Source organism: Janthinobacterium sp. J1-1, assembly GCF_030944405.1.
Classification (GTDB): Bacteria; Pseudomonadota; Gammaproteobacteria; order Burkholderiales; family Burkholderiaceae_D; genus Janthinobacterium.
Genome location: NZ_CP132339.1, coordinates 3,301,386 through 3,356,692 on the forward strand (window position 1 = coordinate 3,301,386; position 55,307 = coordinate 3,356,692).

The window sequence follows — 55,307 nt, forward strand, 5'->3', positions numbered from 1 at the left end:
GACGCCACCATCACCGATTCCATCGCCGTCGACCGCAGCGTCAATACGCCGGGCGCCACCACCGCCAGTGCGGTCGCCGTCAAGGGCAAGCGCGCCACCCTGACGTCGCGCCAGACAGCCAATTTCTGGCTCACCAAGGATCTCGGTGGCGGCTTCACGGTGGGCGGCGGCGCCAATGCCGTCGGCAGCCGCTTTGCCAATCCGGGCAACACGGTGGTCTTGCCTGGCTATGTAACGGCCGACGCCATGGCGGCTTACCGTACCGGCAAGTATGAAGTGCAGCTGAACGTCAATAATCTGGGCGACACGCGCTACATCGTTTCAGGTCATGGCAGCAGTCCGAACCTGAGCTTGCCGGGCGCGCCGCGCAATGTGGCGCTGACCTTGCGCTACAGCTTGTAGTTGTTCATGGGATACTGGCGTTTTGAACGCCAGTGACCGCCATGGATTCCACCGACCTTGCATTTTTCGCCGCCGTGGCGCACGGCGGCAGCGTCACGCGCGCCGCCGCCCGGCTGGGCACGGTGCCGTCGAACGTCACCCAGCGCATCCAGCGGCTGGAGCAGCAACTGGGCGTGCCGCTGTTCTACCGCCACGGACGCGGCATGACACTGAGCGGTGCCGGTGAACGCCTGCTGCCGTATGCCGCGGCCATCGCGCACACCCTGGCCGAGGCGGGCAAGGCGATGCAGGCGGGAGCCGAGCCGGCCGGGCCGCTGCTGATCGGCGCGATGGAAACCACGGCCGCGCTGCGCCTGCCCGACATGCTGGTGTGCTACGCCGTGGATTTTCCCGAGGTCGACCTGACGTTGCGCACCGGGACCTCGCAGCAGATGCGCGACGCCGTACTGGCGCGCAGCCTGGATGCGGCGCTGGTGGCCGCCACCGTGATCGACCTGGCCGCCCAGCCCGAACTGCTGGCGGAACCGGTCGGCGTGGAAGAGCTGGTGCTGGTGACGGCACCGTGGGTCAGCGTGTTCGGTCCGGCCAGTATCTGGAGCAATCTGCAGGACACCAAGCTGATCGTGTTTCGCGACGGCTGCTCCTACCGCGAACTGCTCGAATCCGTGATGCGGCGCCGTGGCACGGCCCGCTTGCGCGTGATGGAACTCGGTTCGCTCGACGCCATCCTCGGTTGCGTGCGCGCCGGCATCGGCATCAGCCTGCTGCCGCGCGCGCTGGTCGAACCCTTGCTGCTGGATAACAGCCTGGCCATGCATGTGGTGCCCGATGGCGCGGGCACGGTGGAAACCTTGTGCGTGCGCCGCCGCGACGGTTTCGTGTCGGCCGCGCTGGCGGCGTTCCTGCAGCGCGTGCGCCAGCAGTTCGACCATTCGGTATTGGTGACGCCAGCGTTGCCGCTGGCAGAAAGCCCGCTGGCATAGTCTAATGGGGCAGACCCCTGACGAAAGGACCGCCATGACGAACACTCTTCCTGACCAACGCATCACCAGTTTGCTGGGGGTGGCACTGCCCGTGATCCAGGCGCCGATGGTGGCGGCCGCCATGCATGAGGTCGTCATCGCCGTGGCGCAGGCGGGCGGCCTCGGCTCGCTCGCCTGCGCCGGACTCGACGCGCAGCAGATCCGCGCCGAGATGCAGGCGATTCGCGCCGCGACCGACAAGCCCGTCAACCTGAACTTCTTTTGCCACGTGCAGCCTGAAGTGGACGCCGCACGCGAAGCGGCCTGGCGCGCGCACCTGGCGCCCTATTATGGCGAGCTGGCCATCGATCCGGCGCTGCCCATCCCCACCTCGGTGCGACATCCGTTTGGCGAGGAAATGTGCGCGCTGGTGGAAGAGCTGCGCCCCGGCGTGGTCAGCTTTCACTTCGGCCTGCCGGCGCCCGCACTGCTGGCGCGGGTCAAGGCGAGCGGCGCGGTGATCCTGTCGTCGGCCACCACCGTGGCGGAAGCCGTATGGCTGGAGCACCACGGTTGCGACGCCATCATCGCCCAGGGCTGGGAAGCGGGTGGCCACCGCGGCATGTTTTTGACAGACGATATCGATGCGCAAGTCGGCACCTTCGCCCTGGTGCCGCAGATTGCCGACGCCGTCAGGCTGCCCGTGATCGCGGCCGGCGGCATTGCGGACGCGCGTGGCGTGCGTGCGGCGCTGGCGCTGGGAGCCTCGGCGGTGCAGGTGGGCACGGCTTATCTGCTGTGTCCGGAAGCGCGCACCTCGGCCATCCATCGCGCCGCGCTGGCGCAGGCGCGCGACGACCAGACGCGGCTCACCAATGTGTTTACGGGGCGGCCCGCGCGTGGGATCGCCAACCGGCTGGTGACGGAGAGGGGGCCGATGAGTTCGCTGGCGCCGGCCTTTCCGCTGGCCGGCGGCGCCTCGTTGCTGCTCAAGCAAAAGGCCGAGGCGCAGGGCAATGGCGACTTCAGCCTGCTGTGGTCGGGCCAGGCGGTGCGTCTGGCGCCCATCTTGCCGGCCGGCGGATTGACCTTGCAACTGGCGGCGGCGGCGGGGTTTATTGCTTAAAAGAAACCATAATTTAATGTGAAGAAATATTGTCTATCAGTAATCTTGATCTCTTGATGCAGCCCCATCGGTGATTGAGGCGTAAAATACAGTCATATGGCACAAGCATGTTGCTTATATCTTATCAATATGAAGCTGCCATGATCTTTTTATTTTACTCACCTCATAGAGGCCTGATATGGTTCAGATGTCAAGGCGCCAGTTCCTCAGGGTAACTGGCGCGACCATTGCCGGCTCCAGCCTCGCCATGCTCGGTTTTGCACCGGGCCAGGCGCTGGCGGAAGTGCGGCAATACAAGCTGTCCCGGACCACCGAGACACGCAATACCTGTCCTTACTGTTCGGTAGGATGCGGGGTCCTGTTGTACGGGCTGGGCGATGGCGCGAAAAACGCCGTCTCCAGCATCATTCACGTGGAAGGCGATGCCGATCACCCCGTCAATCGCGGCACCTTGTGCCCGAAAGGCGCCAGCCTGATCGACTTCATCCACAGCCCCAATCGCTTGAAAGTGCCCGAGTACCGCGCACCGGGTGGCACCGAATGGCAACCGATCTCCTGGGATGTGGCGCTCGACAAGATCGCGCGCCTGATGAAGGATGACCGCGACGCCAACCTGATCGAAAAGAATGCCGACGGCAAGACCGTCAACCGCTGGCTTTCCACCGGCATGCTGGCCGCGTCCGCCGGCAGCAACGAAGTAGGGTATTTGACCCACAAGACAGTGCGCAGCATGGGGATGCTGACCTTTGATAATCAGGCGCGTGTATGACACGGACCGACGGTGGCAGGTCTTGCCCCGACGTTTGGCCGTGGCGCGATGACGAATCATTGGGTCGATATCAAGAATGCCGATGTGATCCTGGTCATGGGCGGCAATGCAGCAGAAGCACATCCTTGCGGATTCAAATGGGTCACGGAAGCGAAGGCGCATAACAAGGCCAAGCTGATCGTGGTCGATCCGCGTTTTACCCGTACCGCATCCGTGGCAGATTACTACTGCGCCACGCGTACCGGCACGGACATCGTCTTCCTCGGCGCGATCATCAACTATCTGCTGACGAACGACAAGATCCAGCATGAGTACGTGCGCAACTACACGGACATGCCGTTTATCGTGCGCGAAGACTATGCCTTCGAAGATGGCCTGTTTTCGGGTTTCGACAAGGAAAAAGGCAAGTACACCGACAAGGCCACCTGGGACTACGAAATCGGCGACGATGGTTACGCCAAGGTCGACCCGACCCTGGAACACCCGCGCTGCGTCTACCAGATGATGAAGAAGCACTACGCGCGCTACACGACCGAAATGGTCGAACGCACGTGCGGCGTGTCGCCTGAGAAATTCCACAAAGTGGCGGAAGCACTGGCCTCGACCGCCGTGCCCGGCCGCGCCGGCACCATCCTGTATGCGCTGGGCTGGACCCACCATTCGACCGGTGCGCAGACCATCCGCACGGGCGCCATGGTGCAGCTGTTGCTGGGCAATATGGGCATCGCCGGCGGCGGCATGAACGCCTTGCGCGGCCACTCGAACATCCAGGGCCTGACCGACCTGGGCCTGATGTCGAACCTGCTGCCGGGCTACATGACCCTGCCGAACGAGTCCGAACAAGACTTCGATGGCTATATCGCCGCGCGCGCCACCAAGCCGCTGCGGCCGAACCAGCTCAGCTACTGGAGCAATTACCGCAAATTCCACGTCAGCTTTATGAAGACGTGGTGGGGCGACTTTGCCACGGCGGAAAACAATTACGCCTTCGACTACCTGCCGAAACTCGACAAGCCGTACGACCTGATGCAGGCCATCGAGCTGATGCACCAAGGCAAGATGACCGGCTATATCTGCCAGGGTTTCAATGTGCTGGCGTCCGCGCCGAACAAGCAGAAGGTCACCGAGGCGCTGTCGAAACTGAAGTTCCTCGTGATCATGGACCCGCTGGCGGTGGAAACGGGCGAATTCTGGAAGCCGCACGGCCAGTACCACGAAGTCGATCCGAGCAAGATCATGACCGAGGTGTTCCGCTTGCCGACCAGCTGCTTCGCCGAAGAGCGCGGTTCGCTGGTCAGCTCCTCGCGCGTGCTGCAGTGGCACTGGCAGGCGGCCGAACCGCCGGGCCAGGCGCGCAGCGACCTGGAGATCATGTCGGGCCTGTTCCTGCGCATGCGCACCATGTACCAGAAAGAGGGCGGCAAGTTCCCGGACCCTATCGTCAACCTGACGTGGAATTATGCGCAGCCGCATAACCCGCAGCCGGAAGAGATCGCTCGTGAATTCAACGGCAAGGCGCTGGCCGACCTGTACGATCCGAAGGACGCCACCAAATTGTTGGTGAAAAAGGGCGAGCAGCTGGCTTCGTTTGCGCAGCTGCGCGACGATGGCACGACCTCCAGCGGTTGCTGGATTTTCGCCGGCAGCTGGACGCAGGCGGGCAACCAGATGGGACGGCGCGACAACAGCGACCCGACCGGCATCGGCCAGACTTTGGGCTGGGCCTGGGCGTGGCCGGCCAACCGCCGCGTGCTGTACAACCGCGCTTCCTGCGACCTGAAGGGCAAGGCCTTCGACCCGACCCGCAAGTTGATCGAGTGGAACGGCACCAACTGGAGCGGGGCCGATATTCCCGACTTCAAGGTCGACGAACCGCCGGAAAACGGCATGGGGCCGTTCATCATGCTGGGCGAGGGCGTGGCGCGTTTCTTTGCGCGCGGCGCCATGGCCGAAGGGCCGTTCCCCGAACATTACGAGCCGTTTGAAAATCCGCTCGGCTACAACCCGATGCATCCGAAAAACCCGCAGGCGACCAGCAATCCGGCCGCGCGCGTGTTCGCCGATGACCGGAAAATGTTCGGCACCCATGAGGAATATCCGCATGTGGCGACCAGCTACCGCCTGACCGAGCATTTCCATTACTGGACCAAGCATGCACGCCTGAACGCCATTATCCAGCCGCAGCAATTCGTTGAAATCGGCGAAGAGCTGGCGAAAAGCATCGGCGTGGTGGCCGGTGGCGAGGTCCGCGTCAGTTCCAAGCGCGGCCATATCATCGCCAAGGCCGTCGTCACCAAGCGCATCAAGGCTTTGATGATCGAGGGCAAGCAGGTGCATACCGTTGGTCTGCCGTTGCACTGGGGCTTCACGGGCGTGGCCAAGCCGGGGTATCTGATCAATACCCTGACACCGGGCGTGGGGGATGCGAATTCGCAAACGCCGGAATTCAAGTCCTTCCTGGTGAAGGTGGAAAAAGCATGATGGGAGCTCAATAATGGCACTGCAATCCTTAGATATCCGGCGCCTGTCCGCCACCACCGTTACCCCGCCGCAGGCGAGGACGCCGGTGACGGGCACGGTCGCCAAGCTGATCGATGTGTCGAAGTGCATCGGCTGCAAGGCTTGCCAGACGGCGTGCATGGAATGGAACGACTTGCGCGATGAAGTCGGCGAAAACCATGGCACCTACGACAATCCGACCGACCTGACGCCGCAATCGTGGACGGTGATGCGTTTTGCCGAACACGAAAGCAACGACGGCAACCTGGAATGGCTGATCCGCAAGGACGGCTGCATGCACTGCGAAGACCCGGGCTGTTTGAAAGCCTGCCCGGCGCCGGGCGCCATCGTGCAGTACACCAACGGCATTGTGGATTTCCACCAAGAAAACTGCATCGGCTGCGGCTACTGCGTGGCCGGCTGTCCTTTCGACGTGCCCCGCATTTCGAAAAAGGACGACCGCGCCTACAAGTGCACCTTGTGTTCGGACCGCGTGGCCGTCGGCCAGGAACCGGCCTGCGTGAAGACCTGTCCGACCGGCGCCATCGTGTTCGGCACCAAGGAGGACATGAAGGTGCATGCGGAAGAGCGCATCGTCGACCTGAAGTCGCGCGGCTTTGAAAACGCCGGCCTGTACGATCCGCTGGGCGTGGGCGGCACGCATGTGATGTATGTGCTGCACCATGCCGACAAGCCGCGCCTGTACTCCAACCTGCCGGACCGGCCGCGGATCAGTCCGATGGTCGGCTTCTGGAAGGGCTGGTCCAAGCCGCTGGCGGTGGCCGGCATGGCCGCGACGGCGCTGGCCGGCTTCTTCCACTACACGCGTGTCGGTCCGAACGAGGTGAGCAAAGACGAAGAGCACGAGGCACTGGAAGAGGCCAACCGCATCCGGGAGGAGGAACAGCATGAGCCACGTTGAACATCATGATGACAAGCTTCGCGACAAGGACGGCAATCCGCTGATACAGCGCTACAACCCCAATGAGCGCACGAATCACTGGATCACGGCGATTACCTTCGTGATGCTGGCCTTGTCGGGCCTGGCCATGTTCCATCCGTCGATGGCGTGGCTGGCGCTGCTGTTCGGCGGCGGGCAATGGACGCGCATCCTGCATCCGTTTGCCGGTCTGGTGATGTTTGTCTCGTTCGCGATCCTGGTGGTGCGTTTCTGGCACCACAACAAGTTCGAGGACGGCGACAAGCAGTGGCTCAAGCAGATCGATGACGTGCTCAACAACCGCGAAGAAAAGCTGCCGAAGATCGGCAAGTACAACGCCGGCCAGAAGATCCTGTTCTTCGTGCTGCTGTTCTGCATGTGCGGTCTGCTGCTGTCGGGCATCGTGATCTGGCGCGCGTATTTCGCGTTCTATTTCCCGATTCCCGTCATCCGCGCCGCTGCCTTGCTGCACTCGGTCTGCGCGTTCGGCATTATCTGCTCGATCATCGTGCATATCTATGCCGCCCTGTGGGTCAAGGGCTCGATCGGCGCCATGGTGCGCGGCACCGTCACGTATGGCTGGGCGCGCAAGCACCATCCTAAGTGGTTCGAGGCGGTGATACGCAACGACAAACACTAGGGTTTGCCGCTTTAACCCGAGTGCAAGAACTGGGGTCAGTCGCAACGGACTGGCCCCGTTCTTTTTATCGATTAAAATACTTTACGGCATAGCCGCCATTCGCTGGCTCTGCCTTGCTTTTTTTGATGGGAACTCCATTGGTACAACGAATTCTTCAGCCAGGCGAAATCGAAGGCCTGGACCACAACGCGATTCCGCGCCTGCTGCTGCCGCAGCCCACCAGCCTGTTTACGGCGCGCGCCCTGCGCTTGCGCGAACTGGCGCAGGGAAACATCAAGGGCATACCGGTCGACGCCGGCATGCAGGGTTACCTGGTGCTGATGGCCGCGCTGGCCGATGCGCAGGCGGCGGTGGTGGCCAAACTGGCGCCCGACGCCGTGCCGGTGGCCGACGCCGATGCGCTGCGCCGCGCGGTCCAGCACCGCATGCCGGTGCTGCCCGTCAGCGGCGCCCGTCCGCCCGTCTGGCGCACGATCTTCCATGACCTGTTGACGGAACTGGCCGCCACGGCCGCATTGCAGCCGGCGCTGGCCACGGGCCTGACGCAAGTGCTGGCGCAGCTGCGCGCGCTGGACGACGCGGCGCTGGACGCCTGCGCCGATGCCGTGCTCGATGAAAACGGCGACAACCTGAACCCCATGCATGCGCCGTTTGTCGCCGCCGCGCTGCAGATCCTGTGGTCCAGTTCGGCCAGCCAGCTGCGCGCCGCGCGCGTGCCCGACCTGGAGACGGGCGCGCTGTGCCCCGTCTGCGGTTCGCATCCGGTCGCCAGCGTGATCCGCATCGGCGGCCAGTCGCAGGGCTACCGCTATCTGCACTGCGGCATCTGCGAAAGCGAATGGCATATGGTGCGCGTGAAATGCTCGACCTGCGAGCAGAACGGCAAGATCGCTTACCAGGGCCTGGACGCCAACGACGCGGCGCCATTCGATCCGGTCACGGCCAAGGACGACAAGCTGCCCAACAAGGCGAATGACCCGAAAAAAGTGGCGCGCGCGGAAACCTGCGACGACTGCCATACCTACCGCAAGGTCTTCAACCAGGAGCACGATTACAACGTCGAGCCGCTGGCCGACGACCTGGCCAGCCTGATGCTGGATCTGCTGGTGGGCGAGGCGGGCTACCAGCGCGCCAGCGGCAATCCGCTGCTGTGGCTCGGAAAAAGCGAGGGCCAGCAGTCATGACGACCGGGCAAACCGTGCGCCTGCCATCGGTCGACCGCATCCTGGGCGACACGGCTTGCCTGGAACTGATTGCGCAATACGGCCGCGTGCAGACGCTGGCCGTCGCGCGCGCCGTGCTGGCCGAATTGCGTGCCGCCATGCTGGCTGGCGCAGTCTGCGAAGAGGGGGCGACAATCGCCGCCATTGCCGCGCAGATGGCCGAACGGCTGCAGGCGCAATCGCGCTCGCAGCTGCGCGCCGTCTTCAACCTGACCGGCACCGTCCTGCACACGAACCTGGGCCGCGCCCTGCTGCCCGACGCGGCTGTGCAGGCCGTGGTGGAAGCGCTGCAGTGGCCGATGAACCTGGAATTCGACCTGGAGACGGGCAAGCGCGGCGACCGCGACGACCTGGTCGAGGAACTGCTGCGCGAACTGACGGGCGCCGAAGCGGCCACCATCGTCAACAACAATGCGGCCGCCGTGCTGCTGATGTTGAATACCCTGGCGCAGGGAAAAGAGGTCATCGTCTCGCGCGGCGAGCTGGTGGAAATCGGCGGCGCCTTCCGCATTCCCGACGTGATGACGCGCGCCGGCGCCGTGCTGCGCGAAGTGGGCAGCACCAATCGCACCCATCCCCACGATTACGCCAATGGCGTCAATGAAGACACGGCCTTGCTGATGAAGGTCCATTGCAGCAATTACGCGATCACCGGATTCACCAAAAGCGTGGAGCTCGACGAACTGGTGCCGCTGGCGGCCATGCACGCGCTTCCAACCGCCGTCGACCTGGGCAGCGGCACCCTGGTCGACCTGGCGCAATATGGCTTGCCGCATGAAACCACGGTGCGCGAAACGATAGAGGCGGGCGCCGACCTGGTCACCTTCAGCGGCGATAAATTGCTCGGTGGCCCGCAATGCGGCGTGATCGTCGGCCGTGCCGATTTGATCGCGAAGATCAAGCGCAATCCGTTAAAACGCGCGCTGCGCGTGGGGAAACTGACGCTGGCGGCTCTGGAACCCGTGCTGCAGCTGTACCGCGCGCCCGACCTGCTGGCCGAACGCCTGACCACGCTGCGTTTGCTGACGCGCCCTGCGGCCGCCATGTGCGCCCAGGCGGACACCCTGCTGCCGTTGCTGCAAGCCGTGCTGGGCTCCGCCTATGTGGTCGCGTCGGAAGCGATGAAAAGCCAGATCGGCAGCGGCGCCTTGCCGGTCGACCAGTTGCCCAGCTTCGGCCTGGCGATCCGCAGCGCGCCCGGTTCGCGCCTGAGCAATCCCCTGGGCACGCTGGAGCAGCGCCTGCGTGGCCTGCCTTGCCCCGTAATCGGGCGCATCGCGCAGGACACCCTGTGGCTGGACCTGCGCTGCCTGGAAGCGTCGCATCAGGCGGCATTCGTGGCGCAACTCGGTGAGCTGAGCGCATGATCGTCGGCACCGCAGGCCATATCGACCATGGCAAGACCACCCTCACGCGCGCGCTGACGGGGGTGCACACGGATCGCCTGAAGGAAGAGCAGGCGCGCGGTATCTCGATTGAACTCGGCTACGCCTATCTGCCGCTGGCGGACGGCACGGTGCTGGGCGTGATCGACGTGCCGGGCCACGAAAAATTCATTCGCACCATGGCCTCTGGTATCACCGGCATCGACTTCGCGCTGCTGGTGGTGGCGGCCGACGATGGCGTGATGCCGCAAACGCGCGAGCACCTGGCGATTCTGCAGCTGCTGGGCGTGACGCGCGGCGCCGTGGCACTGACCAAGATCGACCGCGTTGATGCGGCCCGCATCGCGCAGGTGGAGCGTGAGATCACCGCGCTGCTGGCGGCCACGCCGCTGGCCGGCAGCCCGTTGTTTCCCACTGCCGCCAGCGTTGACAACGATCCCGGCGTGGCGGCGCTGCTGGCGCACCTGGCGCAGGTGGCGCGCAGCCTGCCGCAGCGCGATGAACGGCGTCTGTTCCGCCTGGGCGTGGATCGCGTGTTTACCTTGTCGGGGCAGGGCACGGTGATTACCGGCACGGCGCTGGCAGGCACGGCGACAGTGGGCGACACCCTGCAGCTGGCGCCAGCAGGCTTGGAGACGCGCGTGCGCAGCATCCATGCGCAGAACCGCGCGGCTGACGCCGGCGTGGCGGGCCAGCGCCTGGCGCTGAACCTGGCCGGCATCGGCCGCGACGCCATCGAGCGCGGCAGCTGGATCGTCGCGCCCGAGCTGGCCCAGTGTTCCGAGCGCATCGACGTGGAACTGAGCCTGCTGCCCGACAGCGGCGTGCACCTGAAAGCCTGGTCGCCGCTGCATGTGCACCTGGGCGCGGCGCACCAGCTGGCGCGCGCCGTGGTGCTCGATGGCGATACCTTGTCACCCGGCCAGACGGCCCGCGTGCAGCTGGTGTTCGAGGCACCCATGCATGCCGTGCCCGGCGACCGTTTCGTGGTGCGCAATGCGCAGGCCACGCAGACGGTGGGCGGTGGCATGGTGCTCGACCCGTTCGGGCCCGCGCGCAAGCGGCGCAGCCCGGCCCGGCTGGCCTGGCTCGACGCGCTGACTGCCTTTGTCGCGCATGGCAACTACGCGTCGCTGCTGGGGCAAAGCCCGCTGGGGCTGAGGGAGTCCCTGCTGGTGCGGCTGTCGCTGCTGCCTGCCGCCGTGATCGCCCTGCCGGACGACACCCGCCGCATCGCCCTGCGCGGCGGCGACGCCCTGCTGCTGGCGCCGCAAGCGCTGGCGGCATTGGACGAGCGCGTGCTGGCGGCCCTGGCGACCTTCCATGCGCGCGCCCCCGATGAGGCGGGACCGGAACTGTGGCGCCTGAAACGCATCGTCGACGCCGAGATGGAAGACGCCTTGTGGAGTTTCCTGGTCGACGGCTTGCTGGCCGGCGGCGCCGTCATGGCGCGCGGCGCGCACCTGCACCTGCCCGATCATAGCGTCGAGCTGACGACGGCAGAGCAGGCCATGGCCGAGCCGATGCTGGCGGCGCTGGAGCAGGGCCGTTTCGAGCCGCCATGGACACGCGATTTGTCGCGTACATTCGGCGTGGAAGAAGAGGCAACGCGCAGGCTGTTGCGCAAACTGGCCAAGGCGGGCCAGATCAACCAGGTGGTGCACGACCTGTTCTATCATCCGGCCGCACTGGCCGAGCTGGCGCTGCTGGTGCGCCAGCTGGCGCAACAGGCGGAAGCGCAAGGAGGCTTGCCGGAAGGGTCAGGATCCGTGGGCGCCGCCACCTTCCGCGACGCCAGCGGCCTGGGCCGCAAGCGGGCGATCCAGGTCTTGGAATATTTCGACCGGGTCGGTTATACTCGACGGGTTGGCAATGGGCATCTATTACGCCCGAACGCGCAGTGGTCTTATGCCACCGCTCCAGCCAGCAATTAGTACCAGCACCGCGGAAAGCACACTCATCCGGTGATGTGGCCGGGCTTCAAACCCGGTGGAGGGCGTCAGACGTTCTCCCGTAGGTTCGACTCCTACTGTTTTCCGCCATTCATTTGATTCGATCATCGTACACGGTGCAGTTTGCATCATGCATGGCGTCAGCTTGCGGATGCCACCTGTTGTGCTACTCTGTAATGACGTTGTAACACATCAGGAACATGACCATGAGCGAAGCAACCTTTACTTTCCGGGTCGATGAGAGCCTGAAAGAACAATTCACCACAGCCGCCAAGGGCCGCGACCGTACCGGGGCCCAGCTACTGCGCGACTTCATGCGTGACTTTGTTCGGCAGCAGCAGGAAGCGGCAGAACACGACGCCTGGTTCCGTCGCCAGGTGCAGGGCGGCCTGGACTCGGCCAATTCCGGAGACCTCATCCCGGCTGCCGAGGTTGAAGCCAGGTTCGCTGCCAGGCGCGCCGCCACACGTCGCCGGCTGGGAGCGACCGAGTGATGGAGTTGTCTGGACGCCAGAGGCGATCCAGGACCGCAGCGACATCTACGACCACATCGAAGCCGACAACCCGGCCGCCGCGCTCGCCCTCGATGAGCTGTTTGCGGAAAAGGCGGGCCGTCTGGCCGATCATCCAGGCCTGGGCAAACCTGGCCGTGTAGCGGGTACCCGTGAGCTGGTAGCGCACCAGAATTACATCCTTGTCTATGACACTTCCGGCGGCTTGATAAGGATACTGCGTGTGCTGCATGCCGCCCGCCAGTGGCCACCTTCCCGCGTTGGCACTTGATCTCTCTTGCTTGCCACGGTTTGCCCAGCAGCTTTACGACGACCGCTTGCTCGCAAACACCGCCCCCGCCAGCACGATAAAGGTACCGACAATCACCTTCTGCCAGGTGCTCGGCACGCCGGCCAGGATCAGCACGTTGTTGATCAGGGTGACCAGCAGCACGCCCAGCAAAGTGCCGCTGACGCTGCCGCTGCCGCCCGTGATGCGCGCGCCGCCGAGGATCACGGCGGCGATCACGTCGAGCTCCATGCCGACCAGGTCGAACGGGTTGGCCAGGCGCGTGCTCGACACATGCACGATACCCGCCAGGCCGGCCAGGAAGCCCGCGTAGCCGAACACGAACAGGTGCACGGTGCGCAGCTTGTAGCCCAGGCGTTCGGCGATCGGCAGGCTGCCGCCGATGGCGTACACGGCGCGGCCCATCAGGGTGCGGTTCAGCAGCCACCAGGTCAGGCCGGCGGCAGCGACCAGCACCAGCACGGTGGCCGGCAGCACCGCGTGCACGCCGGTGGCCGTGTCGTGGCGCCAGACGGCCAGCTTGCCAAAGGCATCCATCGAATGGGGCACGTTCATGAAGAACACGGTGCCGATAAAGGTCAGCAGAATGCCGCGGTACAGGTACTGCGTGCCGATGGTGACGATCAGCGACGGGGCTTTCAGCCAGTCGACCAGCAGGCCGTTGAGCACGCCCAGCAGCGTACCGCCGGCGGCGCCGGCGACCAGGATCACCACCATGCTGGTTTCGGGGAACTGCGTCATCACCAGCTTGGTGATGCCGTACATGGTCAGCGCCGCGATGGCCGCGAACGACACGTCGATGCCGCCGGCGGCCAGCACGATCATCACGCCCAGCGCGAACAGGCCCAGCACCGTACAGGCGCGCACGATGTCGAACACCATCGCCAGCTGGAAGAACTCGGGATTGATCGCGCCCACCACCAGACAGACGGCGACGATCAGGGCCAGGGTGAACAGCTGCGGATGGCGCGCCAGGCGCTGGCGCAGCGTGATTTTCGGTGCGCCCAGGTCGGCTGCCGCCAGGGTCACGCTGCTGTTTTTCATGGTTGTGGTATTCATGCTGCCACCTTGCTGTCGGAAATAAGGGCGTGGTACAGGGTTTCTTCGGCCAGGCCGTCGGCGTCGAAGGTATTGGCGATCTGGCCCTTGCGCATCATCAGGATGCGGTCGCAGTTCTGCAGCAGCTCGGGCAGGTCGTCGCTGACCAGCACCACCGCCAGGCCGTCTTCGGCCAAACGCTGGATGATGCGGTAGATGATGTCCTTCGAGCCGACATCGACGCCGACCGTCGGGCCGTGCAAAATCAGCACGCGCGGATGGATCGCCAGCCAGCGGCCGATCAGCACGCGCTGCTGGTTGCCGCCCGACAGCGACTGCACCGGGCGGTCGACGTCGGGCGTGGCGATCTGCAGGTCCTTCACGGTGGCCAGCGCCAGCGCCTGCGCGCGGCCGGCGTCGAGCGCGCCGAAGCGGCTGCGCAAGGTATTCAAGACCGTGGTGATGATGTTTTCGCGGATCGATTTGTCGAGGAACAGGCCTTCGCTCAAACGGTCTTCCGGCACATAGCCGATGCGGTGGGCGATCGCGTCGCCCGGATTGCGCAAGGTGACCTCTTTGCCGTCGAGGAAAATCGATCCGCTGTCCGCGCCCTGCACACCGACCAGGGCCAGCGCCAGTTCATTGCGGCCCGAATCGAGCAGGCCCGTGATGCCGAGGATTTCGCCCTTGTGCAGGGTCAGGTCGACGCCGGAAAAATAGCCGCGCCGGCCCAGGCCCCGCACGCGCAGCAGTTCGCCTTCGCCATCGACATGCAGGCGGCTGCTGCGGTAACGGCCGCCATCGAGCTGCTTGCCCGTCATGGCGTGCGTCAGTTCGGCCTTGGTGAAGTTGGCGATCGGCCCTTGCACGACTTTGGCGCCGTCGCGGAAGACGATGGCCTGGCCGCCGATGGCGTAGCATTCATCGAGCTTGTGGCTGACGAACAGCACCGCCACGCCTTGTGCGCGCAAGCCTTCGATGACGGATACCAGGTTGTCGACTTCCTTTTGCGTCAGCGAGGTGGTCGGTTCATCCATGATCACCATCTTGGCGCTGGTGGCCACCGCGCGCGCGATCGCCAGCAGCTGGCGCGTGGCGATCGGCAGTTCATCCGCGCGGGTGGAAAGGAAATGGGGATCGGACGGCAGGCCGACGGCGGCCAGCGCGCGTGCGGCGGTGGCGTCGACGGCGCGGCGGTCGAAGCGGCGCGCCAGGCGGCCATTGCCGGCCACCAGCTGCTCGCTCAGGGCCACGTTTTCGGCCACGCTCATGTTCGGCAGCAGCGACAGATCCTGGTACACGGTCTCGATGCCGAGCGCCAGCGACTGCAGCGGCGTCAGCGCCTCATGCGGCTGGCCATTGATGGTGATGCGCCCTTCGCTGGGAGGATGGGCGCCGGAGATGATCTTGATCAGGGTGCTCTTGCCGCAGCCGTTTTCGCCCAGCAAGTGATAAATTTCGCCGGCTTCGATGGTCAGATCGACGCCGCGCAGCGCATGCACGCCGGCATAGCGCTTGTGGATGCCTTCGAGCTGCAAAAATGTCTTCGACGTGGCCGCCGGAATTGGGGTGGTACTGGTCATGAATCGATTCTTTCTGCGATAGGCGTTGCCAGCATCGGCCTGGCACGCAGGGTGCCAGGCCGATGGTCAGGGCGCCGTTTTAGAATGCGTATTTCTTGTAGTTGGATTTATCCACTTCCACCCAGGCCTTGCCGGTGACGATAATGCCCACGCCAGGACCTTTTTTCACGGTGACCGCGTTATAGCCCGGTACGCCCATGTCCATGCCGTTGGTGATGGTCTTGCCCTGCACCAGCATCAGCGCCGCCTTGTTCATCATGATGCCGGCGTCTTTCGGATCCCAGAAGGCGATGCCGCCGACCGCACCCGATTCCAGGAACTTGGCCGCTTCGCTTGGCAGGCCGGTACCGTACACGCAGATCTTGCCGGTCAGGCCAGCTTCTTCGATGGCGCGGCCGATGCCCAGCACGTCCAGCGAGGACGAACCCTGGAAGCCCTTGATGTCCGGATGCTTGCGCAGGATTTCCTTCGCCTTGCCGTAGGCTTTCTCGGCGTCGTTGGCGGTTTCGTTCTTGGCGTCGACCAGGGTCATCTTCGGATACTTCTTGGCATTGTTGGCGCCGCCGTCGGCCCATTGCACCTGCGACTGGCTGCCCAGGGAGCCCAGCAGGGACGACCATTTGCCGGTCTTGCCCATGCACTCGGCCAGGCGCTCGTTCAGGCGCGCGCCGTAGGCCGTGTTGTCGAACGCTTCGATGTCGACCAGGGTGTTCTTCTGGTTGTCCGCTTCATGCGTGACGACCTTGATGCCGCGGTCCAGTGCGCGTTTGAGCACCGGTTCCAGGGTCAGCGGGTCCATCGAGACGACGGCGATCGCATCGACCTTTTTCGCCACCAGGTCTTCCACCAGGCGTTGCTGCTGGGCGGCGTCGGACTGGGCCGGGCCGATCTGACGCGCATTGACCACGCCCACATTGGCGGCGCCGAATTCCTTGACGCCCACTTCCATGCGGTTGAACCAGCTCATGCCGGTGATTTTGACGACGGTGACGATATCGACCGGCTTTTTATTCTGTGCGTGCAGCACGCCGGCAACGGACAGGGTGCCCAGGGCGATGATGGCGGCGGCGCATTTTGTTTTCGTAAGCATGTTGTCTCCAAACCCTCGTTATTTATGCGTTGAACCAGGAGGGGACTGGGTCAGCGTCGCGCAAAGTGTTCCGAGTTCGAAATTCGTTGAATGAAGATGTCGAGAATCACTCCGATACTGCGTCACAAATGCGCGCCAGGCACCAGCCTGGCTGTGCTTTGTTCCTTGTCTCAAAGCGATTTCGACACATTCAATCATCAACAAATTTCTAACCCTGAACACTAGCGCCTTGAGAAAAAACGGTAATCGGCGAGATTGATGCGGGCCGAAGCCAGGAAGCACAGCAGCAGCAGGCCCCATGCACAATCGCGGAAGAAGTTCGAGATATCGAGCAGGTTGAAGGTGCTCGACAGCAGTTGCAGGGCGGTGGCCGAGAAGAACAGGCACACCATGCGGCCATAGCCGCCTTGCGGACGCACGCCGGCCATCACCGCCACCAGGATGGCGATCAGCAGGTAGGAGCTGCCGTAGTCGGCCTTCACGCTGGCGGTGCGCGCGGCGATGATCACGCCGGCCAGGCTGGCCAGCACGCCGCATAGCGCGTAGGTGGTGACCAGCATGCGCGTGCCGGGAATGCCGGCGTAGCGCGCGGCCTTGGCGTTGGTGCCCAATAAAAACAGGCGGATGCCGAAAGGGCTGTAGCGCAGCAGCCAGCCGATCGCCAGCAGCACCACCATGAAGATGATGAAGGGGATCGGTACGCCGAACAGGTTTTCATTGCCGATCATCGACATCGGCTCGGCACTGGCCAGGCGTACGCTGGAACCCTTGCTCAAGACCACGGCGGCACCGGTGAAGATCAGCTGCGTGCCCAGGGTGCACAGGATGGGCGTCAGGCCCACGCCGGCGATCAGCCAGCCGTTGAGCAGGCCGCCGAGCAGGCCCGTGACCAGCGCGACCAGCACGAACATGCCCGTATAGCCCCACGGCGTGGCGTCCGCGTCGACCAGCAGCGGCACCACGGTGGCGGCCACCACGCCGGCCAGGTTGGCCATGCCGAGACCGGACAAATCGATGCCGCCGTTCCCGGCGATCATGGCCAGCGAGACGCCGATGGCCAAGAGGGCCAGCTCGGGCAGCTGGCTGGCCATCGACTGGAAGTTGTACACGTCGAGGAAGTCGCCATGCGACAGCACGGTCGCGGCAACCAGGATCAGGACGTTAATGCCCACCAAAAAATTCAGCTGTGGGTCGGAAAACTGGCGCTTCATGGCGACTCCAAAAGGTGTTCAGAAAACGAAAACTCGGCGTGAAAATCAGGCCTTTGCCAGCAGCGCAACGACATCGGCGCGCTGCGGCATCGACGGCGCCGTGCCGGCGCGCGTGACCGAAATGGCGGCCAGCGCCGCGGCGAAGCGGGCAGCTTCCTTCGGCGTGGCGCCTTCGGCCAGCGCGGCCGCAAAGCCGCCATTGAAGGCGTCGCCGGCGCCGGTCGTTTCCAGCACGGGACCGGCGTTGAATGGCGCGATCAGGACCGATTCGGTGGCGCTGTGCAGCAGGGCGCCTTGCGAACCGAGCGTGATCAGGGCGCAGCCGACGCCACGCGCCAGGAAGGCATCGCCGGCGGCGCGCGCTTCGTCCAGGTTCGTCACGGGCAGGCCGGTCAGGATCGCGGCTTCGTGTTCGTTCGGGGTGATGAAGTCGCACAGCGGATAGACGGCGTCGTCAAACGGCAGCGCGGGGGCGGGATTGAAGACGGTGAGAGTGCCGGCGGCGCGGGCGATCTGCAGGCCGCGCAGGGCGGCATCGGCCGGTTGTTCGAGCTGGGTCACAAACACGCGCGCGGCGGCGATATCGTCTGCCGCCGCGTCCACATCGGCCACGCCGATCAGGCTGGCCGCACCGGATACCACGATGATGGCGTTGTCACCGTTCTTCTCGTTCAGATAGATAAAGGCGGCGCCGGTCGGATGCGTGTCGACCTGTTTCACGCGCGGCGTGATGCCGTCGCCGCGCCACAGGGCCAGCGCATTGTCGCCGAACGAGTCGCGCCCGAGGGTGCTGATAAAGGTGACGTCGGCGCCGGCGCGTGCGGCGGCGACGGCCTGGTTCGAGCCCTTGCCGCCGGGGCCCATGGCAAAGCCGGAGCCGGCGATGGTCTGGCCCACGTCGGGCATATGGGCGGCGCGGAACGCCAGGTCGGCGACATAGATGCCGAGGATGGCGACGCCACGCTTGTCATGAACGGCGCTCATCTTATGCCTCCGGGGCGATCACGCCCTTTTTGAACACGAAGCAGCCGTAGAAGCGGCGCTCGCCGGTGGCGATCACGCAGTAGGCGGTGCGCGCCACGTCGTAGAAGGCAAAGCGCTCGATCGAGCCCATGATGCGCTCGCGCCCTTCGGCATGATTGATTTCCAGCTGGACTTCCTGCTGCACCGGCAGCACGTTGTCAGGCTCGCCGACCACTTCCATGCGGTGGGCTGCCACCTCGACGGCGGTGTCGAGCGCCATTACGGACAAGATGGCGCGCGCGGCCTCTTTGGTGCCGACGCCGTCGATGCGCAGCACCTTGCCCAGCACCGTCTGGCGGGCCACCGAATCGGCGGGGAAATTGGCGTCGCACAGGACCAGTTCATCACCGTGGCCCATGGCGCGCAAGGCTTGCAGCACGTCCGCATTCAACAGCGGGTCGATATTCTTTAACATCTTGTCTCCAGATTGTTATTCAATTTTTTTGCAGTGGTCAGGCCAGGTTGCCACTCTTTGGTGGCTAGTCTGGCGCTGCGGTTACAGTTTGCGGTGGTGTCGTTGGCTTCGGTGGTGGTGTCGGATTACGCGCCGATGGCGCTAATCCGACCTACGCCGACCGGCGCCGATACGAGCATTACTCTCCGTAAGGCACCCACACATTCTTGATCTGCGTGGCGTGGCGCAGCCATACCGGGCTTTCGGCCGAGAGGGCGTCGTTCCAGTCGGTAGCCAGGCCGTAGTCGACCAGGGTGCGTTTCAGGTTGCCCGTCGACAGGCGCTCGGTGGTGGCCGACAGGGCCGCGTCGCCAAACGTCCAGACGGCGTCGACATCGTCGTGCTCGGCCAGGGTCGGCAGCAGGGTCGCGGCCGCGCCGGTGACGATATTGATCACGCCGCCCGGCAGGTCCGAGGTTTCCAGCACCTGGTAGAAATCGGTGGCGATCAGCGCATGGCGCGAACTCGGCACGATCACCACGCGGTTGCCCATCGCCAGCAATGGCGCGACCAGGCTGACAAAGGCCAGCAATGGCGACTCGTCCGGGCAGACCACGCCCACCACGCCGATCGGTTCGACCATGGCCAGTGCCACGCCGCGCATCGGCGGCACGTGCACCGCGCCTTCGTATTTGTCGGCCCAGGCGCCATACGCGAACAGGCGGCTGATCGATTGCTCGACTTCGTTGCTGGCCGCGTCCGCGCTGACGCCGGTCAGTTCGACCAGGCGCGCGGCAAATTCTTCGGCGCGTGCCGACAGGTTCTCGGCCAGGTAATACAAGGCTTGCGCGCGGCGGTGCGGCGTGGTGGCCGACCACGATGCGGCGGCGTGGGCGGCGGCGACGGCGTTGCGGATATCCTTGCGGTTACCCAGGCCCACTTCGCCGGCCAGCTTGCCGTTGGCGCCGAACACGCCCAGGGATTGCTCGCCGTCGGAACGGGCCTGCTTGCCGCCGACGAACAGCTTGGCGGTGCGGTCGACCAGCGGCAAACGTGCCGCTGCGGCCACGCTGTCAACGATGGCGGCCACCGGTTTCACGGCTGCGCTGCGCGCCACGCGCCTGGCCCAGGCACGCGGCTTCAGGTATTCATAGCAGCCTTCGCGGCCGCCTTCACGGCCGAAGCCCGATTCGCGCACGCCGCCAAAACCGACGCCGGCGTCGAACAGGTTGGTCGAATTGATCCACACCACACCGGCCTTCAGGGCAGGGGCCACGGCCAGCGCCAGGCCGATGGTTTCGCTCCACACGCTGGCGGCCAGGCCGTAGCGCGAGTTGTTGGCGATCGTCAGTGCTTCATCGTGGGTGCGGAAGGTCATCGCGACCAGTACCGGTCCGAAGATCTCTTCGCTGGCCACGGTGCTGGCCGGATGCACATTGGTCAGCAGGGTAGGCGGGAAGTAGCTGCCGCCCACCGGCATCGAGATATCGGGCTGGTAGCAGGTGGCGCCTTCCTTGACGCCGATCTCGACCAGTTTGCGCACGCGTTCATGCTGCGACGGCGCGATCAGCGAGCCGATGTCGATGGTTTTATCCAGCGGCGTGCCGGCGCGCAGCTTGCCCATGCGGCGTTTCAGGCGCGCATAGAAGTCCTGCGCGATGCCTTCCTGTACCAGCAGGCGGGCGCCGGCGCAGCAGACCTGGCCCTGGTTGAACCAGATGGCGTCGACCACGCCTTCGATGGCGGCGTCGATATCGGCGTCGTCAAACACGATGAACGGCGACTTGCCGCCCAGTTCCAGGGTCAGCGACTTGCCGCTGCCGGCGGTTTTTTCGCGGATCAGACGGCCGACGTCGGTCGAGCCGGTAAACGCGATCTTGTTGACATCCGGGTGCGCCACGATGGCAGCGCCCGTGGCGCCGTCGCCGGTGACCACGTTCAGCACGCCGGCGGGCAGGCCCGCCTGGGCGGCCAGTTCGGCGAACAGCAGGGCCGACAATGGCGTGAATTCGGCCGGTTTGAGTACCACGGTATTGCCGAGCGCCAGCGCCGGGGCGATTTTCCACGCCAGCATCAGCAGCGGAAAGTTCCACGGCACGATCTGGCCGATCACGCCGACCGGCACCTGGTCGGCGAATTCGCGTTCCTGCAGTTGCGCCCAGCCGGCATGGTGATAGAAGTGGCGGGCCACCAGCGGCACGTCGATATCGCGCGTTTCGCGGATTGGCTTGCCGTTGTCGAGGGCTTCGACGACGGCGAACAGGCGGGCGTGGCGTTGCACCATGCGCGCCAGGGCGTACAGGTGGCGGGCGCGGGCATGGCCGCCGATGGCGAACCAGTTTTCCTGGGCGGCGCGCGCGGCGGCGACCGCAGAGTCCACGTCGGCTTGCGTGCCTTGCGCGATGCGCGCCAGCGGCTTGCCGGTGGCCGGTTCATTGGTATCGAACAGCGAGCCTGCGCTGGCGGCGGTGAATGCGCCATTGATGAAATGGCCGAAGCCGTCGCTGTGGCGCGCCAGCCAGGCGCGCGCGTCGGTGTCGCTTTCAGGGGCAGGGCCGTAGTCCATGGTGTCGAAGTAGTGTGAAACGCTCATATGAATTATCCGATCGCGTGGCGGTGGAAAGCCGAGTAACGGCCGGTAACGTGGTGTTCGAGCTGGCGTTCGATATCGGCCAGCAAGGAGGAGGCGCCGATGCGGAACAGGTCCGGCTCCAGCCACTCGCGTCCCAGTTCTTCCTTCATCAGGATCTGGTAGTTGAGGATGTCCTTGGCGGCGGAGACGCCGCCGGCCGGCTTGTAGCCCACCTTGTAGCCGGTACGCTCTTGGTAGTCGCGGATCATGCGCAGCATGATCAGGCTTACCAGCAGGGTGGCGTTGGTCGCTTCCTTGCCGGTCGAGGTCTTGATGAAATCGGCGCCGGCCATCATGCAGATCATCGAGGCCTTGGCCACGTTGCGCATGGTTTTCAGTTCGCCGGTGGCCAGGATGGCTTTCACGTGCGCGTCGCCGCAGGCTTCGCGGAAGTCGCGCATCTCGGCATACAGCGCTTTCCAGTTACCGGTCAGCACGTGTTCGCGGGTGATGACGATATCGATCTCGGAGGCGCCATCGCGCACCGACGCTTCGATTTCCTTCAGCTTCAGGTCGTGCGGTATCAGGCCGGCGGGGAAGCCGGTCGATACGGCGGGCACCGGAATGCCGCTGCCGTCCAGCGCTTCGACGGCGGTCGCCACGTAGCGGTGATACACGCAGATGGCGCCCGTGTGCAGCTGGCGGTCGCCAAAGCCGATCGCGTCGAGCAGGTCCTGGCGCACCGGCGTGATGGCCTTGGCGCACAGGCGCTTGACGCGTTCGGTGGTGTCGTCTCCGGACAGGGTGGTCAGGTCGATGCAGCTGATGGCTTTCAGCAGCCAGCCGGCCTGCGCGTCTTTCTTGACGGAGCGGCGGCCGGGCAGGGTGGCGATGCGGCGTTCGGCGGCCGACAGGTTGACGCGGATGTCGTCGAACCAGCTGCTGTCGAAAGGCACGCCGGGATTGCGCGCATGGCCGTGGGTGCCGGCCGGCACGATCGCTGGCGTACTGGCCGGGACGATCACTGGTGCCGCTGCAGCTTTGGCGGCTTCTGTGCGGGCGCCGGCTGCCGGAGCGACGCGCGGTGATTTGGAGGTAGTTGTCATGGTTGTGGCGACGCCGCGCAGTGGTGCACAGGCCGGTCCGATTGATGGTGGGCGGTGGGCATAGCTATTAATCTCCGTGAACGCACTGGGCGCGTTTCATTATTGTTACGGTGGTTGGGCGAACTGAACATAATTCGCGCCACAGATTTATGTTACGCCAATAACATTTAGTTGTGCAACCACTTTTTTCTAATAACATGAAGAATAGTTGCTGATACAATCCGCACTCACCGTGATGACGAACGAAAGTATTACCATGCGACAAACTGCAGGCGCCAAGGCGCGCCAACTGCGGCTGGAACGGATGCAGGCCCTGGTCAAGAGCTCGGGCCCCGCACTGTTGAGCCGGGTTGCCGAATTGCTGGGCGTGACCGAAATGACCATCCGCCGCGACCTGGCGGCATCCGACTGCGCGCTGTCCTGTCTCGGTGGATATGTTCTGGAAGCAACATTGCCGGCAGCGGGAGAAAAATATGTGCTGGCCGAAGAGCTGGACCAGCATACCGTGCGCAAGCGCCTGGCCTGCCAGCGCGCCGCCACCTTTGTCGAGGACGGCGACATGCTGTTCATCGACTGCGGCACCACGATGGTCCACTTCGCGTCAGCCTTGCCGGCCGATATCGCCCTGACCGTGGTGTGTTACTCCATGAACATTGCCGACATCCTCAGCAAGCGCCCCAACACGCAGCTGATCCTGCTCGGTGGCCTGTACCAGCCATCCTCGGCGACGTTTTATTCGGAAGAGGCGGTGCAGTACCTGGGCCGGCTGGGCGTCAACAAGGCCTTTATTTCGGCCGGCGGCGCCGACCCGGTGCGCGGCGTCAGCTGTTCCAATTTTCATGAGGTCGCCATCAAGCAGGCCGCCATTCGCAGCGCCAGCGAGCGTTTCCTGGTGGTCGACGAGAGCAAGCTGGGCAGGGTGCGTACGGCGTTTTTCAGTCCGCTCGACGTGTTTTCGAAAATCGTCGTCGGCGGCGAACCGGAGCCGGTGCTGCGCGGCCAGTTCCAGGGCTGGCCGCTGGAGATCGCGGCAGCGTAGACGGCTGGCAAAGCCGCGTTGTTTGTTTGCTACCATGCAAAAGAGATTCCATTACGTCAAGCTGGCGACAGTGTTACCATCAGGTCGATGGCGGGCATGGCGCCACGCAGCGCAAGAAGGCAAGCATGAAGCAACGATCAATCGCATGGCTGTTCGCCGCCGCATTCGCCGCCGCGCTGGCGCCCGGCATGGCGGCGGCGCAAATGCTGCGCATGGTCAGCGAATTCCTGCCGCCGTCGAGCATGATGGAAAATAATGTCGTCGTCGGCCGCGAAACGGCCAAGGTGCGCGACCTGCTGGCGCGCGCCGGCATCCCCTATACCATCGAATTGCTGCCCTGGAAGCGCGCCTATGCGCAAGCCTTGCGCGAGGCCGACACCTGTGTCTACTCCACCACCCGCACGCCCGAGCGCGAAGCGTTGTTTCGCTGGATCGGCCCGCTGAACGAGGCGGAATGGGTGTTGTACGGGCTGGCCAGCCGCCATTTCAGCTTGCGTAGCCTGGACGATGCGCGCGGCCTCGTGATCGGCACCGTGCTGGGCGATGCGCGCGATGAATATCTGCGTTTGCGCGGGCTGGAAGTGGCGCCCGTCACGCAGGAATGGCTCAATCCGCAAAAGCTGCTGCTGGGCCGCATTGACCTGTGGGCGGTCGGCATGGCGGTCGGCAGCCGGCCATTCGCCGGCAAGGAGTGGGAAGGGATGGTGGTGCCGCTCCTGACTTTCAACCGCGTGCAGACTTACCTTGCCTGCAACAGGCAACTGCCGGAAAGCCAATACGCCGCCATGCAGCGCGCCGTGACGGCCATGCGCCGCGACGGCGCCATGGCGCGCCACGATCTACTCAAGTAAGCCGCTCAATTCATCAATCCTGCCACACGCGCACGCAATTGCGGCCGTCGCGCTTGGCCTGGTACAGCGCCTGGTCGGCATGGCTGTAGGCGTTTTCAAAGGCGGTGCCGGCGCGGTTCCAGCTGACACCGACGCTGACGGTGACCGGGCGCGTGATGGGCGCCGCCTGGCGCCGGGCGGCGATGGCGTCGCAAATGCGCTGCGCCACCTGCTGCGCTTCCTCGCGCGAGGAGGTGGGCCAGACCACCGAAAATTCTTCGCCGCCGACCCTGCCGATCGGCGTGTCCTGTCCCAGCAGGTCCTGCAGGGAGTCGACCACGGCGCGGATCACGCCATCGCCGGCCGGGTGGCCGAAGTCGTCGTTAACTTGCTTGAACAGGTCGATGTCGAGCACGATCAGCGCCATGTCGCCTTGCGCCAGGCAGCTTGACGCCTGTTCGATCACGGCGCCGCGGTTGAGCGCGCCGGTCAGCGGATCGTGGGTGGCGCGGTATTCCAGCTGGCCGGCCAGCGCCTGCAGTTCACGGTTGAGCACATGCATGTCGCGTTCGGCGCGGTCGCTGCGGCGGATCAGGCGCCGCGTCTCGCGCATCAGGCGCTCGTAATGGACGATCAGCTCACCGAGCATGCGGCGCTGCTCGTCGCCGCTGGCGCCATCGTCGGCGTGCAGCTGGCGCGCGGCCGCCAGGGCCGCCGCCTCCTCGGTAAACAGATCGGGTTCCATACCCGAGCCGGACATCTGCGCGCCCATGTGCTAGCCGCCCACGGCGTGGTCGTGGAAGTCCAGCGCCGTGAAGTCCTGCTGCAGTTCCTGGCCGAATTCCAGGATGGTGTCGTCGTCTTCGTCGTGGTACCAGTTCAGGCGCACGCGGTTGCCGTCGATGGCCGCCTGGTTCAGGATGTCGAACAGGGTGAACAGCATCTTGGTGCTGGAGCTGTTGAAGTAGGCCAGCGAGACGTGCACGGTAATCTGCGCGTCGTGGCAGGTCTCGCAGTAGTTGCGCACGGCGGCGTTCAGCGGGCCGTAAAAGGCGGCCGCGTTTTCGGGATACGACTCACCCTTGATCGACAGGGTGTGCTGTTCGAAGCGGAAATCGATTTCGGGCGAACTCGGCGTCGCGGCGAGGAACAACGGTGGCAAAGGGGACGGTGATTGCATATGCTTTCCTGGGTCGGCTCTTTCAGATGATGGCTTTGATGCAGAAGATGGTGCTGCCCGGTTCCTGCGGGTCCTGGGCGAATTCGAATTCCAGCGGTTCGCTGGCGTCGCGCGCCAGGGTCAGGAAACCCAGGCCGGCACCCTTGCTGTCGGCCGGCGCTTCCTCGCGCAGGGCCTTCTTGTAGGCCAGGCGGATTTCTTCCATCGTCATCGTGTGCAGCGGTTCGAGCCGGCTGCGGATCTGCGCCACGTTTTCGGTCGAGACGGGATTGGCGCACAACAGGAAAAAGCTGTCGCCGCGGGTGCCGATGCAGAACGAGCCGCGCCGCATCTGCTGGTCCAGCTGGGCGTTCGGCGTCAGGCTGTCGGACGAATAATGCATGACGTTCTGCGACATTTCGATAAACGAGGAAAAGATGCGCCGGCGCGTCGGGCCGGCCGCGCCGGCCGTGTCCAGGCGCGCCTTGATGGTCTCGGAAATGGCGCTGACCACGTGCTGTGAAAAGTAGCCAGTGTAGAAAAAGATGATATTGCGCTTGCGCGCCACATCCCAAAACTCGTTGAATTCTTGATACAGCACGTCAGTGCTCCTGGAGGGTGATCGCTGCGTTGAGTGAAAGTGAAAGCGCCGCCGGCTACAGGCGGAAACAGAAAAAGGTCAGGTCGTCGCGCCGCGGCTGCGCGCCTTGCCACGCGCCGAAGTCGTGCAGCAGCGCCGCCGCCACCTCGCCGGCCGGCGCGGCGCGGCGCGCCAGCAGCTGCTCGCGCATGCGCCGCTTGCCGTAGGCGATGTCGCGCGCGCCGCCGATCTGGTCGAGCAGGCCGTCGGTGGTGAGGAACAGCAGGCTGCCCGGTGCCACCGCGAGCACGTGGTTTTGCCAGGCGTGGCCCACCGGCGTATCGACATAGCCGACGCCCATGCGCGCGCCGTCCAGGCATTGCACCTCGTCCTGGCCCGGCGCCACCAGGTATAGCGACTGTTTCGCGCCGGCGAAATGCAGTTCGCCGCTGGCCGCGTCGTAGCACAGGAACGCGCAATCCATGCCGTCGTTCGAACCGGCGCCATGGCTGCCATCCGGCGTGGCGTCGTCCTGGCCCAGCAAGGTCTTGATGGCGCGGCTGACGGCGCCGATCAGGGCGGCCGGATCATGCGGACCCAGGTCGCGCAGCGCCTGGCTCAGGGCCGAGGAAGCGATCAGGGTCATGAAGGCGCCCGGCACGCCGTGGCCGGTGCAGTCGGCCAGCGCCGCGAACCAGCCGCCCGCATGGCGTTCGAACAGGTAGAAGTCGCCACCGACGACGTCGCGCGGCTGCCATTCCAGGTGGGCGTCCGGCAGCGCCGCGCGCAGCTCGGCCGAGGACGAGCGCAGCAGGGCGCGCTGGATCACGCTGGCGTAATCGATGCTGTGCATGATCTGGCGGTTTTTTTCGGCCTGCAGGGTGGCCACCACGTTCATCAGTTGCAGGCCAAAGCCGACTCCGGCCAGCACGCCGTCTTCGGTGATGATGAAGCCGTCGGCCAGCGCCTTTTCGCCCGCCTCGACGGCGCGGAAGGTCAGGTCTTCGATGCTCATGGCGGCATCGACGATCAGCGGTTCCTTGTCCATGAAGGCGATGCAGCTCTTCTTGCCATACACCTCATGATAGAAGGGCTTGGACATCTGCGACATGAAGATATTGCGGCTGATCAGGCCGATCGGGCGGTCCTGTTCGGTCACGGGCAGGCTCATCATGTCGCGCCGTTCGGTGAACAGTTCGAGCACGGCGAAGTTGTTGGCGTCGGCCTGCACCGACTCGGTGGCGATGCACAGGTCGGCCGCAACGGAAGAGCGATAACGGGGAAGATGCAATCGAGAGGCGTTGAACTCCACGGGCGGCTACCTTTACATGACGATCGGCACCTGCTTGCCACGGCGGCAAGGCGGCTGGCAAAAAGGCAATGTCGACATGATAGCCGTCGAATATGACAAGATGATTACCAGCTTGCCAAACGCGTATGAAATATAGCTATATGGCAAGCCTTGTGGTTCAGGCCAGCCTGGCGGCCAGCGCGCTTGCCTGTGCCCGCCAGCGTGCGCGCTGCTGCTCTGTCGAGTTCAGGATGGGGCCGAAACTGGCCACTTTCACCGGCTTGATGCCGCAAAATTCCAGGGTCGTCTTGCGCAGTTGATGGATGCCCGGCATGCGGTACACCCAGCGGAAGTACCACGGCGGCGTATCCATCGTCACCAGCAGCTGGGCCGTGCGTCCCGTCAGCAGCTGCGCCGGGAAGGCCTTGCCGGGACGGTATTGGAAGGCATAGCCGGGCAGGAACACGCGGTCGACAAAGCCCTTCAGCAGGGCCGGCGCGCCGCCCCACCAGATCGGATAAACGAAGACCAGGTGCCCGGCCCAGCTGATTGCTTCCTGCGCGGCCAGCAGGTCCGCTTCCAGCGGCTGCACCTGGCGGTAGCCCTGGTGCAGGATGGGGTCAAAATCCAGCTGGCCCAGGCGCAGTTCGCGCACCTCGTGGCCGGCCGCCCGGGCGGTGTCGAGATAGGCGTCGGCCAGGGCGGCGCAGAAACTGTCGTTCGATGGGTGGCCGAGGATGACCAGGATACGTGTGCGCATGAGGGCGGCTTTCATGAAATGAGCAGTGCCCATCATGAGGCCTGCCCCTGGGGGCAGAGTCAAGCGCGCTGCAGGCAATCCTTGATTTCCCCATCGATGGCCTGCAAGCGCGCATCGAGTGCTTGCAGCCGGGCGATTTCTTCATGCAGTTGCAAGCGCTTGGCGGCGATATGCCGGCCCAGCGCGGCCCAGTCGGTGTCAATGCCGGCCAGGATGGGCAGCAGTTCGGCCAGCCGGAAGCCCAGCGCCTGCGCCTGGCGGATCAGGGTCACCTGCGCCAGGTCCTGCTGCGAGTAGCGGCGGTAGGCGCCGGCCCGCCGCACTTCACCCAGCAGGCCCAGCGCTTCGTAGTGGCGCAGGGCCTTGGGGGTGGCGCCCGTCAGGCGCGCCAGTTCTCCGATATACATGCGGCATCCTTTCAACGTTGCCGCATTGTATAGCCTGGCCGCGAGGCCGCCTTCAGGGCTTGCGTGGAGGAACTTTTTTTGCCGTGCAGTCGGCGCAGGTGCCGTACAGCGACAAGGCGTGCTCATGCAGCACGAAGCCGCGCTCGGTGGCAATTTCGTGCTGGCGCAATTCGATGCCCTCGTCGACGAATTCATCGACCTTGCCGCAGCCGGTGCAGACCAGGTGGTCATGGTGCTGGCCTTGGTTCAGTTCGAATACGGCATGGCCCGATTCGAAATGGCGGCGAAACAGAATGCCCGCTTCGGCAAATTGCATCAGCACCCGGTAGATGGTGGCTAGGCCCACATCGATCTTTTCAGCCAGCAAGAGTTTATAGACATCGTCCGCACTCAGGTGCTTGATTGTTCCTTCTTGAAACAGCTGCAGAATCCGCAGGCGCGGTATCGTTACTTTCAGCCCCGATTCACGCAGTTCCCTCAATATATCCATGTCTCCCATCCCTTATATGAACGCCAGGTAAGGGCATATTATATCGCAAATGATAATCATTACTATTCTCATTTGTTGAGTGCGCCGGCTTGACCTTACCTTGCGACGCATCATTTTTTTGACCTGTGCAAGGAAAACTGGGGCCATTTTCTGCCTTCCGGCACTATTTGATGTGGATCAAAGTTTTTGCTGCACCGCACTCTTAGACTTCGCTGCGTTACTTAACGACAAAAAAGAGGGAAACAGAATGAAAAAGTCCGCAACTAAAGCAGCAATCGTTTTGGCCGCCATCGGCGCATTCGCCGGCAACGCAATGGCACAGGAAAGCCCATGGCTGGTCCGCGCCCGTGTGGTGCAAATCGATACGGCCAACAAATCTGCTCCTGTTGGTGGCGTCGGTGCATCCGACCGTATTCACGTCAGCGACAAAACGATCCCTGAAATCGATATCTCGTATTTCTTTACCCCCAATATCGCTGCTGAACTGATCCTGACCTACCCGCAAAAACACGACGTCAAACTTGACGGCGCCAAGATCGGCACCTTCAAGCACTTGCCGCCGACCCTGTCGCTGCAATACCACTTCATGCCCGAGAAACAATTCAGCCCGTATGTGGGCGCCGGCGTGAACTACACCAATATCTCCGACGTGAAACTGCTGGGTGGCGCCGGCCGCCTGGAACACGACAGCTGGGGTTACTCGCTGCGAGCCGGTGTCGACTACAAACTCGACAAAAACTGGTCGCTGAACTTCGACGTCAAGAAAGTGCAGATCCAGAGCGACGTGTTCATCAGCGGCGCGAAAGTCAGCAAAGTCAAGGTTGATCCATATCTGTTCGGCGTTGGCGTGGGGTATCGTTTCTAAGCTTTACCGTCTCGTCACAATCCGGCTGCTATCAGCCGGATTTTTTTTGCCCGTTTTTTCTTGCCGCCGCATACAATTTACATTTGTGATCAAACGAGACCACCATGCCTTTGAGTTCCTACCTGAATACCCGCCCAGTTCTCGGTGAGCGCGTCTACCTGCACGACACGGCCCAGGTGATCGGCGATGTACGGATCGGCGACGACTGTTCGATCTGGTGCAACAGCGTGCTGCGCGGCGACGTCAACCGCATCGTGATCGGCGAGGGCAGCAATATCCAGGATTTTTCCATGGGCCATGTGTCGCATAAAAATGCCGCCAAGCCCGACGGCTCGCCCTTGACCATCGGCAAATACGTGACCATCGGCCACTCGGTGATCCTGCACGGCTGCACCATCGGCGACGAATGCCTGATCGGCATGGGCAGCATCGTGATGGATGACGTGGTGGTGGAGAAAAACGTGATGCTGGGCGCCGGCAGCCTGGTGTCGCCGGGCAAGGTGCTGGAAAGCGGCCACCTGTACGTGGGCCGGCCGGCCGTCAAGGTGCGCGCGTTGACCGAGGCCGAGATCGCCTACCTGGGCTACTCGGCCGAGCACTATGTGCGCGTGAAGAACAATTACCTGGCGGGCAGGGACGACGCCTGACGGCCGCCGTCCGCTGCCATCATCAAGCCTGCGGTGCTGCCGCAGGCTGCGTGTACTTGTCGAAGTTGGCGATATAGTCGTTGAAGTTATCGGTCAGCATGCGTTTATATTGTTCCGTGAAAAAGGCGACGGCGTCGTCTTTTTCCAGCTGCATCTTGCTGACATCGTTGGTCTTGCTGGCCACCAGGAAGGCGTTGAAGCGGGCTGCCGCGTACAGCAGCGAGGTCGCCACTTCGTTGGCCGGGCTGTGCATGCATTGCTCGTTGGCCAGGGCGATGGCCTGGTCGGCGCGTTCCCAGAACTCGGGGCCTGGCGTGGGTTTGGTGGTCGGTGCGTTCATGGAATTCCTTATCAAAGTGCGCGCCAGTCTACACAGGGCACCGGCCACTGTCCAGCCAGTTGCGCGGCCTCAGGCGGCCTGCGCGATCTGCTGCACCAGCGTGGCGAGCGGCTGGCGGATATCGAGCACCATGCCGGCCTCGTCTGCCTGCAGCGGCTGCAGCGTGGCCAGCTGGCTGTCGAGCAGGCTGGCCGGCATAAAGTGGCCGGGCCGGTCCCGCACGCGGCTTTCCAGCACCGTGCGCGGGCCGTGCAGATGGGCAAAGCGCAGGGTTGGATCGCCTTCGCGCAACAGGTCGCGATAGCGGCGCTTCAGCGCCGAACACGACACCACCAGGCCCAGGCCATTCTGGCGCGCCACGGCGATACGCTCGCGCAGGGCGGCCAGCCAGCCGGCGCGGTCTTCATCGCCGAGCGGCTGGCCGGCGGCCATTTTGGCCACATTGTCAGGCGGGTGCAGCGCGTCGCCCTCGATATATTCGATGTGCAGCTGGGCGGCCAGGCGGCTGCCGACGGCGCTCTTGCCGCAGCCCGAGACGCCCATCACGACCCAGCGCACGGCGGCGCCAGGGTGGCTGATTGCGGCAGAGACGGCCATCGCTATTCCTCCAGCGTCGCTTCCAGCAGATCGATCTCGCGCAGCAGGCGCAGGTGGATGGCGTCGTCCAGCTCGCCCGAGATGCGGCGGCGGAACAGTTCGTCGCGCTCGGCATTGAGCGCTTCCAGGCGCAGCGAGCGCTCGGCCCTGGCCAGCTCCTGCATGCGGGCCGCCTCATCGTTGCTGCTTTCGCCATACGCCATGCGGCGCCGGTAGGCTTCGATCAGGCGGTTGGCGGCTTCGGTGACGACTTGCTCCTTGCCATCGGTACCGATGCCGGCGCAGACTTTTTCCAGCCGCGCCACGGCCGCTTCGGCGGCGGCCGAACGGGCGTTGCGCTCTTCGCTCGAGCGGCGCGCGGGCGGCGCGAACACCAGGCCTTTCGTCAAGAGCGGCAGGGTGACGCTGGCCAGTATCAGGGACAGCAAAATCACGCCCATGGCCAGGAAAATCACCAGGTCGCGCGCGGGAAAGCGCGTGCCGTCCGGCAGGAACAAGGGTAGTGTCAGGATGCCGGCCAGGGTCAGGGCGCCGCGCACGCCGGCAAACGAAGCCACCAGCAGCAGGCGCAGGCTGGGGCGTGCCAGCGAGCCGCCGTCCTTGCCTTCCAGCGAGGTGCCATTCCTGGCGGCTTTCTTCTGGCGCTTGAACAGGGTCAGCTTCATCGAGATGGCGACCCAGATAAAGCGCATGAAGGTCAGGCCCACCGTGATGGCCACCACGTACAGCGGCAGCTTCCAGGCGCTGCCGGCGCCTACTTCGGCCGAGGCCGCCTGCAGGCTGGCGATGGTGGTGGGGAGCTGCGCGCCCAGCATGACGAAGATCACGCCGTTCAGCACCAGTTGCACGGTGTCCCAGACGGCCTTGCGCTGGGTGCGCGTGGCGGCCAGCGGACGGCCGATCAGGTCGGCGTAATGCATGGACACGCCGGCCGTGGCGGCGGCCAGGATGCCCGAGCCGTGGATCTGCTCGGCGCCCAGATAGGCCGCAAACGGAATCAATATGCTGATCAGGATTTGCAGGCCCGGCTCTTCGCCGACCTTGCTGACCAGCCATTTGTTGGCCAGGCCCACGCCCCAGGAAATCGCCAGGCCGATCAGGATGCCGCCGCCCGCTTCCTGCAGGAAGCTCAAGGACGCCGCGCCGATGGAAAAGCCGCCCGTCATCATGGCGCCCACGGCAAACGTGAAGCACACCAGGCCGGAGGCGTCATTCAACAGCGACTCGCCTTCGAGTATGTGCATCAGGCGCGGCGGAATCGGATTGCCGGCCGCAATCGCCGACACGGCCACCGGATCGGTCGGCGACAGGATGGCGCCCAGCGCAAAGGCGACCGCCAGCGGCACGGTGGGGATCAGCCAGTCGATAAAGAAGCCCATGCCCAGCACGGTAAACAGCACCAGGCCGATGGCCAGCATCAGGATCGAGCGCGCATCGGAAAAAAAAGCGCCCTTGGGGATGCGCCAGCCATCGAGGAACAGCAGCGGCGGAATGAACAGCAAAAAGAAAATATCGGGATCGAGCGGCAACTGCAGGCCGAACAGGGCCAGGCCCGTGCCGCCGGCGATCTGGATCAGGGGCAGCGGCAGCTTGACCCAGCGCGAGCGGGCGATAAAGCCGCACAGGACGACGGTCAGGACCAGGACGAGGATGATGGTAACGGTATGCATGAAGGGAAGATGGCCGTGCTGAAACGACGATTATAAGTCGCCGCGCCCGCTTGCCGCTGTGCGCTTGCTGACACAGGGCGGCGCTAGGTAACTTTGCTTACATACAACAAGTCGCAATCCGCGTAAAATTCTGCCATGAAGCGCACGGCCTGTGCGCTAGTTTTTATTATCGGAAAGTCTTGTTCAAGAAAATCTGTACCGGCCTGCTTATATTGCTGGGCCTGCTTGTGGTCGCCGCCGGCGCCATCTACGCCGCTTACTGGCGTCCCGCGCTGGCACCCATCGCCACGCCACCATCCACCGCGTTTTCCGCCCAGGCGATCGAACAGGGCCGCATCCTGGCCGGCATGGGCAATTGCGCCGCCTGCCATACGGTCAAGGGCGGCGCCGACTATGCGGGCGGGCGCGGCATGGCCACGCCGTTCGGCACCATCCACGCCACCAATATCACGCCCGACCCGCAGACGGGTATCGGCCGCTGGTCGCTGGCGGCGTTCCAGCGCGCCATGCGCGAAGGCATGGGGCGCGACGGCGAACACCTGTTTCCCGTGTTTCCCTACACGCACTTCGCACTGGCCAGCGATGCCGATATTGCCGCCCTGTACGCTTATTTCATGACGCGCCCGCCCGTGTATGCGGTCACTCCCGCCAATACCGTGCCGTTTCCCTTGAACCAGCGCGCCCTGCAGGCCGGCTGGAAATTGCTGTTTTTTAAACCCGGCAGCTTGCCGCGCAATGCCGCGCAAGGCGCGGACTGGAACCGGGGCCGCTACCTGGCCGAAGGCCTGGCCCATTGCGCCGCCTGCCATACGCCGCGCAATGCGCTCGGTGCGGAGGTGGCCGGCTCGGCCTACCAGGGCGCGGCCATCGACCACTGGTATGCGCCGCCATTGACAGCTGCCAACACGGCGCCGCTGCCGTGGACGAAGGACGAGCTGTACGCCTTCCTGCGTACCGGCGCCACCGCCCTGCACGGGGTGGCGGCCGGGCCCATGTCGGAAGTGGTGCACGAGGGCATGGATGCTTCGCCCGACGCCGATATCCGCGCGCTGGCCGCCTATTTTGCCGACCTGGCCAAGCCGCAGGACCAGGTCGTGCCACCGGTCGATGCGGCCTCGGTGATCGCGGCCGGCATCAAGCGCTCGCAGAAGGTCGGCATGATCGATAACGACCGTGGCGCCAGCCTGTACGTGGCCGCCTGCGCATCGTGCCACTCGAACAGCGACGGCCAGCCCTCGCTGCTGCGGCCGGAACTGAGCCTGAACAGCGCCGTCAGCGCGCCCGACCCGTCCAACCTGATCCAGGTGATCCTGCACGGCGTGGGCAAGGACGAGGGCCTGCGCGGCGTGCTGATGCCGGCCTTTGCCCAGTCGCTGACGGATGCCGACATTGCCCAACTGGCGGCGTATTTGCGCCGCAGCCGCAGCCACCAGCCGGCCTGGAGCAACCTGGAAGCGACGGTGGCGCGCGTGCGTGCCGGCAAGTAAATCCCCAAGAAAGCAAGCTCATGCATCATTTGACCATTAATGGAAAACCGTTTTCCGCCGATGTGGACGCCGAGACACCCCTGCTGTGGGTGCTGCGCGACGACGCCAGATTAAAAGGTACCAAGTTTGGCTGCGGCATCGGCCTGTGCGGCGCCTGCACCGTGCATGTCGACGGCCGCGCCGTGCGCTCCTGCATCATGCCCGTGTCCGCCGTGTCCGGCTCTGCCGTCACCACCATCGAAGGGCTGTCGCCGGACGGCAAGCATCCCTTGCAGCAAGCCTGGATCGCCACCCAGGCGCCCCAGTGCGGCTATTGCCAGTCTGGCCAGATCATGCAGGCGGCCACCTTGCTGCGCGACTACCCGCAGCCGACCGACGCCAATATCGACGCCGTAATGAGCGGCAACCTGTGCCGCTGCATGGCCTATGTGCGCATCCGCAAGGCGATCAAGCTGGCGGCCGGCATGCAGGAGAAGGCCGATGCTTAAGCTGCCGAAAGAACATGCCGCATCGCAGCCCAGCTCGCTGGGTCGGCGCGGCTTCCTGATCGCCGCCGCCGGCACCGGTTTTACCCTGGCCTTCCTGCGCGCCGACAGTTCCATGGCGGCCGGCAAGGCGGCAAGCGTGCCTGCCGCGGCGCCCGCCGCACCCGTGTTTGATCCCACCATCTGGTTCGGGATCGACCGCGACGGCATCGTGACCGTGAATATCGCCAAGGCGGAAATGGGCCAGCATATCGGTACGGCGTTGGCGCGCATCGTGGCCGACGAGCTGGAGGCGGACTGGAGCAAGGTCAAGCTGCGTTACGTGGACAGCGACCCGAAATGGGGGCTGATGGTGACGGGCGGCAGCTGGTCGGTGTGGCAGAATTTCGAGCCGCTGAGCCGCGCCGGCGCGGCCGGGCGCTTGGCCCTGCTCGAAGAAGGCGCGCGGCTGCTGCGCGTGCCGGTCTCGGCCTGTACGGCCAGGCTGGGCGTGGTGCACGGACGTGGCCGCTCGATCAGCTATGGCGAGATCGTGCGGCGCGGCAAGCTGGGGCGGCACTATACGCCGGAGCAGTTGAAAGCCATCGTGCTGAAGACGCCGCAGCAGCGCCGTCTGGTGGGGCAGGCGGTGCAGGCGCTGGACGTGCCGTCGAAAACCGATGGCACGGCCATGTACGGTATCGATGCGGGTATCGATGTGGAAATCGACGGCATGGTATATGCGAGGCCGAAGATCCCGCCCACACGCTACGGTTGCAAAGTGCTGTCGATCGACGACACGGCGGCGAAGAAGATCAAGGGCTACCTGAAATCGGAAGCTCTGAATGACCCCAGCGGCACGGTGCCGGGCTGGGTCATGGTGTATGCGGAAAGCTATGCGGCGGCCAGCCGCGCGGCCGACCTGGTGCAGGTCAAATGGCGGGCCGGCGCGGCAGCCCATGTGTCCGAGCAGGACATCCTGCATTACGGCAGCAAGCAGATCGCCGACCCCACCCTGGGCGCGCGCGTGGTCGATGACGAGGGCGTGGAGCAGGCGTTCGCCGACGCCGGCCTGACGTTGGCGCGCCAGTACACGACGGCCACGGTGCTGCATTTCCAGCTCGAACCGGTGAACGCCACGGCGCAGGAAATCGATGGCGTCTGGCATATCCATGCCGGCACGCAATGGCAATCGCTGACCTTGCCGGTGCTGGCCAAGGCGCTGCAGGTGCCCGAAAGCCAGGTGGTGCTGCATACCTATCTGCTGGGCGGCGGCTTTGGCCGGCGCCTCAACGGCGATTATTGCATCCCGGCCGCGCTGGGCGCGAAAGCGCTGGGGCGGCCCGTGAAAATGATCTGTTCGCGGGCCGACGACGCGCGCTTCGATTCGCCCCGTTCGCCTTCGATGCAGCATCTGCGCATGGCCTTCGATGCCAATGGCAAGGTCACCGCCATGCAGCATGAGGCGAGCGCCGGCTGGCCGACCCAGGCCCTGGCGCCGGCCTTTTTGTCCAAGGACAAGCAAGGCCATCCTTACGATCCGTTCGCGATCGCCGGCGCCGATCACTGGTACACGGTGGGCGCGCAGCGCGTGCGCGCGATTTCCAACGACCTGGCCAACAGCACCTTCCGGCCGGGCTGGCTGCGTTCGGTGGGGCCGGGCTGGACCAACTGGGCGGTGGAAAGTTTTATCGATGAGGCGGCGCAGGCGGCCAAGGTCAATCCCTTGGACTTCCGCCTGTCGCTGCTGCAGGCCACGGGCCGCAATGCGGGCAGCGCGCCGAACGCCGTCGGCGGCGCGCAACGCCTGGTGCAGGTGTTGCTGCGCGCGGCGGAAAAAGCCGGCTGGGGCAAGGCCATGCCGAAAGACACGGGCCTGGGCATCGCCGCCACCTTTGGCCAGGAGCGCGATATGCCGACCTGGACCGCCTGCGTGGCGCGGGTGCGGGTTGACCGCAATACTTGCATGGTGCAAGTCGAAAAACTGACCATGGTGATCGACGCCGGCACCATCGTCGACCCCGACGGCGCGCTGGCGCAGGCCGAAGGCGGCGCGCTGTGGGGCGTGAGCATGGCGATCCACGAAGGCACGGCGTTTTTGAACGGCCAGGTGCGCGACACCAACCTCTCCAGCTATACGCCGCTGCGGATTGCCGACGTGCCCGAGCTCGATATCGAGTTTGTCCAGAGTAAGGAAGCCGCGACCGGCATGGGCGAGCCGCCGACCACGGTGGTGGCGCCGGCGATCGCCAACGCCATCTTTGCCGCCGTCGGCGCGCGCGTGCGCCACTTGCCGATACGCCCGGAAGCCGTGCTGAAGGGACTGGACCGCTACGGCGCGGTTTGAACATGGTGGCAAGTTTGCTACACTGAGCATGCGGCCAGGCTCCCGCCTTGGTGCCGCCCGGGAAGTCCAAACCGTACCTCAGGGAGGCAAGCATGCAAGAACAATTTGTCAGCATTACGGCCGATGAACTGCAGCTCGACGGGGTATTGATGCTGCCGGAACGACCGGTGGGCGTGGTGCTGTTTGCGCATGGGGCCAGCGCCGATGGCGGCTACCGCAATGCCGCCACGCAGGCGACCGCCAGCGACTTCGTGCGCGCCGGCCTGGCCACCCTGTGCTTCGACCAGGCCGGCATCGCTCCCGGCGGCGGCGATGGCGGACACCGCTATTTCGTGCATGCCGATGTCGTGCTGCTGGCGCGCCAGCTGGAAAAGGCGCTGGGCTGGCTGCGCATCGATGCCACCACGCGCAAGCTGCCTTGCGGCCTGTATGGCCAGGGCGCCAGCGCGGCGGCGGTGATGCAAGTGGCGGCCTGGCGCGGCAGCGAACTGGCCGCCCTGGCCGTCTGCGATGCACAAGTGGAACTGGCCGGCAAGGCCGCGCTGGACAATGTGCGCGTGCCCTCGCTGTTGATCGTGGCCGGGCGCGATCCCGATGTCGCCGGCCTGAACCGCATGGCGTTTGCCGCGCTGCGCTGCGACAAGCAACTGGAACAGATCGCCGCACCGGGCAGCGCGGAGGCGCGCCACCAGGCGGCCTTGCTGGCCTGCGACTGGTACACCCGCCATTTCAACGGGCATGCCAGTGGCGATTTCTAAAACTGCTTAGCCTTTGCTGCCCAGATTGCGCGCATGGAAGCGCAGATGGTCTTCCACGAAGGTGGAAATGAAGTAATAGCCATGGTCGTAGCCTTCGTGGCGGCGCAGTGTCAGGGGCTGGCCGGCATTGCGGCAGGCCGCTTCGAATACTTCCGGGAACAGTTGGTCCGGCAGGAATTTGTCGGCCAGGCCCTGGTCGATCAATATGCCATCAGGAAACGGTACGGCTTGTCCTTGCAACGCGGTCATCAGCGCGCTGGCGTCGTACTGTTGCCAGCCGCTCTCGTCGCTGCCGAGGTAGCCCGTGAAGGCCTTTTTGCCCCATGGACATTGCGAGGGCGCGGCGATGGGGGCAAAGGCCGACACCGAGTGGAACAGCCCGGGATTGCGCAGGGCCAATACCAGCGCGCCATGGCCGCCCATCGAGTGGCCGAAGATGCCGGTACGCTGCGGGTCGATGTGCAATGCCTGCTCCAGCAGCGCCCGCAGTTCCAGGATATAGCTGTACATGCGGTAATGCGTGCTCCATGGCGCTTCGGTGGCGTCGACATAGAAGCCGGCGCCGGCACCGAAGTCCCAGGCGTCGGTCTCGCCGGCGATATTGGCGCCGCGCGGGCTGGTATCGGGGGTGATCAGGATCAGGCCTTCCTCGGCCGCCACGCGCTGGGCGCCGCCCTTGATCATGAAGGTTTCTTCGGTGCAGGTCAGCCCGGCCAGGTAAAACAGGGCAGGGTGTTTGCCTGCCTTGTCCGCCGCGCTGGCCGGGATAAACACCGAGAAACGCATCGGCAAGCCGGTCGCTTGCGCATCGTGGCGATAAAAGCGTTGTACGCCGCCAAAGCAGGCATGTTCACTCAACAGTTCCAGCATGAATTCTCCTTGTGAATTGCATAGTATAGCCAGAGTGGCGGCAGCTCGTAATTTGCCCTTTTAAATTATGATCGACATTTATGCAAAAGTGTCCTATGCTTCGAACATGACGATCATCATTTAATCGCGGCGCAGCCGCATTCAGGAGAAATCATGTCCATGCACTACACAACATTTGGCCGCTGCACCGGTGTGCGCGTGTCGCAACTGGCTTTGGGTACCGGTAACTTCGGCACGGGCTGGGGTTATGGTTCCGAACGCGAGGAGGCGAAAAGCGTGTTCGACGGCTATGTGGCCGCAGGCGGCAACTTCATCGATACGGCCGATACCTACCAGGTGGGACAGTCCGAGCAACTGGTGGGCGACTTTATCGCCGCCGACCGCGACCACTTCGTGCTGGCCAGCAAATACACCTTGGGTGGCCAGCCGAATGCCGGCCTGTCGCGCACGGGCAATAGCCGCAAGACCATGATACAGTCCGTCGAAGCGAGCCTGAAGCGCCTGAATACCGACCGCATCGACCTGTATTGGGCGCATTTCAGCGATGACGCCACGCCGATGGACGAGATCATGCGCGCCTTCGACGACTTGGTGCGTTCCGGCAAGATCCTGTATGCGGGCCCGTCGAACTTTCCCGCCTGGCGCGTGGCGCGCGCCGACATGATGGCCGAGCTGCGTGGCTGGGCGCCCCTGATCGGCGTGCAGACCGAATACAGCCTGGCCGAGCGCAGCGCCGACCGCGACTTGCTGCCGATGGCCGAGGCGCTGGGGCTGGGTGCGGCGCTATGGTCGCCACTGGGCGGTGGTTTGCTGACCGGCAAATACCGCGACAGCCGCGAAGGCCGCCTGACGGGCTTTGGCGGCGTGCTGGTGCGTACTGAACAGGGCGCGCGCGAAACGGCGACGGTCGACGCCGTGCTGGCGATTGCCGGCGAGCATGAGGTGGCGCCGGTGCAGGTGGCGATTGCCTGGCTGCTGGCCAAGGCAAACAAATCCAGCACGGCGCTGGTGCCCATCCTCGGTTCGCGCACGCTGGCCCAGCTGGACGCCACCCTCGGCGCGCTGGCGCTGGTCTTGACGCCGGAACAGCTGCAGCGCCTGGACTCGGCCAGCGCGATCGCGCTTGGCGCACCGCTGGAAGCGATCGCCAACAGCGCGGCCGGCATCACCGGCGGCCAGGGCCAGCTGTTGCGCGCGCCGCTCCTGCCGGTGGCCTGAGGCGAGTAGCGTTCAAGCCAGCAAGGCGGCGACAAACGGCAGGATGTCCTGCGCCGGCGTTTCGATCTTGAACGCCAGCAGCTCATCGGCGCGCGTCTTGCCCAGGTTGATGGCGGCCACCGGCTTGCCGCTTTCCGCCGCCATGCGGCACAGGCGAAAGCTGGAATACACCATCACCGACGAGCCGATCACCAGCAGCGCGCTGGCGTCCTGCATCTTTTGCGCCGCTTCGGTGGCGCAGGCGGCCGGCACGCCATCGCCGAAAAACACCACGTCGGGTTTCAGGGTGCCGCCGCAATGCAGGCAGCGCGGCACGACGAAGCTGGCCAGTTGGGACGGTTCGAGCAGGGCGTCGCCATCGGGCGCCGGCGTGGCGGTGGCGCCGACCATGTGCGGGTTGTCGTAGTCGAGCATGTCCTGCACCGTGCGGCGCGCATAGTGCGCGTGGCAATCGAGGCACACCACCTCGTGTATGCTGCCGTGCAATTCGGTGACGCCCGTGCTGCCGGCCCGCTGGTGCAGGCCATCGACATTTTGCGTGACCAGGCTGCCGACGTTGCCCTGCAACGCCATTTGCGCGATGGCCAGGTGGCCGGGATTGGGCGCGGCGCGCGACAGCGCCGGATAACCGACCATGCTGCGTGCCCAGTAGCGCCGCTGCACGGCTGGCTGGCGCCGAAAGTCGGGTCCCTGCACGGGTGCATTGCCGCGCCGCACGCCATCGGTGTCGCGGTAGTCGGGGATGCCGGACGCCGTGCTGATGCCGGCGCCCGTCAACAGCAGCACGTCGGGATGGCGTTGCAGGAACTGCGCCAGCTGTTCGGGGGCCTCGCCGTGGCTGGCCAATGGCGGGCTGGAGGGAAGAAGTGTATGCATGATGGTCACATGCTACGCGAAAAATCCCTTGCCCATGCGTGTCGCTGTTACTGCAATGGCATGCCGAAACGATCGAATCGCGGCTGCCAGGCATCCTGGATATCGGCCGACACCAGGATGCGCTCGGCCTTGCCGATCAACAGTTCGCGTGGCACGAAGCCGAAATAGCGCGAGTCGGCGCTGTTGTCGCGGTTATCGCCCAGCATCATGTAGTGGCCGGCGGGCACGGTGACGGTGGCAAAATTGCGCCGCGCCGGCAATTGCGGCAGCAGCTGGATGCGGTGCGCCTGCGCCTGCCCGACGCCCTGTTCGCTGACCCGCTGTGCCTGCAACTGGCCGACGGCAGCGATGGTTTCGGCGACCGTATCGAGCGCGCTGTACTGTGCGGCACGGCCATTGATGACCAGTTGTTCGTTGCGCATTGCCACCGTATCGCCTGGCAGGGCGATGATGCGCTTGATCAGCCGCGTGCCGTCAAGCGGCGAGGAAAAGGTGACGATGTCGCCGCGCTGCGGTTCGCCCGTATGTTGCAGCACGATGTCGGTCAGCGGCACTTTCAGGTTGTAGGCCAGTCGGTTGACGAAGACCACGTCGCCTTCGACCAGGTTGGGCCGCATCGACGCCGAGGGGATGGGATTCCAGTCCGCCACGGCCGTGCGGAACACGCCGAACAGCATCAGGAACAGGATAAAACCTTTGTTGGCGCGTAGCCAGGTGCTGATCCGCATGGTGAGTCTTTCTCGTCAGGGTTGCACAGTGGGAGTGCTGTCTTGTTTGCAGCACATGTCCACCATGCCCGGCGAGACTGAAGCCATTCTTAAATCGCTCGCTTGCCGCTGTACCTTGCCGCACAGTGTTGCGTGCCAGCCTCATGAGCGCGCATCAAGGCCGCCGGCAAGGCGTGGCTTGATCGTTGCCCGGCAACGACTTGCCGTGCAGCTCTTCCCACAGCTCGCCCATGGCCACCAGCAAGCCACCGAGGACGAGGGGAATCGTCACCAGCCATGGCGAGCTGTCGAGCCATGGCGCCAGCACGATGGCGCAGAGGAAGGCGATGGCGAGCGAGGTCAGCCAGAAACGGCGTGGGTGGCGCAGCGTGAACAGGGCATGCAGCGTATTCATATGTCCTCCCTGGACAGGAATTGGTACAGGCGGGCAGCGAGGATGCTGCTGGCCGCAACCACGACGCAGCCGTCGAGAAAGAACAGCACCATGCCGATCAAATGCATGCCGTAGACCAGGTAAGTTGGCAGTTGCAGCGTTTCCGCCCACTGTGCCATCCAGGCCAGCACGATGGCGGCACAGAAAATGGCAAGGGGCCAACAGCAGCATCAGCAACACGTGTTCAAACAGGCGGTGGCGCAGTTTCATGTTTGACTCGTCAAGGTTGGGAAGATTCCCGAACCTCGAGTCTGTCAGCCAAACGAGTCCGCGCTTTGTCCTGGCGCAAAGTCGTCAGCGCCTGAGATAAAACAGCATTCATGCCAGGAAACTGTTTATTTGCCCTGATCCTGGGCGACGTCGTGCTTGCGGCGTTCGAAATACAGCAAGTCGCGCCAGGCGCCGTCGAAATACATGGCTTGCTCGGACATGCCATATTGATGAAAACCGTTGCGTTGCAATACCTTCGCCGACGCCAGGTTGGGGAGCCGCACGATCGATTCCAGGCGCCACAGTTCCAGCGGCCCGAACGCCTGTTCCAGCAGCAGCGCCACCAGGCGGCTGGCATAGCCGCGGCCGCCAAACTGCGCGCCGATGCGGTAGCCCAGCTGCGCCTTGTTGAAATACGGCCGCGTGACACCGGTCAGGTTGACCCTGCCGACGATCTGGCCATCGAGCTTGGCCAGGAACTGGTAGGACTGGTCCTGCTCGCGTTCGCGCTGCGCCTGTTCGATCATGGCGGCAATCGCGTCCAGCTTGTAATACGACTGCGCGCGCGCCGTGACCCAGGTTTCGAAGTGGGCGCGGTTGTCCAGTTCGAACGCCAGCAGATCATGCGTATCGGCGGTGGTCGGAAGATGCAATGCGAGGCGGTGGGTGTCGGTCATGGCGGCGTATCAAAAAGAGATGCGCCATTATAATCAGGCCAGGGTTTGACCGTTCGCACCACCGCCTGTTGAAAGGAACCGCATGCTGTCCCATCTCTGTCTCGGCACCAATGATTTTGCACGCGCTTACGCGTTTTATACCGACCTGCTCGGTGAACTGGGCCTGGTGCAGAAGTTTCACGATCCCGCCAAGCCCTGGGCGGGCTGGATGATGCCTGGCGTGCCGCGTCCGCTGTTCGTGCTGGGCGCGCCGCACGATGGCCAGGCGGCGTCGCCCGGCAATGGCCAGATGACGGCGCTGCTGGCCGGCAGCCGCGCGCAGGTGGACCGCAGCTACCAGGCGGCGCTGGCGCAAGGCGCCGTGTGCGAAGGCCCGCCCGGCTTGCGGCCGCATTACCACGCGAATTATTACGGCGCCTACTTTCGCGACCTCGATGGCAACAAGCTGTGCGTGTGCTGTCACGAGGCCGAGTAGCTCAGCGTTCGCCCCATACCTCCGGCTCGGTCCAGCCCAGGTCGGCAAAATCCTGCGCCCGCAGGTCCGCCTCGCCGGCGCAGTAAAATTCGTCGAGCTGCGGCGGTTCGATGCGCGTGCCGGCCAGCATGGCGTGCACCTGGCCCCGGTGGTGCAGCTGGTGCTGGAACAGATGCGCCAGCAGGCGCATGCGCGTGTCGACCTGCGGCGTGTCGCGCAGGATGGTGACGGGGCGCGCCAGGTCGGCGTCGCTCAACTGCCGGCAATGCGCGATCAGGCGCTGGTCCGAGGCCCGCTGCGCCGCATGCAGGTCCAGGCAGTTGTCGAACGGTTCGTCCTGCTCAAAAAAGACGTAGCAGTCGGGATGCGGCGGCTCGCCGCGCAATTCGCGCTCGAGCGCATCGAGATAAAACCAGTCGCACGTCAGGATATGGTTCAGCGTGGCCCCGATGGTGGGAAAAAAGCTGGTGCGCACCGCCTGGAACTCGGCCTGCGACAACTGTGCGCAGGCCTGGTACAAGCGGTGATTGGCCCAGGCGTTGTTATATGCCTGGGTACGGATGTAATGCGCAAGACTGTTGTTCATGATGAGCTCCATGCCATGCCCGGGACCGGCCCCGGGCGCTTTCCATGCAGGCGCCACTGTAGCACTTCGCATCAGGTAAAATCGCGGTTCGGATTTCCCGATAGTGAAGCAATGAGAGCGTGGACGGCATATGGGTTGGATAGGAAAACTACTGAACGGCGGCGACGACAAAAAGCCTGCACCAGTCACGACAGCGGCGGCGCCGGAGGTCGAGCACGAGCCCGCCACTATCGCCGAAATCGATGCCATCTACTATCGCTGGCTGGCGGCCGTGGGGTCGACGCAGGCGCCAGCGCAGACCGAACAGCGCATCCTGGATGAATTGACGCGCCTGGCCCGCGAACCGGTCGCCGGCGCCGCGCTGGTGCCGCGCATTCCGGCCATCATTCCGCAGTTGATGCGTACCCTGCAAGAAGAAAACATGAGCGCCGCCGAGCTGTCGCGCCAGTTGGCGCAGGACGTGGTGCTGGTGGCCGAGGTCTATCGGGAAGCGAACCGGCCCTGCTACCATTCGCGCTACAACGCCAGCCCGTCGATCAGCACCATGGAAGGCGCCATCATGCTGCTCGGGCAAAACAATATGCGCATGCTGCTGGCCCGCGTTGCCTTCCGTCCCATCGTCAGCATGAAAAGCGGTGGCCTGACCGTGCGCACGGCGCCGCTGATCTGGCGCCAGTCCGAAAAATGCGCGCTGGCGGCCAGCCTGCTGGCCCCCGGCATGCAGGCGAACGCCTTCGACGCCTACCTGGCGGGCCTGATGACCAATGTCGGCCTGGTGGTGGCGTTCCGGCTGATCGACCAGCTGCATGCGCCCGAAGCGTTTCCACAGTCAAGCGCCTTTATTGCCCAGGTATTTGCGCAGGCGCGCATCTTGTCGGTCAAGATCGCCGAATTATGGGAGTTTCCCGAGTCCGTCACCCGCGCCATCGCGCAGGCCGGGCAAGTGGATGCCGAGCCGCAGGCGCAAGCGCTGGCGCTGGGCGAACGCTTGAGCAAGCTGCGCATGCTGGTCGACGCCGCCCAGTTCGATGCCGACGACCCGCTCGTGGTGACCGGGCTCGGCAAAAGCGCGCTGGGGGTGTTCGACAAGCTGGCCGACGAGGAGGAGTAAGGATACTAGCGGGAAAAATACAGCTCGTGCAGATGCTCCAGGTCCACTTCGCTGGCCTTTTGCGACAGCGCCACTTTCCCGCTTTGCATCAGGTAGACGTGGTCCGCCACTTTCACCGCGCGCGCCGTGTTCTGCTCGACCAGCACGATGGTGCGCTGGCCGTCATTGAGCCGCGCCAGGATCTCGAACAGTTCGCCCACCACCAGCGGCGCCAGGCCCAGCGACGGTTCGTCGATGATCAACAGCGACGGGTCCGACATCAGGCCGCGCGCCATCGCCAGCATCTGCGCTTCGCCGCCGGACAGCGAACCGGCCAGCTGCCTGCGCCGCTCGCGCAGGCGCGGGAACATGGCGTACGACTCTTCCAGCCGCGCGCGCATATGGGCCCGGTGCGCCTTCGGAAACGCACCCATGATCAGGTTTTCTTCCACGCTCATGTCGCGAAACGTCATGCGCCCTTCCGGTATCATGGTCACGCTGGCATCGCTCATCTTCCAGGTCGGCGTGCCGTTCAGGACCTTGCCGTCCAGGCTGATGCTGCCCGCGCTGGACGGCACCAGGCCCATGATGGCGCGCAAGAGCGTCGTCTTGCCGGCGCCGTTCGGGCCGATGATCGTCGTCAGCTGGCCCTTGGCCACGCTCAAGGACACATCCCACAGCACATTGATGGCGCCGTAGCCGGCGCGCAGTTTATCCACTTCAAGCATCAAAGGCTCCCGTATAACTTTTGATGACGGCCGGATCGCGGAACACCGCGTCCGGCGTGCCGTCGGCGATCAGCTGGCCGAAATTGAGCACCGCCACGCGCGGGCACAGATTGCTGATGGTCTCGATATCGTGCTCGATCATCACGATCCCCACCCCAAACTTGGCATGGAGGTCCTTCAGCATGCCCATGAAGCGGCGCTTGCCCGTGGTTTCCAGGCCGGCCAGCACTTCGTCGAGCAGCAGCAGTTTCGGATCGGTGGCCAGCGCCTTGGCCACTTCCAGCGCCTTCAATTCCGTCAGCGCCAGCTCGCTGGCCGCGTCGCGCCCGGCCTTGGCGGATAAACTGGTGAAGTCGAGGATCTCGTCGATCTTTTTATGATCGACCTTGCCGGTGCCAAAGCGCTGCGCGACGATCAGGTTTTCGCGCACCGTCAGTTCGTGCATCGGTTGCGGTATCTGGAAGGTGCGGCCGATGCCCAGGCGCGCGCGCTGGTACATCGGCGTGGCCATCACGTCGCGCCCTTCGAAGCGGATCGCGCCGCCGGTCGGGCGCACCAGGCCCGAGATCGCATTGAACAGGGTGGTCTTGCCGGCGCCGTTCGAGCCCACCAGGCCGATCACGTCATTGCTGGCGATGGACAGGGTGACCGCATCGACGGCCGTCAGGCCGCCGAAGCGCACCGAGACATTATCAAGTTCAAGCATGCGTCTTCTCCTTTCCCTTGAATAATTTTTTCAGCAGCGGCAGCAAGCCGTTCGGGCTGAAGACGATCATCGCCACCAGCAGCACGCCCAGCACCAGCTGGTGGCCGGTCGGGATCAGCGACTTGAAGATCAGCTGGTCGACCAGGTACACCACCACGGCACCGAGCACGGGGCCGAGGATGGTGCGGTAGCCGCCGAAGATCGCCGCGACGATGGGCAAGGTGACCCACAGGCTGTTGAAGGCGTAATCGGGTTCCAGGAAGTTGATATAGTGGGCGTTGAAGGCGCCGAACAGGCCCGCCATAAAGGCCGACACCAGCAGCATCGCGCCTTTCAGCAAGGTGCTGTTGACGCCGACCACGCGCGTCGCATCCTCGCTGTCGTGCATGGCGCGCAGGGCGATGCCGTAGTGGCTGGAGCGGATGCGGCTGTAGGCAAACGCGCACGCCACCACCAGCGTCAGCACCACCAGATAGGCGCCGGTCTTGCTGGACAGATCGAAGCCGAATACGGTGGGCAAGGTCGGGATATTGGCCACGCCGCCCGAGCCGCCGGTCAGCGAACTCCATTCGGTGGCCACGATGCGGAAGATATGCGCGTAGGCCAGGATCGCCAGCGCAAAATACGGCCCGCGCAGGCGCAGCACGGGCAGCATGATGACGGCGGAAACCGTCGCGCCGACGCCGCCCAGCAGCATGGCGGCAAACACGGGCAGGCCCAGTTTCACGGTGGTGAGCGCCGATACATACGCGCCGACGCCGAAGAACGCCGCATGGCCGAAGCTGACCATGCCGCCCAGGTTGCCCAGCAAGGCCCAGGACAGGGCCACGCCGCCGATGATCAGGGCCGCCACCACCATGCTCATCACATACTGGTTGCTGCCGAGGACCAGCGGTACCGCCACATAGGCGGCCAGCAGCAGAGCCATGGTGGAAATGAGGGAAGAAGATTTCATCCGCGCCTCCGTACCGCGCCGAACAGGCCGTTCGGCATAATGAACAGCACCAGCAGGAACAGGACCATGCCGGACAATTCCTGCAGCGCAGAACTGGCCAGCGTCACCGTCAGTGCTTCGGCCACGCCCAGCAGCACGGCGGCGATCAGCACGCCGGGGATCGAACCGATGCCGGCCAGCACCGTGATAATGAAGGCTTTCACCGTCAGCGCGCCGCCGTAGGCCGGCTGGATCACGCCATAGCTGAATAAGGCGACGCCTGCAAACGCGGCCAGGATGCCCGCCACCAGGAACGACACCATCTCGGTGCGGCCCGGGTCGATGCCCATCAGCTTGGCCGCGTCGCGGTTGCTGGAGACGGCGCGCACGGCGCGGCCATACCAGCTGGTCGACAGCCAGCGCCACAGCGCCGCCATCAGCACCAGGCTGACGCCGAAGAAAATCACTTCGCTGCGCATGCTGAAAAACGGCCCGATTTCAATGCCTTCCTGCAGCCAGCTCGACGAGGTCGAGCGGATGTCGGCCTTCCATACCAGCAAAATGAAATTGGTGAGAATGACGCCGATGCCGTAGGTAAGGATCAGCGAATTGATTTCGCGGTCTTTCTTGATGCGGCTGACGATAAAGTAGACGCCGACCGAGGTCAGGCTGACGATCACCAGCGCGATGGGGATCGCAAACATGGGACCGAGTCCCAGTCCCGATTCCACGCTGTAGGCGATGTACGCGGCCAGCAGCACCAGCTCGCCGTGCGCCAGGTTGATGATCTTCATGGTGCCGAACACCAGCGCCAGACCGAGCGCGATCAGGGCGTAGGAGCCGCCCTGCAGCAAGCCCGAATACAGGGCCTGCAGGATTAATTCTGTCATGTCGTTATCCCGTCAGGCAGCCTGCCAGCGCCCGCGAGGGGCCGGCCAGGCTGTCGTTCATCGGTGCGCGTCCAGGGATGGCGCGCAGACTTGCCTTACCAGGGCAGGGCCGGATACACCAGCTTGCCGGTGGCGTTTTCCTTCGGCCAGACGATCACCACTTTCTTGTCCTGGTGCTGCGCCATGCGGTGCACGAAGTTCAGGTTGTCGCCGTTGGCGGCAAACTGCACCCGGCCGATCAGTGTCTCGCGGTCGGTCTTGCGCATTTCCTCGGCCACGCCGCCTTTTTTGACGGTGCCCTTGTCGGCCGCGCGCGCGATCGCTTCGAACAGCAGCATCGACTGCACATAGCCGAACTGGCCCAGGTAGTCCGGCTCCTTCTTGTACAGCTGCTTGTAGGCGTCGCTGAAGGCCTTGCCGTCGGCCGTCTTGAATTCGGTGGGGTAGGCCAAGAGCGCCGTGCCGAACACGTTCGGCATCAGGTCGGGGAAGTCGGCCGCCATCTTCGGCGTGGCCAGCGACCACACGCCCACCATGGCCTTGATCTTCGGTTTCAGCACGCGCGCGGCGCGGATAATGCCGACGTAGTCGTTTTCATAGCCGACCATGGCCACCACTTCCGATTTGTCCTGCAGCTTGATCTTGTTGATGATGGGCTTGAAGTCGGTAATCGCCGGATCGAACGAGTGGCTGGTCACTTTCACGCCCTTGGCCAGCAGGGCTTTTTCCACGTCCTTGGCCAGGCCGGTGGTGGCGTCCTTGGTCGAATAGACGATGGAGACCGATTTGGCGCCCACGTCCTGCAGCATGCCCAGCATGGCTTTTTCGTAGCCGGCCGTGTTATTGATGCGGAAAAAATTCTTGCGCCCGCTGGAGACCAGGCTGTCGTCGACGCCACCCGAGGTGATATACACCAGGCCCAGCTTGTTGGCCGTGTCCGAGGCGGGCGAGATATTGTTCGAGCCGTAGCCGCCCGTGATCGCCACCACGCCCTGGCTGGCCAATTTTTCGACGGCGGCAATCGCTTTGGCCGGCGCCGATTCGTCGTCGACCGTGATGATCTTGACCGTGTGCTTGCCGTTGGTCTTGTTGAAGACTTCGGCCGCGACCAGGATGCCTTCCTGCATGCCGGCGCCGACCCGCGCCAGGTTGCCGGTCAGGGGGATTTCGGCGCCGACCAGGAATTCCTCGGCGCTGGCGCCGGACATCCAGGCACTGGCAACCAGGGTGGCCATGGCGATGCGTGTGAGTGTGCGTTTCATTGTTGTCTCCTCTGTTATTCGTTTCAAAACAGCCCGCTGGTGTTTTATTGTCGGGTGTATCGGCGTCTGGCGCAAATCTGTTTCAGTGATGGTCGTGCCGCTGCTGCGCCATCTGCCGCAGCTGTCCTTTCAATATTTTACCGGTGGCCGCCGCCGGCAGCGCCTCCATGACGATAATGGTGGAGGGGCATTTGTAGGGCGACAGCGTGCCGGCCAGCCAGGCCTGCAGCGCTTCCAAGGTGACCGGCTGGCGCGGATCGAGCTCCACATACGCCACCACGTCTTCGTTGCCATCGGCCGTGCGGCAGCCGACCACCGCCGACTGGACCACGGAAGGATGGGCGTTCAGCGCCGTTTCCACTTCCAGCGGATAGACATTGAAGCCCGATCGGATGATCAGTTCTTTCGTGCGTCCGACGATGAACAGCGCGCCGTCCTCGCCCTGGCGCGCCATGTCGCCCGTATTGAGCCAGCCGCCGTCGCGCATGGTGGCGGCCGTCATGGCCGGCTCGCGGTAATAGCCGGCCATCACGTTCGGTCCGCGCACCCACAGCTCGCCCGGCGTGCCGGTCGCGACGTCAACGCCATCGGCGTCGACAATGCGCGTTTCCACGCCCGGTATCGGCGCGCCGACCGAGTCATCCTGGCGCGGCGACTCCAGCCGCGTCTGGCTGATGGTGGGCGAGCTTTCCGTCATGCCGTAGCCATTGTGCAGCGCGGTGCCCAGCAGCTGCTCGACTTCCTGTTTCAGCGACGGCGCCAGCGGCGAGCCGCCCGCATAGGCAAAGCGCAGTTGCGTGACCAGCGGCGTGCCGGGGCCGCCCAGGGTCTGCAGCAGCTTGGCATACATGGCCGGCACGCCCTGCACGATGGTCAGGCCATCGTCCTTCAATGCGGACAACAATCCTTCGACCGAAAAGCGCGGCACCAGATACAAAGCCGCGCCGGCATGCAGCGTGCCGAGCGCCACCGACGCCAGGCCGTACACGTGTGAAATCGGCAGCACGCCATACACGCGATCTGGCTGTGTCAGGCCGCGCAGCTTGCCGGAGGTGGCGGCGATAAACAGCAGGTTACGATGCGTCAGCATCACGCCCTTGGGGTGGCCGGTGGTGCCGGTGGTGTAGATCAGCGCGGCCACCTGCCCGTTACCAGGCTGCGTCGCTTCCGCCACGGTGTTTTCGTTCAAGGGGCCGGCCAGCAGTTCGCCCATGCCGTCGACGGCGACCGTGATGCTGGCCGCGCGCTGCGCATGCGCCGCCGCCTCTTTTGACGATGCGTGCAGGTACAGCACGCGCCGCGCCGTGGAGTGGCTTGCGATGGTATCGATCTCGCGCGCCGACAGCCGCGCATTGACATTGACGGTCCAGGCGTCGATGCTGGCGCAGGCAAAAATCAGCGCCACCTGCAGCGCGCAGTTTTCGCCGACCACCATCAGGCGGTCGCCAGGGCGCACACCGAGCTCGCGCAGCAGGCGCGCCGCATCTTCGACGGCGTGCTGCAGCTGGGCATAGGTCCAGTGGCGGCCGCCTTCGTGCAGTGCCGGCGCGTCGGGCGTGCTGGCGGCCCAGCGCGCGGGGATGGCCGACAGGCGCGCCGGCAGGCTGGCCAGCAGGGCGGGGAGTTCCTCCGTCGCGGCCGCTGTCATTTTTGCGCTGCCTTGATCATGTTGCGGGCAATCACGATCTGCTGGATCTGCGTCGTGCCTTCGTAGATGCGGAACAGGCGCACGTCGCGGTAGAAGCGTTCGGCCGCGTATTCCGAAATATAGCCGGCGCCGCCGTGGATCTGCACCGAGCGGTCGGCCACCCGGCCGCACATCTCGGAAGCGAACAGCTTGCAGCACGACGCTTCGGTCGAAATATCTTCCTTGTTGTCGCGCCGCCGCGCGGCGTCCAGCACCATGCTGCGCGCCGCATAGATCTCGGCCTTGCTGTCGGCCAGCATGGCCTGGATCAATTGAAATTCGGCGATCGGCTGGCCGAACTGCTGGCGTTCCATGGCGTACGCCAGCGCGTCGGCCAGCATGCGTTCGGCCGCGCCCACGCAGACGGCGGCGATATGCAAACGGCCCTTGTCGAGCACTTTCATGGCGGTCTTGAAACCCACGCCTTCCTTGCCGCCGATAATGTTGGCGGCCGGTACGCGGCAGTTTTCAAAGATCACGTCGCAGGTATGCGCGCCCTGCTGGCCCATCTTTTTGTCGATCTTTCCTAAGGAAAGACCCGGCGTATCCTTCTCCACGATAAAGGCGGAAATCGCCGAGGCGCCCCGTTTGGTGGGGTCGGTACGGGCCATCACCGTAAAGATGCTGGCTTCGGGCGCATTGGTGATATAGCGCTTGCTGCCGTTCAGGATATAAAAGTCGCCATCGCGCACGGCCGTGGTGCGCAGGGATGCGGCGTCGGAACCGGAGCCCGCTTCCGTCAGCGCGAACGAGCCGATGATGTCGCCGGCCGCCAGTTTCGGCAGGTAGTGCTGTTTCTGCGCTTCCGTGCCGTCGATCACGATGCCCTGCGAGCCGATGCCGTTATTGGTGCCGATCAGCGAACGGAAGGCGGGCGAGGTGCGGGCGATCTCGAACGCCACGCGCACTTCCTCTTCCATGCTCAGTTGCAGGCCGCCGTAGGCTTCGGGGATCGACAGGCCGAACAGGCCCAGTTCACGCATCTGCGCCACGATGGCCGGCGGAATGGTGTCGGTCTCGGCCACCAGGTTTTCGTTCGGCACCAGCACTTCGCGCACGAAGCGGCTGATGCTGTCGAGCAGGATATTGAGGGTTTCTTCGTCGCGTATCATGGTTTCCTTGGTAGGGGATGAAGGGGCGCTTAGCCGCGGCCCAGATTGGATTCGATGGTTTTGACCAGCGCCACCAGGCGCGGACCGAGGTCGCTTTCGAGCTTCTCGCGCGACAGCAAAAAGGCGGGCCCGCCGCAATTGAAGGCCATCACCTGTTCGCCGTCGGCACCCAGCATCGGCACGCCCACGGCATGGATGTCGTTCTGCCATTCGCCGGCCGAGATGCAGAAGCCCCGGTCCTGGTAATCCCTGAAACCCTGCTCGATGCCGGCGCGGATGCGCGGCCAGCGTTCGGTGTCGTGCGTGCGCGCATGGTCCATCAGGTAGTCGCGTTCCGACTGCGGCAGGATGCACAGCAGGGCCTTGCCCATCGCCGTCGTCATCAGCGGGATGCGCGAGCCGACGTCCAGGCGCAGGGTGACATTGGCGCTGCTGCGGCAGGTTTCCACATACACCATGCTGAGGCGGTCGCGCGTGCCCATCGACACCGACGCCTGCGCGTGTTCGGCCAGTTCCTCCATCAGCGGGCGCGCCAGCTTGCGCACGTCCAGGTTCGACAGCATGCGGTAGCCCAGCGCCAGCACGCCGGCGCCCAGCTGGTACTTGCCCAGCTGCTCGGAGTAATTGAGGTAACCGAGTTTGGTCAGCGTATGGGTCAGGCGCGAAATCGTCGGTTTCGGGATCGCCGTGCGCCTGGCCATGTCGGCGTTCGACAGGTAGATTTCGCCGGGACGAAAGCAGCGCAGCACTTCCAGGCCACGCGCCAGCGCATTGACGAACTGGCGGTCCTTGCCTTCCTCGTCGTCGCTGAAAACGACGATGTCCGGATCGATAGCGGGTTGCAGGTGATTCATCTTGGCGTTCATTTTGTCTCGCTCCTGCAAATCAGTTTGCCTAGCCAGGCTGGCCATGTCAACCGTTTTGTGAAACATTCGTTCGCATAGCGGAATGGTGCGGCGCACGATTTTTGTCCGATTTTTGACCTGCGCGCGTCCTTTGCCGCTTGTCGCTTGAGCATCGTTATATACCACTGTATATTGCGATTGAGACGTTCAACCATCAGGAAAACCCGCATGTTGAGATTATTTCGTTGCATCCTGTTTGCCGCTCTGTTCGCCACCGCCACCGCCATCGCGGGCGACCAGATGAGTCACAGCCTGGCGGTCACCGGCATGGTGGAAAATCCGCTGGCCTTGAGCGTGGCCGACCTGCGCCAGTTGCCGGTAGCCGCAGGCGGCAAGCTCGATGTCACGCGCCATAATGGCGACAAGGCAGAGACCATCACCAGCTATCGGGGCGTGCGCCTGCGCGATATCATCGACCGGGCAGTGCTCGATGCGCCCGGCCACAACGACGTGAAAAAGCTGGCCATTATCGCCACCGCCACCGATGGCTACGCGGTGGTGTTTTCATGGGGCGAGCTGTACAACTCGCCGGCCGGCGAGGGCGTGGTGGTCTACTTTGAAAAGAACGGCAAGGCGCTCGGCGAGAACGATGGCGAGATCGCGCTGATCTCGGCGCGCGATATCCGCACCGGGCCGCGCCATGTCAAGTGGCTCAAGGCGATCGAGGTGCGCAAGCTGGTGGATTGATTAGCCGCGCTAATAACGGCATCCTTTGAAACGCGGCTAATCAAATCGTCTTGCGGCCCTTACAGTGTGATCTTCATCATCCTGTAGAGGAGGGCCGCCATGTCAGTCAACAACCCCGGCCGCCGCGCCGTGATGGCGGGGCTGGCCGCCTTGCCGTTTGGCGAAGTGGCGCAAGCGGATGCAAACTCGCGCGTGCTGGTGGCGTACTTTTCGCGTTCGGGCAATACCCGCGTCATCGCCGGCGTGATCGAACGCGCGCGGCGCACCGCACTGTTCGAAATCCGTCCCGCGCGGCCGTATCCGGCGGACTATTTCGAGACCGTCGAACAGGCGCGCCAGGAACGCGACCGTGGCGACCTGCCGCCGCTGGCCGGCAAGCTGGCCGATATGGCCGCGTACACCACGGTCTACCTTGGCTTTCCCGTGTGGGGCGAAACCGTGCCGCCGGCCGTGCGCACCTTTTTGTCGTTGCATGACTGGCGCGGCAAGACCCTGATCCCGTTTATTACCCATGGCGGCTACGGCGCCGGCGATTGCGCGGCCCAGCTGGCGCGGCGCGCGACAGGCGCCACGATATTGCCGGCCTTTGTGCTGGAAGCGGACCAGGAGCGCCGCACCACCACGCAGGTCACGACATGGCTGGACAAGCCCGATTGATTAGCGCAGCTAATAAGGCCATGCGACATACAGGCATATTCGCACGATAGCGCAGCCGCTATATTGGTCGCCAGACCATCGGCGATACGCCCTGAACGCAAAAGGAGCCCCTCCATGAAACATATCCTG

The 55,307-nt window shown here is 64.4% G+C and carries 58 protein-coding genes and 1 tRNA gene (2 of these 59 cut by a window edge); 26 read left to right on the forward strand and 33 right to left on the reverse strand.

Features of this window, described 5'->3' with window-relative positions:
* The 12 genes from Q8L25_RS15015 to Q8L25_RS15070 form a co-directional block, all read left to right on the forward strand.
* Window positions 1-402: the end of a TonB-dependent siderophore receptor gene (locus Q8L25_RS15015; protein ID WP_308925571.1), read on the forward strand. It extends 1,749 nt beyond the left edge of the window; the window shows 402 of its 2,151 coding nt (coding positions 1,750-2,151); the start codon falls outside the window, past its left edge; the stop codon is at window positions 400-402.
* A 41-nt stretch (window positions 403-443) separates the two neighbouring features.
* A complete protein-coding gene (locus Q8L25_RS15020) occupies window positions 444-1,385 on the forward strand; it encodes a LysR family transcriptional regulator (protein ID WP_308925572.1) in 942 nt (313 codons plus the stop codon).
* Window positions 1,386-1,419: 34 nt separating this feature from the next.
* The gene (locus Q8L25_RS15025) at window positions 1,420-2,490 is read left to right on the forward strand and encodes a nitronate monooxygenase (protein ID WP_308925573.1); all 1,071 of its coding nucleotides are present in this window, start codon (window positions 1,420-1,422) and stop codon (window positions 2,488-2,490) included.
* Between the two features lie 178 nt (window positions 2,491-2,668).
* Complete coding sequence (gene fdnG / locus Q8L25_RS15030; protein WP_308925574.1) at window positions 2,669-5,740, forward strand: formate dehydrogenase-N subunit alpha; 3,072 nt, start codon at window positions 2,669-2,671, stop codon at window positions 5,738-5,740.
* 13 nt (window positions 5,741-5,753) lie between these two features.
* Window positions 5,754-6,680 carry a formate dehydrogenase subunit beta gene (gene fdxH, locus Q8L25_RS15035; protein WP_308925575.1) on the forward strand — a complete coding sequence of 309 codons (927 nt, stop codon included), beginning with the start codon at window positions 5,754-5,756 and terminating at the stop codon, window positions 6,678-6,680.
* A complete protein-coding gene (locus Q8L25_RS15040; RefSeq protein WP_308925576.1) occupies window positions 6,667-7,338 on the forward strand; it encodes a formate dehydrogenase subunit gamma in 672 nt (223 codons plus the stop codon). Before fdxH ends, Q8L25_RS15040 begins: the two co-directional genes overlap by 14 nt.
* Window positions 7,339-7,475: 137 nt before the next feature.
* The gene (gene fdhE / locus Q8L25_RS15045) at window positions 7,476-8,522 is read left to right on the forward strand and encodes a formate dehydrogenase accessory protein FdhE (RefSeq protein WP_308925577.1); all 1,047 of its coding nucleotides are present in this window, start codon (window positions 7,476-7,478) and stop codon (window positions 8,520-8,522) included.
* Window positions 8,519-9,928 (forward strand): L-seryl-tRNA(Sec) selenium transferase, encoded by a 1,410-nt coding sequence (gene selA, locus Q8L25_RS15050; protein WP_308925578.1) that lies wholly within the window; start codon window positions 8,519-8,521, stop codon window positions 9,926-9,928. The genes fdhE and selA overlap by 4 nt, the downstream gene beginning before the upstream one ends.
* The gene (gene selB / locus Q8L25_RS15055) at window positions 9,925-11,880 is read left to right on the forward strand and encodes a selenocysteine-specific translation elongation factor (protein ID WP_308925579.1); all 1,956 of its coding nucleotides are present in this window, start codon (window positions 9,925-9,927) and stop codon (window positions 11,878-11,880) included. The genes selA and selB overlap by 4 nt, the downstream gene beginning before the upstream one ends.
* Window positions 11,881-11,892: 12 nt before the next feature.
* A tRNA-Sec gene (locus Q8L25_RS15060) sits at window positions 11,893-11,988 on the forward strand.
* Window positions 11,989-12,104: 116 nt separating this feature from the next.
* Window positions 12,105-12,392 carry a hypothetical protein gene (locus tag Q8L25_RS15065; RefSeq protein ID WP_308925580.1) on the forward strand — a complete coding sequence of 96 codons (288 nt, stop codon included), beginning with the start codon at window positions 12,105-12,107 and terminating at the stop codon, window positions 12,390-12,392.
* A complete protein-coding gene (locus tag Q8L25_RS15070) occupies window positions 12,331-12,681 on the forward strand; it encodes a type II toxin-antitoxin system RelE/ParE family toxin (protein WP_374694277.1) in 351 nt (116 codons plus the stop codon). The genes Q8L25_RS15065 and Q8L25_RS15070 overlap by 62 nt, the downstream gene beginning before the upstream one ends.
* A 33-nt stretch (window positions 12,682-12,714) precedes the next feature.
* On the opposite strand, the gene Q8L25_RS15075 is transcribed toward Q8L25_RS15070, so the two are convergent.
* The 8 genes from Q8L25_RS15075 to deoC all read right to left on the reverse strand — a co-directional run bounded on the left by Q8L25_RS15075 (window position 12,715) and on the right by deoC (window position 22,716).
* On the reverse strand, window positions 12,715-13,743 hold the full coding sequence (locus Q8L25_RS15075; RefSeq protein ID WP_308925730.1) for an ABC transporter permease: 1,029 nt from the start codon (window positions 13,741-13,743) through the stop codon (window positions 12,715-12,717).
* An 11-nt stretch (window positions 13,744-13,754) separates the two neighbouring features.
* Window positions 13,755-15,320: a sugar ABC transporter ATP-binding protein gene (locus tag Q8L25_RS15080; protein ID WP_308925581.1), complete on the reverse strand. Its 1,566-nt coding sequence runs from the start codon at window positions 15,318-15,320 to the stop codon at window positions 13,755-13,757.
* 79 nt (window positions 15,321-15,399) lie between these two features.
* Window positions 15,400-16,410 (reverse strand): substrate-binding domain-containing protein, encoded by a 1,011-nt coding sequence (locus Q8L25_RS15085; protein WP_065307723.1) that lies wholly within the window; start codon window positions 16,408-16,410, stop codon window positions 15,400-15,402.
* Window positions 16,411-16,631: 221 nt separating this feature from the next.
* Window positions 16,632-17,621: an ABC transporter permease gene (locus tag Q8L25_RS15090; protein WP_308925582.1), complete on the reverse strand. Its 990-nt coding sequence runs from the start codon at window positions 17,619-17,621 to the stop codon at window positions 16,632-16,634.
* 45 nt (window positions 17,622-17,666) lie between these two features.
* Window positions 17,667-18,605, reverse strand: a complete 939-nt coding sequence (gene rbsK / locus Q8L25_RS15095; RefSeq protein WP_308925583.1) for a ribokinase — start codon at window positions 18,603-18,605, stop codon at window positions 17,667-17,669.
* A gap of 1 nt (window position 18,606) precedes the next feature.
* On the reverse strand, window positions 18,607-19,059 hold the full coding sequence (locus Q8L25_RS15100; protein ID WP_308925584.1) for an RbsD/FucU domain-containing protein: 453 nt from the start codon (window positions 19,057-19,059) through the stop codon (window positions 18,607-18,609).
* 178 nt (window positions 19,060-19,237) lie between these two features.
* Window positions 19,238-21,631, reverse strand: a complete 2,394-nt coding sequence (locus Q8L25_RS15105) for an aldehyde dehydrogenase family protein (protein ID WP_308925585.1) — start codon at window positions 21,629-21,631, stop codon at window positions 19,238-19,240.
* Between the two features lie 5 nt (window positions 21,632-21,636).
* Entirely contained in the window at window positions 21,637-22,716 is a 1,080-nt protein-coding gene (gene deoC / locus Q8L25_RS15110) for a deoxyribose-phosphate aldolase (RefSeq protein WP_308925586.1), read from the reverse strand.
* Between the two features lie 256 nt (window positions 22,717-22,972).
* Here deoC and Q8L25_RS15115 point away from each other — a divergent pair, with 256 nt between their 5' ends.
* Together Q8L25_RS15115 and Q8L25_RS15120 are read left to right on the forward strand one after the other, a co-directional pair.
* On the forward strand, window positions 22,973-23,755 hold the full coding sequence (locus Q8L25_RS15115) for a DeoR/GlpR family DNA-binding transcription regulator (protein ID WP_308925587.1): 783 nt from the start codon (window positions 22,973-22,975) through the stop codon (window positions 23,753-23,755).
* 125 nt (window positions 23,756-23,880) lie between these two features.
* Window positions 23,881-24,606 (forward strand): transporter substrate-binding domain-containing protein, encoded by a 726-nt coding sequence (locus Q8L25_RS15120; RefSeq protein ID WP_308925588.1) that lies wholly within the window; start codon window positions 23,881-23,883, stop codon window positions 24,604-24,606.
* 13 nt (window positions 24,607-24,619) lie between these two features.
* On the opposite strand, the gene Q8L25_RS15125 is transcribed toward Q8L25_RS15120, so the two are convergent.
* From Q8L25_RS15125 to fur, 7 genes are all read right to left on the reverse strand, one after another.
* Window positions 24,620-25,345 carry a GGDEF domain-containing protein gene (locus Q8L25_RS15125; RefSeq protein ID WP_308925589.1) on the reverse strand — a complete coding sequence of 242 codons (726 nt, stop codon included), beginning with the start codon at window positions 25,343-25,345 and terminating at the stop codon, window positions 24,620-24,622.
* Window positions 25,346-25,360: 15 nt separating this feature from the next.
* A complete protein-coding gene (locus Q8L25_RS15130) occupies window positions 25,361-25,765 on the reverse strand; it encodes a DUF1987 domain-containing protein (RefSeq protein ID WP_374694278.1) in 405 nt (134 codons plus the stop codon).
* A gap of 22 nt (window positions 25,766-25,787) precedes the next feature.
* On the reverse strand, window positions 25,788-26,345 hold the full coding sequence (locus Q8L25_RS15135; protein WP_308925590.1) for a SiaB family protein kinase: 558 nt from the start codon (window positions 26,343-26,345) through the stop codon (window positions 25,788-25,790).
* Between the two features lie 55 nt (window positions 26,346-26,400).
* On the reverse strand, window positions 26,401-27,615 hold the full coding sequence (locus Q8L25_RS15140; protein WP_308925591.1) for a SpoIIE family protein phosphatase: 1,215 nt from the start codon (window positions 27,613-27,615) through the stop codon (window positions 26,401-26,403).
* 178 nt (window positions 27,616-27,793) lie between these two features.
* The gene (locus Q8L25_RS15145; protein ID WP_308925592.1) at window positions 27,794-28,375 is read right to left on the reverse strand and encodes an NAD(P)H-dependent oxidoreductase; all 582 of its coding nucleotides are present in this window, start codon (window positions 28,373-28,375) and stop codon (window positions 27,794-27,796) included.
* 59 nt (window positions 28,376-28,434) lie between these two features.
* Window positions 28,435-28,782: a MerR family transcriptional regulator gene (locus tag Q8L25_RS15150; RefSeq protein WP_308925593.1), complete on the reverse strand. Its 348-nt coding sequence runs from the start codon at window positions 28,780-28,782 to the stop codon at window positions 28,435-28,437.
* A gap of 52 nt (window positions 28,783-28,834) precedes the next feature.
* Entirely contained in the window at window positions 28,835-29,272 is a 438-nt protein-coding gene (gene fur / locus Q8L25_RS15155) for a ferric iron uptake transcriptional regulator (protein WP_308925594.1), read from the reverse strand.
* Between the two features lie 247 nt (window positions 29,273-29,519).
* Here fur and Q8L25_RS15160 point away from each other — a divergent pair, with 247 nt between their 5' ends.
* A complete protein-coding gene (locus Q8L25_RS15160; RefSeq protein ID WP_308925732.1) occupies window positions 29,520-30,137 on the forward strand; it encodes an OmpW family outer membrane protein in 618 nt (205 codons plus the stop codon).
* A 104-nt stretch (window positions 30,138-30,241) separates the two neighbouring features.
* Window positions 30,242-30,784 carry a gamma carbonic anhydrase family protein gene (locus tag Q8L25_RS15165; protein WP_308925595.1) on the forward strand — a complete coding sequence of 181 codons (543 nt, stop codon included), beginning with the start codon at window positions 30,242-30,244 and terminating at the stop codon, window positions 30,782-30,784.
* A 22-nt stretch (window positions 30,785-30,806) separates the two neighbouring features.
* Here the strand turns inward: Q8L25_RS15165 and Q8L25_RS15170 are convergent, their stop codons facing one another.
* The 3 genes from Q8L25_RS15170 to Q8L25_RS15180 form a co-directional block, all read right to left on the reverse strand.
* The gene (locus Q8L25_RS15170) at window positions 30,807-31,124 is read right to left on the reverse strand and encodes a DUF3144 domain-containing protein (RefSeq protein WP_308925596.1); all 318 of its coding nucleotides are present in this window, start codon (window positions 31,122-31,124) and stop codon (window positions 30,807-30,809) included.
* Window positions 31,125-31,193: 69 nt separating this feature from the next.
* Window positions 31,194-31,721, reverse strand: a complete 528-nt coding sequence (locus Q8L25_RS15175; protein WP_308925597.1) for a gluconokinase — start codon at window positions 31,719-31,721, stop codon at window positions 31,194-31,196.
* Window positions 31,722-31,723: 2 nt separating this feature from the next.
* On the reverse strand, window positions 31,724-33,391 hold the full coding sequence (locus Q8L25_RS15180; RefSeq protein ID WP_308925598.1) for a Na+/H+ antiporter: 1,668 nt from the start codon (window positions 33,389-33,391) through the stop codon (window positions 31,724-31,726).
* Window positions 33,392-33,570: 179 nt separating this feature from the next.
* On the opposite strand from Q8L25_RS15180, the gene Q8L25_RS15185 reads away from it, so the two are divergent.
* The 4 genes from Q8L25_RS15185 (at window position 33,571) to Q8L25_RS15200 (ending at window position 38,447) form a co-directional block, all read left to right on the forward strand.
* Entirely contained in the window at window positions 33,571-34,878 is a 1,308-nt protein-coding gene (locus Q8L25_RS15185; protein WP_308925599.1) for a cytochrome c, read from the forward strand.
* A 20-nt stretch (window positions 34,879-34,898) separates the two neighbouring features.
* The gene (locus tag Q8L25_RS15190) at window positions 34,899-35,366 is read left to right on the forward strand and encodes a 2Fe-2S iron-sulfur cluster-binding protein (RefSeq protein WP_308925600.1); all 468 of its coding nucleotides are present in this window, start codon (window positions 34,899-34,901) and stop codon (window positions 35,364-35,366) included.
* Window positions 35,359-37,689, forward strand: a complete 2,331-nt coding sequence (locus Q8L25_RS15195; protein ID WP_308925601.1) for a molybdopterin cofactor-binding domain-containing protein — start codon at window positions 35,359-35,361, stop codon at window positions 37,687-37,689. Before Q8L25_RS15190 ends, Q8L25_RS15195 begins: the two co-directional genes overlap by 8 nt.
* A 92-nt stretch (window positions 37,690-37,781) precedes the next feature.
* Window positions 37,782-38,447: an alpha/beta hydrolase gene (locus Q8L25_RS15200; RefSeq protein ID WP_308925602.1), complete on the forward strand. Its 666-nt coding sequence runs from the start codon at window positions 37,782-37,784 to the stop codon at window positions 38,445-38,447.
* 6 nt (window positions 38,448-38,453) lie between these two features.
* Here Q8L25_RS15200 and fghA read toward each other — a convergent pair whose 3' ends face one another.
* Window positions 38,454-39,317: an S-formylglutathione hydrolase gene (fghA, locus tag Q8L25_RS15205; protein WP_308925603.1), complete on the reverse strand. Its 864-nt coding sequence runs from the start codon at window positions 39,315-39,317 to the stop codon at window positions 38,454-38,456.
* Window positions 39,318-39,470: 153 nt separating this feature from the next.
* Between fghA and Q8L25_RS15210 the strand changes: the two genes are divergently transcribed.
* Window positions 39,471-40,535 carry an aldo/keto reductase gene (locus Q8L25_RS15210; RefSeq protein WP_308925604.1) on the forward strand — a complete coding sequence of 355 codons (1,065 nt, stop codon included), beginning with the start codon at window positions 39,471-39,473 and terminating at the stop codon, window positions 40,533-40,535.
* A 12-nt stretch (window positions 40,536-40,547) separates the two neighbouring features.
* Here the strand turns inward: Q8L25_RS15210 and Q8L25_RS15215 are convergent, their stop codons facing one another.
* The 5 genes from Q8L25_RS15215 to Q8L25_RS15235 all read right to left on the reverse strand — a co-directional run bounded on the left by Q8L25_RS15215 (window position 40,548) and on the right by Q8L25_RS15235 (window position 43,459).
* A complete protein-coding gene (locus Q8L25_RS15215) occupies window positions 40,548-41,411 on the reverse strand; it encodes an NAD-dependent protein deacetylase (protein WP_308925605.1) in 864 nt (287 codons plus the stop codon).
* A 47-nt stretch (window positions 41,412-41,458) separates the two neighbouring features.
* Window positions 41,459-42,139, reverse strand: coding sequence for a signal peptidase I (gene lepB, locus Q8L25_RS15220; RefSeq protein ID WP_374694279.1), 681 nt, complete (start codon window positions 42,137-42,139; stop codon window positions 41,459-41,461).
* 154 nt (window positions 42,140-42,293) lie between these two features.
* The gene (locus tag Q8L25_RS15225) at window positions 42,294-42,533 is read right to left on the reverse strand and encodes a hypothetical protein (protein WP_308925606.1); all 240 of its coding nucleotides are present in this window, start codon (window positions 42,531-42,533) and stop codon (window positions 42,294-42,296) included.
* On the reverse strand, window positions 42,530-42,703 hold the full coding sequence (locus tag Q8L25_RS15230; RefSeq protein ID WP_308925607.1) for a hypothetical protein: 174 nt from the start codon (window positions 42,701-42,703) through the stop codon (window positions 42,530-42,532). Before Q8L25_RS15230 ends, Q8L25_RS15225 begins: the two co-directional genes overlap by 4 nt.
* Window positions 42,704-42,907: 204 nt before the next feature.
* Window positions 42,908-43,459, reverse strand: a complete 552-nt coding sequence (locus Q8L25_RS15235) for a GNAT family protein (RefSeq protein WP_308925608.1) — start codon at window positions 43,457-43,459, stop codon at window positions 42,908-42,910.
* Window positions 43,460-43,541: 82 nt separating this feature from the next.
* Between Q8L25_RS15235 and Q8L25_RS15240 the strand changes: the two genes are divergently transcribed.
* The gene (locus Q8L25_RS15240; RefSeq protein ID WP_308925609.1) at window positions 43,542-43,934 is read left to right on the forward strand and encodes a VOC family protein; all 393 of its coding nucleotides are present in this window, start codon (window positions 43,542-43,544) and stop codon (window positions 43,932-43,934) included.
* 1 nt (window position 43,935) lies between these two features.
* Here Q8L25_RS15240 and Q8L25_RS15245 read toward each other — a convergent pair whose 3' ends face one another.
* The gene (locus tag Q8L25_RS15245) at window positions 43,936-44,520 is read right to left on the reverse strand and encodes a DinB family protein (RefSeq protein WP_308925610.1); all 585 of its coding nucleotides are present in this window, start codon (window positions 44,518-44,520) and stop codon (window positions 43,936-43,938) included.
* A gap of 130 nt (window positions 44,521-44,650) precedes the next feature.
* Here Q8L25_RS15245 and Q8L25_RS15250 point away from each other — a divergent pair, with 130 nt between their 5' ends.
* Window positions 44,651-45,631 carry an HDOD domain-containing protein gene (locus tag Q8L25_RS15250; RefSeq protein WP_308925611.1) on the forward strand — a complete coding sequence of 327 codons (981 nt, stop codon included), beginning with the start codon at window positions 44,651-44,653 and terminating at the stop codon, window positions 45,629-45,631.
* Window positions 45,632-45,636: 5 nt separating this feature from the next.
* Here Q8L25_RS15250 and Q8L25_RS15255 read toward each other — a convergent pair whose 3' ends face one another.
* From Q8L25_RS15255 to Q8L25_RS15290, 8 genes are all read right to left on the reverse strand, one after another.
* Window positions 45,637-46,338: an ABC transporter ATP-binding protein gene (locus tag Q8L25_RS15255; protein ID WP_308925612.1), complete on the reverse strand. Its 702-nt coding sequence runs from the start codon at window positions 46,336-46,338 to the stop codon at window positions 45,637-45,639.
* Complete coding sequence (locus Q8L25_RS15260; protein ID WP_308925613.1) at window positions 46,331-47,044, reverse strand: ABC transporter ATP-binding protein; 714 nt, start codon at window positions 47,042-47,044, stop codon at window positions 46,331-46,333. The genes Q8L25_RS15255 and Q8L25_RS15260 overlap by 8 nt, the downstream gene beginning before the upstream one ends.
* A complete protein-coding gene (locus tag Q8L25_RS15265) occupies window positions 47,037-47,999 on the reverse strand; it encodes a branched-chain amino acid ABC transporter permease (protein WP_308925614.1) in 963 nt (320 codons plus the stop codon). Before Q8L25_RS15265 ends, Q8L25_RS15260 begins: the two co-directional genes overlap by 8 nt.
* A complete protein-coding gene (locus Q8L25_RS15270) occupies window positions 47,996-48,868 on the reverse strand; it encodes a branched-chain amino acid ABC transporter permease (protein ID WP_308925615.1) in 873 nt (290 codons plus the stop codon). Before Q8L25_RS15270 ends, Q8L25_RS15265 begins: the two co-directional genes overlap by 4 nt.
* Window positions 48,869-48,963: 95 nt before the next feature.
* Window positions 48,964-50,130 (reverse strand): ABC transporter substrate-binding protein, encoded by a 1,167-nt coding sequence (locus Q8L25_RS15275; protein WP_308925616.1) that lies wholly within the window; start codon window positions 50,128-50,130, stop codon window positions 48,964-48,966.
* An 82-nt stretch (window positions 50,131-50,212) separates the two neighbouring features.
* Window positions 50,213-51,778: an AMP-binding protein gene (locus tag Q8L25_RS15280; RefSeq protein WP_308925617.1), complete on the reverse strand. Its 1,566-nt coding sequence runs from the start codon at window positions 51,776-51,778 to the stop codon at window positions 50,213-50,215.
* Window positions 51,775-52,929 (reverse strand): acyl-CoA dehydrogenase family protein, encoded by a 1,155-nt coding sequence (locus tag Q8L25_RS15285; RefSeq protein ID WP_308925618.1) that lies wholly within the window; start codon window positions 52,927-52,929, stop codon window positions 51,775-51,777. Before Q8L25_RS15285 ends, Q8L25_RS15280 begins: the two co-directional genes overlap by 4 nt.
* A 29-nt stretch (window positions 52,930-52,958) precedes the next feature.
* Window positions 52,959-53,795 carry an IclR family transcriptional regulator gene (locus tag Q8L25_RS15290; protein WP_308925619.1) on the reverse strand — a complete coding sequence of 279 codons (837 nt, stop codon included), beginning with the start codon at window positions 53,793-53,795 and terminating at the stop codon, window positions 52,959-52,961.
* A gap of 207 nt (window positions 53,796-54,002) precedes the next feature.
* Between Q8L25_RS15290 and Q8L25_RS15295 the strand changes: the two genes are divergently transcribed.
* The 3 genes from Q8L25_RS15295 to Q8L25_RS15305 all read left to right on the forward strand — a co-directional run.
* Window positions 54,003-54,521, forward strand: a complete 519-nt coding sequence (locus tag Q8L25_RS15295) for a molybdopterin-dependent oxidoreductase (protein ID WP_308925620.1) — start codon at window positions 54,003-54,005, stop codon at window positions 54,519-54,521.
* Window positions 54,522-54,620: 99 nt separating this feature from the next.
* Window positions 54,621-55,178 (forward strand): flavodoxin, encoded by a 558-nt coding sequence (locus Q8L25_RS15300; protein WP_308925621.1) that lies wholly within the window; start codon window positions 54,621-54,623, stop codon window positions 55,176-55,178.
* Between the two features lie 114 nt (window positions 55,179-55,292).
* Window positions 55,293-55,307: the start of a cupin domain-containing protein gene (locus Q8L25_RS15305; protein WP_308925622.1), read on the forward strand. It continues 462 nt past the right edge of the window; 15 of the gene's 477 nt are visible here — the first part of the coding sequence; its start codon is at window positions 55,293-55,295; the stop codon falls past the right edge of the window.

Bases quoted from the DNA above. Each gene is read 5' to 3' on its own strand.
- Q8L25_RS15065 (WP_308925580.1), top strand. From the start codon at position 12,105: ATGAGCGAAGCAACCTTTACTTTCCGGGTCGATGAGAGCCTGAAAGAA.
- Q8L25_RS15160 (WP_308925732.1), top strand. From the start codon at position 29,520: ATGAAAAAGTCCGCAACTAAAGCAGCAATCGTTTTGGCCGCCATCGGC.
- Q8L25_RS15195 (WP_308925601.1), top strand. From the start codon at position 35,359: ATGCTTAAGCTGCCGAAAGAACATGCCGCATCGCAGCCCAGCTCGCTG.
- Q8L25_RS15280 (WP_308925617.1), bottom strand. From the start codon at position 51,778: ATGACAGCGGCCGCGACGGAGGAACTCCCCGCCCTGCTGGCCAGCCTG.
- Q8L25_RS15285 (WP_308925618.1), bottom strand. From the start codon at position 52,929: ATGATACGCGACGAAGAAACCCTCAATATCCTGCTCGACAGCATCAGC.
- lepB (WP_374694279.1), bottom strand. From the start codon at position 42,139: ATGCGGATCAGCACCTGGCTACGCGCCAACAAAGGTTTTATCCTGTTC.
- Q8L25_RS15270 (WP_308925615.1), bottom strand. From the start codon at position 48,868: ATGACAGAATTAATCCTGCAGGCCCTGTATTCGGGCTTGCTGCAGGGC.
- Q8L25_RS15100 (WP_308925584.1), bottom strand. From the start codon at position 19,059: ATGTTAAAGAATATCGACCCGCTGTTGAATGCGGACGTGCTGCAAGCC.
- rbsK (WP_308925583.1), bottom strand. From the start codon at position 18,605: ATGAGCGCCGTTCATGACAAGCGTGGCGTCGCCATCCTCGGCATCTAT.
- Q8L25_RS15040 (WP_308925576.1), top strand. From the start codon at position 6,667: ATGAGCCACGTTGAACATCATGATGACAAGCTTCGCGACAAGGACGGC.
- Q8L25_RS15165 (WP_308925595.1), top strand. From the start codon at position 30,242: ATGCCTTTGAGTTCCTACCTGAATACCCGCCCAGTTCTCGGTGAGCGC.
- Q8L25_RS15180 (WP_308925598.1), bottom strand. From the start codon at position 33,391: ATGCATACCGTTACCATCATCCTCGTCCTGGTCCTGACCGTCGTCCTG.
- Q8L25_RS15085 (WP_065307723.1), bottom strand. From the start codon at position 16,410: ATGCTTACGAAAACAAAATGCGCCGCCGCCATCATCGCCCTGGGCACC.
- Q8L25_RS15290 (WP_308925619.1), bottom strand. From the start codon at position 53,795: ATGAACGCCAAGATGAATCACCTGCAACCCGCTATCGATCCGGACATC.
- Q8L25_RS15090 (WP_308925582.1), bottom strand. From the start codon at position 17,621: ATGAAGCGCCAGTTTTCCGACCCACAGCTGAATTTTTTGGTGGGCATT.
- Q8L25_RS15300 (WP_308925621.1), top strand. From the start codon at position 54,621: ATGTCAGTCAACAACCCCGGCCGCCGCGCCGTGATGGCGGGGCTGGCC.
- Q8L25_RS15275 (WP_308925616.1), bottom strand. From the start codon at position 50,130: ATGAAACGCACACTCACACGCATCGCCATGGCCACCCTGGTTGCCAGT.
- Q8L25_RS15240 (WP_308925609.1), top strand. From the start codon at position 43,542: ATGCTGTCCCATCTCTGTCTCGGCACCAATGATTTTGCACGCGCTTAC.
- fur (WP_308925594.1), bottom strand. From the start codon at position 29,272: ATGGATATATTGAGGGAACTGCGTGAATCGGGGCTGAAAGTAACGATA.
- Q8L25_RS15080 (WP_308925581.1), bottom strand. From the start codon at position 15,320: ATGACCAGTACCACCCCAATTCCGGCGGCCACGTCGAAGACATTTTTG.
- Q8L25_RS15250 (WP_308925611.1), top strand. From the start codon at position 44,651: ATGGGTTGGATAGGAAAACTACTGAACGGCGGCGACGACAAAAAGCCT.
- Q8L25_RS15075 (WP_308925730.1), bottom strand. From the start codon at position 13,743: ATGAAAAACAGCAGCGTGACCCTGGCGGCAGCCGACCTGGGCGCACCG.
- Q8L25_RS15150 (WP_308925593.1), bottom strand. From the start codon at position 28,782: ATGTATATCGGAGAACTGGCGCGCCTGACGGGCGCCACCCCCAAGGCC.
- Q8L25_RS15235 (WP_308925608.1), bottom strand. From the start codon at position 43,459: ATGACCGACACCCACCGCCTCGCATTGCATCTTCCGACCACCGCCGAT.
- Q8L25_RS15175 (WP_308925597.1), bottom strand. From the start codon at position 31,721: ATGGCCGTCTCTGCCGCAATCAGCCACCCTGGCGCCGCCGTGCGCTGG.
- selB (WP_308925579.1), top strand. From the start codon at position 9,925: ATGATCGTCGGCACCGCAGGCCATATCGACCATGGCAAGACCACCCTC.
- Q8L25_RS15265 (WP_308925614.1), bottom strand. From the start codon at position 47,999: ATGAAATCTTCTTCCCTCATTTCCACCATGGCTCTGCTGCTGGCCGCC.
- selA (WP_308925578.1), top strand. From the start codon at position 8,519: ATGACGACCGGGCAAACCGTGCGCCTGCCATCGGTCGACCGCATCCTG.
- Q8L25_RS15130 (WP_374694278.1), bottom strand. From the start codon at position 25,765: ATGCAATCACCGTCCCCTTTGCCACCGTTGTTCCTCGCCGCGACGCCG.
- fdxH (WP_308925575.1), top strand. From the start codon at position 5,754: ATGGCACTGCAATCCTTAGATATCCGGCGCCTGTCCGCCACCACCGTT.
- fghA (WP_308925603.1), bottom strand. From the start codon at position 39,317: ATGCTGGAACTGTTGAGTGAACATGCCTGCTTTGGCGGCGTACAACGC.
- Q8L25_RS15105 (WP_308925585.1), bottom strand. From the start codon at position 21,631: ATGAGCGTTTCACACTACTTCGACACCATGGACTACGGCCCTGCCCCT.
- Q8L25_RS15245 (WP_308925610.1), bottom strand. From the start codon at position 44,520: ATGAACAACAGTCTTGCGCATTACATCCGTACCCAGGCATATAACAAC.
- Q8L25_RS15020 (WP_308925572.1), top strand. From the start codon at position 444: ATGGATTCCACCGACCTTGCATTTTTCGCCGCCGTGGCGCACGGCGGC.
- Q8L25_RS15260 (WP_308925613.1), bottom strand. From the start codon at position 47,044: ATGCTTGAACTTGATAATGTCTCGGTGCGCTTCGGCGGCCTGACGGCC.
- Q8L25_RS15210 (WP_308925604.1), top strand. From the start codon at position 39,471: ATGTCCATGCACTACACAACATTTGGCCGCTGCACCGGTGTGCGCGTG.
- Q8L25_RS15145 (WP_308925592.1), bottom strand. From the start codon at position 28,375: ATGCGCACACGTATCCTGGTCATCCTCGGCCACCCATCGAACGACAGT.
- Q8L25_RS15225 (WP_308925606.1), bottom strand. From the start codon at position 42,533: ATGAATACGCTGCATGCCCTGTTCACGCTGCGCCACCCACGCCGTTTC.
- Q8L25_RS15120 (WP_308925588.1), top strand. From the start codon at position 23,881: ATGAAGCAACGATCAATCGCATGGCTGTTCGCCGCCGCATTCGCCGCC.
- Q8L25_RS15125 (WP_308925589.1), bottom strand. From the start codon at position 25,345: ATGTCCGGCTCGGGTATGGAACCCGATCTGTTTACCGAGGAGGCGGCG.
- Q8L25_RS15295 (WP_308925620.1), top strand. From the start codon at position 54,003: ATGTTGAGATTATTTCGTTGCATCCTGTTTGCCGCTCTGTTCGCCACC.
- Q8L25_RS15025 (WP_308925573.1), top strand. From the start codon at position 1,420: ATGACGAACACTCTTCCTGACCAACGCATCACCAGTTTGCTGGGGGTG.
- Q8L25_RS15200 (WP_308925602.1), top strand. From the start codon at position 37,782: ATGCAAGAACAATTTGTCAGCATTACGGCCGATGAACTGCAGCTCGAC.
- Q8L25_RS15255 (WP_308925612.1), bottom strand. From the start codon at position 46,338: ATGCTTGAAGTGGATAAACTGCGCGCCGGCTACGGCGCCATCAATGTG.
- deoC (WP_308925586.1), bottom strand. From the start codon at position 22,716: ATGACAACTACCTCCAAATCACCGCGCGTCGCTCCGGCAGCCGGCGCC.
- Q8L25_RS15190 (WP_308925600.1), top strand. From the start codon at position 34,899: ATGCATCATTTGACCATTAATGGAAAACCGTTTTCCGCCGATGTGGAC.
- Q8L25_RS15215 (WP_308925605.1), bottom strand. From the start codon at position 41,411: ATGCATACACTTCTTCCCTCCAGCCCGCCATTGGCCAGCCACGGCGAG.
- Q8L25_RS15115 (WP_308925587.1), top strand. From the start codon at position 22,973: ATGCGACAAACTGCAGGCGCCAAGGCGCGCCAACTGCGGCTGGAACGG.
- Q8L25_RS15170 (WP_308925596.1), bottom strand. From the start codon at position 31,124: ATGAACGCACCGACCACCAAACCCACGCCAGGCCCCGAGTTCTGGGAA.